This window comes from Asaia sp. HumB, from assembly GCF_030263835.1.
GTDB lineage: Bacteria > Pseudomonadota > Alphaproteobacteria > Acetobacterales > Acetobacteraceae > Asaia > Asaia bogorensis.
Genome location: NZ_JARPML010000002.1, coordinates 2,891,103 through 2,948,773 on the forward strand (window position 1 = coordinate 2,891,103; position 57,671 = coordinate 2,948,773).

General features: G+C 59.8%; 48 protein-coding genes (2 of these 48 cut by a window edge). 26 read left to right on the forward strand and 22 right to left on the reverse strand.

Annotated features, from left to right (window positions below; genetic code table 11):
- The 9 genes from P5689_RS14125 to recQ all read left to right on the forward strand — a co-directional run.
- A protein-coding gene (locus tag P5689_RS14125) for a pyruvate dehydrogenase complex dihydrolipoamide acetyltransferase (RefSeq protein ID WP_285533635.1) crosses the window boundary here: on the forward strand, positions 1-806 show its 3' portion. 460 nt of this gene lie to the left of the window's left edge; 806 of the gene's 1,266 nt are visible here — the last part of the coding sequence; its start codon lies beyond the left edge, outside the window; the stop codon is at positions 804-806.
- A 3-nt stretch (positions 807-809) separates the two neighbouring features.
- Positions 810-2,213: a dihydrolipoyl dehydrogenase gene (lpdA, locus tag P5689_RS14130; RefSeq protein WP_285533636.1), complete on the forward strand. Its 1,404-nt coding sequence runs from the start codon at positions 810-812 to the stop codon at positions 2,211-2,213.
- An 8-nt stretch (positions 2,214-2,221) separates the two neighbouring features.
- Positions 2,222-3,205, forward strand: a complete 984-nt coding sequence (gene lipA, locus P5689_RS14135; RefSeq protein ID WP_369794189.1) for a lipoyl synthase — start codon at positions 2,222-2,224, stop codon at positions 3,203-3,205.
- Entirely contained in the window at positions 3,205-3,666 is a 462-nt protein-coding gene (locus P5689_RS14140) for a type II toxin-antitoxin system RatA family toxin (RefSeq protein WP_023977368.1), read from the forward strand. The genes lipA and P5689_RS14140 overlap by 1 nt, the downstream gene beginning before the upstream one ends.
- Positions 3,667-3,797: 131 nt before the next feature.
- The gene (locus P5689_RS14145) at positions 3,798-4,112 is read left to right on the forward strand and encodes a hypothetical protein (protein ID WP_166928861.1); all 315 of its coding nucleotides are present in this window, start codon (positions 3,798-3,800) and stop codon (positions 4,110-4,112) included.
- 302 nt (positions 4,113-4,414) lie between these two features.
- Positions 4,415-6,166 (forward strand): thiol reductant ABC exporter subunit CydD, encoded by a 1,752-nt coding sequence (gene cydD, locus P5689_RS14150; RefSeq protein ID WP_285533639.1) that lies wholly within the window; start codon positions 4,415-4,417, stop codon positions 6,164-6,166.
- Positions 6,163-7,848: a thiol reductant ABC exporter subunit CydC gene (gene cydC / locus P5689_RS14155; RefSeq protein ID WP_285533641.1), complete on the forward strand. Its 1,686-nt coding sequence runs from the start codon at positions 6,163-6,165 to the stop codon at positions 7,846-7,848. The genes cydD and cydC overlap by 4 nt, the downstream gene beginning before the upstream one ends.
- A 99-nt stretch (positions 7,849-7,947) precedes the next feature.
- Complete coding sequence (locus P5689_RS14160) at positions 7,948-8,343, forward strand: OmpA family protein (RefSeq protein ID WP_023977364.1); 396 nt, start codon at positions 7,948-7,950, stop codon at positions 8,341-8,343.
- Positions 8,344-8,360: 17 nt separating this feature from the next.
- Entirely contained in the window at positions 8,361-10,202 is a 1,842-nt protein-coding gene (recQ, locus tag P5689_RS14165; protein ID WP_081866778.1) for a DNA helicase RecQ, read from the forward strand.
- 141 nt (positions 10,203-10,343) lie between these two features.
- Here the strand turns inward: recQ and P5689_RS14170 are convergent, their stop codons facing one another.
- The gene (locus tag P5689_RS14170; RefSeq protein WP_152530107.1) at positions 10,344-10,826 is read right to left on the reverse strand and encodes a copper chaperone PCu(A)C; all 483 of its coding nucleotides are present in this window, start codon (positions 10,824-10,826) and stop codon (positions 10,344-10,346) included.
- Between the two features lie 73 nt (positions 10,827-10,899).
- Here P5689_RS14170 and nrdR point away from each other — a divergent pair, with 73 nt between their 5' ends.
- Genes nrdR through thiL form a run of 3 tightly spaced genes read left to right on the forward strand, consistent with a single transcriptional unit; the run spans position 10,900 to position 12,882 of the window.
- On the forward strand, positions 10,900-11,403 hold the full coding sequence (nrdR, locus tag P5689_RS14175; protein ID WP_023977360.1) for a transcriptional regulator NrdR: 504 nt from the start codon (positions 10,900-10,902) through the stop codon (positions 11,401-11,403).
- Positions 11,403-11,936: a transcription antitermination factor NusB gene (gene nusB, locus P5689_RS14180; protein ID WP_023977359.1), complete on the forward strand. Its 534-nt coding sequence runs from the start codon at positions 11,403-11,405 to the stop codon at positions 11,934-11,936. The genes nrdR and nusB overlap by 1 nt, the downstream gene beginning before the upstream one ends.
- Positions 11,914-12,882 (forward strand): thiamine-phosphate kinase, encoded by a 969-nt coding sequence (gene thiL / locus P5689_RS14185; RefSeq protein WP_023977358.1) that lies wholly within the window; start codon positions 11,914-11,916, stop codon positions 12,880-12,882. The genes nusB and thiL overlap by 23 nt, the downstream gene beginning before the upstream one ends.
- Before the next feature lie 131 nt (positions 12,883-13,013).
- Here thiL and P5689_RS14190 read toward each other — a convergent pair whose 3' ends face one another.
- Positions 13,014-14,213, reverse strand: a complete 1,200-nt coding sequence (locus P5689_RS14190; protein WP_051395782.1) for a GNAT family N-acetyltransferase — start codon at positions 14,211-14,213, stop codon at positions 13,014-13,016.
- 215 nt (positions 14,214-14,428) lie between these two features.
- Here P5689_RS14190 and P5689_RS14195 point away from each other — a divergent pair, with 215 nt between their 5' ends.
- From P5689_RS14195 to P5689_RS14210, 4 genes are all read left to right on the forward strand, one after another.
- Positions 14,429-15,235, forward strand: a complete 807-nt coding sequence (locus P5689_RS14195) for an SDR family oxidoreductase (RefSeq protein ID WP_023977356.1) — start codon at positions 14,429-14,431, stop codon at positions 15,233-15,235.
- 148 nt (positions 15,236-15,383) lie between these two features.
- Positions 15,384-16,358 carry a glucokinase gene (gene glk / locus P5689_RS14200; protein ID WP_023977355.1) on the forward strand — a complete coding sequence of 325 codons (975 nt, stop codon included), beginning with the start codon at positions 15,384-15,386 and terminating at the stop codon, positions 16,356-16,358.
- Between the two features lie 366 nt (positions 16,359-16,724).
- Positions 16,725-18,104 carry a C4-dicarboxylate transporter DctA gene (gene dctA, locus P5689_RS14205; RefSeq protein WP_285533647.1) on the forward strand — a complete coding sequence of 460 codons (1,380 nt, stop codon included), beginning with the start codon at positions 16,725-16,727 and terminating at the stop codon, positions 18,102-18,104.
- 134 nt (positions 18,105-18,238) lie between these two features.
- Positions 18,239-19,810: an alginate export family protein gene (locus tag P5689_RS14210; RefSeq protein WP_200863444.1), complete on the forward strand. Its 1,572-nt coding sequence runs from the start codon at positions 18,239-18,241 to the stop codon at positions 19,808-19,810.
- Positions 19,811-19,882: 72 nt separating this feature from the next.
- Here the strand turns inward: P5689_RS14210 and P5689_RS14215 are convergent, their stop codons facing one another.
- From P5689_RS14215 to P5689_RS14225, 3 genes are read right to left on the reverse strand one after another with little or no spacing between them, the layout of a single operon-like run.
- Positions 19,883-20,284 carry a DUF934 domain-containing protein gene (locus P5689_RS14215; RefSeq protein WP_023977352.1) on the reverse strand — a complete coding sequence of 134 codons (402 nt, stop codon included), beginning with the start codon at positions 20,282-20,284 and terminating at the stop codon, positions 19,883-19,885.
- The gene (locus P5689_RS14220) at positions 20,271-21,941 is read right to left on the reverse strand and encodes a nitrite/sulfite reductase (RefSeq protein ID WP_023977351.1); all 1,671 of its coding nucleotides are present in this window, start codon (positions 21,939-21,941) and stop codon (positions 20,271-20,273) included. The genes P5689_RS14215 and P5689_RS14220 overlap by 14 nt, the downstream gene beginning before the upstream one ends.
- Positions 21,938-22,255, reverse strand: a complete 318-nt coding sequence (locus P5689_RS14225) for a DUF2849 domain-containing protein (protein ID WP_285533649.1) — start codon at positions 22,253-22,255, stop codon at positions 21,938-21,940. The genes P5689_RS14220 and P5689_RS14225 overlap by 4 nt, the downstream gene beginning before the upstream one ends.
- Positions 22,256-22,453: 198 nt before the next feature.
- Here P5689_RS14225 and P5689_RS14230 point away from each other — a divergent pair, with 198 nt between their 5' ends.
- A complete protein-coding gene (locus P5689_RS14230) occupies positions 22,454-22,948 on the forward strand; it encodes a flavin reductase family protein (protein ID WP_062164464.1) in 495 nt (164 codons plus the stop codon).
- 58 nt (positions 22,949-23,006) lie between these two features.
- Here P5689_RS14230 and mtnK read toward each other — a convergent pair whose 3' ends face one another.
- From mtnK to P5689_RS14260, 6 genes are all read right to left on the reverse strand, one after another.
- Positions 23,007-24,200, reverse strand: coding sequence for an S-methyl-5-thioribose kinase (gene mtnK, locus P5689_RS14235; RefSeq protein WP_285533651.1), 1,194 nt, complete (start codon positions 24,198-24,200; stop codon positions 23,007-23,009).
- Entirely contained in the window at positions 24,197-24,913 is a 717-nt protein-coding gene (locus P5689_RS14240; protein ID WP_285533652.1) for a hypothetical protein, read from the reverse strand. The genes mtnK and P5689_RS14240 overlap by 4 nt, the downstream gene beginning before the upstream one ends.
- Complete coding sequence (locus P5689_RS14245; protein WP_285533653.1) at positions 24,910-25,890, reverse strand: aldo/keto reductase; 981 nt, start codon at positions 25,888-25,890, stop codon at positions 24,910-24,912. Before P5689_RS14245 ends, P5689_RS14240 begins: the two co-directional genes overlap by 4 nt.
- Positions 25,891-26,104: 214 nt before the next feature.
- Positions 26,105-28,141 carry a discoidin domain-containing protein gene (locus tag P5689_RS14250; protein ID WP_285533654.1) on the reverse strand — a complete coding sequence of 679 codons (2,037 nt, stop codon included), beginning with the start codon at positions 28,139-28,141 and terminating at the stop codon, positions 26,105-26,107.
- Positions 28,141-30,300, reverse strand: a complete 2,160-nt coding sequence (locus tag P5689_RS14255; RefSeq protein WP_285533655.1) for a hypothetical protein — start codon at positions 30,298-30,300, stop codon at positions 28,141-28,143. The genes P5689_RS14250 and P5689_RS14255 overlap by 1 nt, the downstream gene beginning before the upstream one ends.
- Positions 30,301-30,430: 130 nt before the next feature.
- The gene (locus P5689_RS14260) at positions 30,431-31,609 is read right to left on the reverse strand and encodes a hypothetical protein (RefSeq protein WP_285533656.1); all 1,179 of its coding nucleotides are present in this window, start codon (positions 31,607-31,609) and stop codon (positions 30,431-30,433) included.
- 178 nt (positions 31,610-31,787) lie between these two features.
- On the opposite strand from P5689_RS14260, the gene P5689_RS14265 reads away from it, so the two are divergent.
- Positions 31,788-33,182 (forward strand): glycoside hydrolase family 32 protein, encoded by a 1,395-nt coding sequence (locus P5689_RS14265; protein WP_285533657.1) that lies wholly within the window; start codon positions 31,788-31,790, stop codon positions 33,180-33,182.
- A gap of 5 nt (positions 33,183-33,187) precedes the next feature.
- On the opposite strand, the gene P5689_RS14270 is transcribed toward P5689_RS14265, so the two are convergent.
- From P5689_RS14270 to P5689_RS14300, 7 genes are all read right to left on the reverse strand, one after another.
- Positions 33,188-34,099 carry an endonuclease/exonuclease/phosphatase family protein gene (locus tag P5689_RS14270; RefSeq protein WP_285533658.1) on the reverse strand — a complete coding sequence of 304 codons (912 nt, stop codon included), beginning with the start codon at positions 34,097-34,099 and terminating at the stop codon, positions 33,188-33,190.
- Positions 34,065-34,739, reverse strand: coding sequence for a carbonic anhydrase (locus P5689_RS14275; protein WP_023977340.1), 675 nt, complete (start codon positions 34,737-34,739; stop codon positions 34,065-34,067). Before P5689_RS14275 ends, P5689_RS14270 begins: the two co-directional genes overlap by 35 nt.
- Positions 34,740-34,874: 135 nt before the next feature.
- Positions 34,875-37,526 carry an alanine--tRNA ligase gene (gene alaS, locus P5689_RS14280; RefSeq protein ID WP_285533659.1) on the reverse strand — a complete coding sequence of 884 codons (2,652 nt, stop codon included), beginning with the start codon at positions 37,524-37,526 and terminating at the stop codon, positions 34,875-34,877.
- 90 nt (positions 37,527-37,616) lie between these two features.
- Entirely contained in the window at positions 37,617-38,123 is a 507-nt protein-coding gene (locus tag P5689_RS14285) for a GtrA family protein (protein WP_285533660.1), read from the reverse strand.
- Positions 38,124-38,317: 194 nt separating this feature from the next.
- A complete protein-coding gene (pnuC, locus tag P5689_RS14290) occupies positions 38,318-38,893 on the reverse strand; it encodes a nicotinamide riboside transporter PnuC (protein WP_285533661.1) in 576 nt (191 codons plus the stop codon).
- Positions 38,893-40,131: a phosphotransferase gene (locus P5689_RS14295; protein ID WP_285533662.1), complete on the reverse strand. Its 1,239-nt coding sequence runs from the start codon at positions 40,129-40,131 to the stop codon at positions 38,893-38,895. The genes pnuC and P5689_RS14295 overlap by 1 nt, the downstream gene beginning before the upstream one ends.
- Positions 40,131-42,518, reverse strand: a complete 2,388-nt coding sequence (locus P5689_RS14300; protein ID WP_408868581.1) for a TonB-dependent receptor — start codon at positions 42,516-42,518, stop codon at positions 40,131-40,133. Before P5689_RS14300 ends, P5689_RS14295 begins: the two co-directional genes overlap by 1 nt.
- 284 nt (positions 42,519-42,802) lie before the next feature.
- On the opposite strand from P5689_RS14300, the gene P5689_RS14305 reads away from it, so the two are divergent.
- Positions 42,803-43,321, forward strand: a complete 519-nt coding sequence (locus P5689_RS14305) for a hypothetical protein (protein ID WP_285533664.1) — start codon at positions 42,803-42,805, stop codon at positions 43,319-43,321.
- Here the strand turns inward: P5689_RS14305 and P5689_RS14310 are convergent.
- The 3 genes from P5689_RS14310 to P5689_RS14320 form a co-directional block, all read right to left on the reverse strand.
- Complete coding sequence (locus tag P5689_RS14310; protein ID WP_285533665.1) at positions 43,300-44,523, reverse strand: arabinose transporter; 1,224 nt, start codon at positions 44,521-44,523, stop codon at positions 43,300-43,302. The two genes, P5689_RS14305 and P5689_RS14310, sit on opposite strands and share 22 nt — an antisense overlap.
- A 220-nt stretch (positions 44,524-44,743) precedes the next feature.
- On the reverse strand, positions 44,744-46,129 hold the full coding sequence (locus tag P5689_RS14315; protein WP_285533666.1) for an amidase: 1,386 nt from the start codon (positions 46,127-46,129) through the stop codon (positions 44,744-44,746).
- A 26-nt stretch (positions 46,130-46,155) separates the two neighbouring features.
- The gene (locus tag P5689_RS14320) at positions 46,156-46,959 is read right to left on the reverse strand and encodes an NAD kinase (RefSeq protein WP_023977331.1); all 804 of its coding nucleotides are present in this window, start codon (positions 46,957-46,959) and stop codon (positions 46,156-46,158) included.
- Between the two features lie 234 nt (positions 46,960-47,193).
- On the opposite strand from P5689_RS14320, the gene moaB reads away from it, so the two are divergent.
- On the forward strand, positions 47,194-47,724 hold the full coding sequence (moaB, locus tag P5689_RS14325; RefSeq protein ID WP_285533667.1) for a molybdenum cofactor biosynthesis protein B: 531 nt from the start codon (positions 47,194-47,196) through the stop codon (positions 47,722-47,724).
- Between the two features lie 15 nt (positions 47,725-47,739).
- Here the strand turns inward: moaB and P5689_RS14330 are convergent, their stop codons facing one another.
- Positions 47,740-51,525: a glycoside hydrolase family 99-like domain-containing protein gene (locus P5689_RS14330; RefSeq protein ID WP_285533668.1), complete on the reverse strand. Its 3,786-nt coding sequence runs from the start codon at positions 51,523-51,525 to the stop codon at positions 47,740-47,742.
- A 426-nt stretch (positions 51,526-51,951) separates the two neighbouring features.
- Between P5689_RS14330 and P5689_RS14335 the strand changes: the two genes are divergently transcribed.
- From P5689_RS14335 to P5689_RS14360, 6 genes are all read left to right on the forward strand, one after another.
- Positions 51,952-53,142, forward strand: coding sequence for a homoserine O-acetyltransferase (locus P5689_RS14335; RefSeq protein ID WP_285533905.1), 1,191 nt, complete (start codon positions 51,952-51,954; stop codon positions 53,140-53,142).
- A complete protein-coding gene (gene metW / locus P5689_RS14340; protein ID WP_023977328.1) occupies positions 53,132-53,731 on the forward strand; it encodes a methionine biosynthesis protein MetW in 600 nt (199 codons plus the stop codon). Before P5689_RS14335 ends, metW begins: the two co-directional genes overlap by 11 nt.
- A gap of 137 nt (positions 53,732-53,868) precedes the next feature.
- Complete coding sequence (locus P5689_RS14345; protein ID WP_023977327.1) at positions 53,869-54,477, forward strand: nitroreductase family protein; 609 nt, start codon at positions 53,869-53,871, stop codon at positions 54,475-54,477.
- A 295-nt stretch (positions 54,478-54,772) separates the two neighbouring features.
- Positions 54,773-56,119 carry a DEAD/DEAH box helicase gene (locus P5689_RS14350; RefSeq protein ID WP_285533671.1) on the forward strand — a complete coding sequence of 449 codons (1,347 nt, stop codon included), beginning with the start codon at positions 54,773-54,775 and terminating at the stop codon, positions 56,117-56,119.
- Positions 56,120-56,330: 211 nt separating this feature from the next.
- A complete protein-coding gene (locus P5689_RS14355) occupies positions 56,331-56,555 on the forward strand; it encodes a hypothetical protein (protein WP_285533674.1) in 225 nt (74 codons plus the stop codon).
- Between the two features lie 44 nt (positions 56,556-56,599).
- Positions 56,600-57,671, forward strand: the 5' portion of a protein-coding gene (locus tag P5689_RS14360; RefSeq protein ID WP_031239880.1) for an acetate/propionate family kinase. 125 nt of this gene lie beyond the right edge of the window; the window shows 1,072 of its 1,197 coding nt (coding positions 1-1,072); it begins with the start codon at positions 56,600-56,602; its stop codon lies beyond the right edge, outside the window.

Below are 57,671 nucleotides of genomic sequence, written 5' to 3' on the forward strand. Positions count from 1 at the left end.
CTGCGCTGAAGGGAACAGGCCCTAACGGCCGTATCCTGCGTCGCGACGTCGAGAACGCGAAGCATGCTGAGGCTTCGGCAACGGTGACGGCTGCGGGTTCCGCTCCGGCTGAAGCCAGGCGCGTGCCGAACTCGTCCATGCGCAAGGTCATTGCGCGTCGTCTCAGTGAGTCCAAGCAGAACGTCCCGCATTTCTATGTCTCGGTCGATATCGAGCTTGATGCGTTGCTTGCCCTGCGTGGCCAGCTCAATGCAGCATCACCCAGCGAGGGCGAGGGGCAGTTCAAGATCTCTGTCAATGACATGATGATCAAGGCTGTGGCTCTGGCCCTGCGCGATTGCCCCGGCCTGAACGTCCAGTTCACCGAAGCCGAAACGCTGCATTTCCCCGACATCGATATCTCGATGGCAGTCTCGATTCCCGATGGTCTGATCACACCGATCATCCGTCAGGCCGATCGCAAGAGCCTGCGTGAAATCAGTGAGCAGGCGCGTGATCTGGCCAAGCGTGCCCGTGACGGCAAGCTCAAGCCGGAAGAATTCCAGGGCGGCACGTTCTCGATTTCCAATATGGGCATGTTTGGCGTGCGTGAATTCGCCGCCATCATCAACCCGCCGCAGGCCGGTATTCTGGCCATTGCCGCTGGTGAGAAGCGCGCCGTCGTGCGTGGCGATCAGCTTGCGGTTGCCACTGTCATGACAGCCACCCTCTCTGTTGACCATCGTGCGGTCGATGGAGCACTCGGTGCGAAATGGCTCAATGCCCTGCGTGACGTCGTGCAAAACCCCTATCGACTGGTGATCTGACCCATGGACAAATTCGATCTGATCGTCGTGGGCGGCGGGCCGGGCGGCTATGTCGCTGCCCTGCGCGCCGCGCAGCTTGGCAAGAATGTCGCTGTGGTCGAAAGCACCCATCTGGGGGGCATCTGCCTTAACTGGGGCTGCATCCCGACCAAGGCGTTGCTGCGGGCGTCCGAGCTCAATCATCAGTTGCACAATCTTGCCGAGTTTGGCTTCAGCGCCGAAAAGGTGAGCTTCGACATCGAGAAGGTGGTGGCGCGCTCGCGCGCCGTGTCGCGTCAGCTGTCGCGCGGTGTTGCCGGATTGCTCAAAAAGGCCAAGGTCAAAGTTTACGATGGCCGCGCCAAGCTCGCCGGTCGCGATGGCAAGGCGCATGTCGTGGCTATCAGCAAGGATGGCAAGGAAACCGGTCGTATTGCTGCGCCCGACGTGATTTTGGCAACAGGCGCCCGCGCCCGCCATTTCCCCGGGCTCGAGCCCGATGGGGAACTGGTCTGGACCTATCGCGAGGCAATGGTGCCGAAGGAACTGCCAAAGCGTCTTCTGGTCATCGGATCCGGGGCGATTGGCGTCGAGTTCGCGTCGTTCTATCGCAATATGGGCGCGGAAGTGACCATTGCCGAAGTGGCCGACCGCATCATGATTGCCGAAGATGCCGAAATCAGCGCCATGGCGCAGAAGGCCTTCGAGAAACAGGGCATCAAGGTACTTACCGGCGCCAAGGTTGGCCCGCTCGACAAGAAGGATGGCACCGTCTCGACCCGGATCACGACAGCATCGGGCACGACCGATCTCGTTGTCGACAAGGTCATTCTGGCGGTTGGTATTGTCGGGAATGTGGAAGACCTCGGCCTCGAGCAGACCAAGGTCAAGGTCGACAAGACCCATATCATTGTCGATGAGTTCTGCCGCACCGGGGAGCCGGGCCTGTGGGCCATCGGCGACGTGGCGGGTGCGCCATGGCTGGCACACAAGGCCAGCCATGAGGGTGTGATCTGCGTCGAGAAGATTGCGGGCCACGATCCCGAGCCGCTCCATCCGCTCAATATTCCGGGTTGCACCTATAGCCGTCCCCAGGTGGCGTCGGTGGGGCTGACCGAAGAAAAAGCCAAGGCAACCGGACGCAAGCTCAAGATTGGCCGGTTCCCGTTCCTCGCTAATGGCAAGGCGTTGGCCATGGGCGAGCCGGATGGTCTGACCAAAACAATCTTCGATGCTGAGACTGGCGAATTGCTCGGCGCGCACATGATCGGCGCTGAAGTGACGGAGATGATTCAGGGCTATGTGATCGCCCGCACATCCGAACTCACCGAGGCCGAGCTGAAGGAGACGGTTTTCCCGCATCCGACAATCTCGGAAACGATGCATGAGTCAGTCCTTGCGGCCTGGGGTGGAGCACTCCACTTCTAGTCATGACCATGCAGCGCATTACCATCGATCATCGCAAGCCAGGCTCGCTTCGCCATCCTGAAAAGGCAAACCGGCCGGACAACCCGATCCAGCGCAAGCCGGACTGGATACGGGTGAGGGCGCCCAACAGCCCCGTCTATCAGGAAACGCGCAAGCTCATGCGCGATAACAGGCTGGTGACAGTCTGTGAGGAAGCAGCCTGCCCGAATATCGGTGAATGCTGGTCACAGCGCCACGCCACCATGATGATCATGGGGGAGATCTGCACGCGCGCCTGTTCGTTCTGCAACGTCACGACAGGCATGCCTAAAGTGCTGGATGCCGACGAGCCACAGCGCGTGGCAGAAGCGGTGGCCAAGCTCGGGCTGCGTCATGTGGTTATCACCTCTGTCGATCGCGACGATCTGGCCGATGGTGGCGCGCTGCATTTCGCCCAGACGATTGCAAGGGTACGCGAAGCATCGCCGGAAACGACGATCGAGATCCTGACGCCAGACTTCCTGCGCAAGCCCGGCGCGCTTGAGGTCGTCGTCCGGGCTCGGCCTGATGTTTTTAATCATAATATCGAAACCGTCCCCCGGCTTTACCCGTCTATCCGCCCGGGCGCGCGTTATTTCCAGTCCGTGCGTCTGCTGGATGACGTGAAGTGGCTCGATGCCTCGATCTTTACCAAATCTGGGCTAATGCTGGGTCTTGGTGAGGAGAAGATGGAGGTGGCACAGGTGATGGACGATTTCCGTATCGCCGATGTCGATTTCATCACGATGGGCCAGTATCTGCAGCCAACGCCCAAACACGCTGCCGTGGCAAAATTCGTGCCGCCTGACGAGTTCGAGGAATTTGCCCGCATGGCTCGCGCCAAGGGCTTCCTGCAGGTCAGCTCAAGTCCGCTGACACGCTCGTCCTATCATGCCGATTCCGATTTCGCAGCGCTTCGTGAGGCGCGACAGAACAGGCTGAAGCAGGAAGCGCTCCAGCCGGAGAGACAGTAATGCCCACCCATGCCGAGCAACGATTGATCGCTTACAGTCCTGAGCAGCTTTTCGATCTCGTGGCCGATGTGGGTGCCTATCCCCAGTTCCTGCCGTGGTGCGTCAAGGCAGTCATCAAATCACGCACCGAACACGAACTGGTCGCGGATCTCACTGTTGGCTTTGGCCCGTTTCGCGAGACTTTCACGAGCCGTGTCTCGCTGGAAAGACCACACCGCATACGCGTGCGGTATGAGAAAGGCCCGTTCAGATATCTCAATAATGTCTGGACATTCACCCCTGACCCACGGGGCTGCCTTGTCGATTTTTTCGTCGATTTCGAGTTCCGGTCGCGCCTCCTGCAGAATGCGATCGGGGTGGTGTTCAATGAGGGCGTCCGGTTGATGGTCTCAGCCTTCATTAAACGCGCGCGTGATACTTACGGGGTATCGTCGCAGCCCGGTGCTGTGATCCGCCAGTAATCACGCGGACGTTTTTCGATTACACCGCAACTGCAACGCCTTCGTTACGTTTCCTGCTTAGAGACGGGTGTGGTTTGCGTCGCAATACGCAAATCCGGCCCCGATATCTGTGTATCAAGGAAGGATGAACGATGAAGATTTCTGCTCTGGGCGCTACGCTGATGGCCGCTACCTTTGCTGTTGCAACCCCGGCATTCGCCAAGCATACGGGCCACAAGGCTCATGCCAGCAAGACTGCCATGCACCACCAGAAGGCTGACAAGGGTTCGGCATCGACCGAAGACCTGAATGCGCGCAGCCTACAGCAGGCCCAGACCCCCGTCCCGGCAACCGCTCCGGCAGCCGCGCCGATGGCCAATGCCACTGCACCGGCTCCGGCCCCCATGCCGATGGACAACAACATGAAGATGCCTGCTTCAACGATGCCGGCGTCTTCAGGTCAGTAATTGATCCAGCGTTCCTTCCCGTGGTTCAGGTGTGAAGTCTGATTGTCATGGGAAGGAACAGCGGCTTTCCACCCTTCTCGGCGTGATGCATCTCTGCTGATACATCTGCCCTTTCTGGTGCGGAGGCTCTCAAACCCTGTCTCGAATGAGGCAGGGTTTTTTATTGCCGCGTTTGCGCGCATTGCGATCAGCCCCGACGATTGGGGGGCATCTGTCGCAGCCAAGGCCGCAGCCTAAATGTTCTGCAATCTGCCTCTCGAAACCCTATGTTTCGTCGTTTGCATTGCCTATATGCCCCCATCATGAGCGGTGTTGATAAAAAACTGGTGCGGGCCTGGGTGCGGCAATATGCGGGGCCAGCCAAACGTGCGGCCCTGCCCGTCGTAGCGATCGGTTGCTTCTCGACATTGGTCGGTATCGGTCAGGCCTGGTTCCTTGCATCGACAATAGGCCGTCTACTGGCCGGTTACGACCAGTCGGTTCCCGGTCTTATCGGGGCCTTCGCCGCGCTTTCCCTGCTGCGGGCAATCTGTCTGTTTGCGCAGGAGCATTGTGCGGCCCGTGCAGGCGTAAAGTCGCGCGAACGGCTGCGCCGATCGGCCCTGAATTCGGTTTTCAATGTCGGGCCAGCCCTGCTGCGCCGTCAGCACTCGGCCGAGATTGCGGCCTTGCTGGTCGATCGTATCGAAGCGCTGGATGGCTATTTTGCCCGCTGGTTGCCTGCTTCGATGACATGGATGGTCTTCCCGGCAATTGTCCTCGTAGCGGTGCTGGCAGTCGACGCCCGTGCAGCTTTGATCCTCGCGATATGCGGGGCGCTCGTTCCGGTAGCGCAGGCTGTGTTCGGCATCGGTGCCGCACTCGCGTCACGCAACCAGTTTCTGGCGATGGTGCGTCTCCAGGCACAGTTTCTTGATCGGGTTCGCGGTATCGCAACCATAGTTCTCTCAAACGCAACGGACGCCGAAGCCGCATCTCTGGCACGCTCGGCCGATGAGTTGCGCCGGCGCACGGTCAGGATTCTGCGCGTGGCGTTCTTTTCCTCGGCGGCCATTGATGTGGCGATGGTCGTGGCGATCATTCTGATCGTTTTGACACAGGGTCATTTCATCCATCTCGTCACCGGCGTTCAGGACCAGCCTTCGACGGGTCATGTTCGACCTTCACCACATTTCGCCCAGACCCTTTTCGCGCTTTTCCTGGTCCCGGAATTCTTTGCGCCTTTCCGTGGATTGGCTCTTGCCTATCAGGATCGGGCCCAGGCTGCTGGCGCGGCTGAGGCGATGCATGGACTGGATGGGGAAAGCTCTGAGGCGGCTCAGGGTGCTGCCAACGCCGTTGTGCCGGGGCCTCTTACTGTAGAGGCGCAGCATCTGGGCTATCGCTGGGCCGACGATCGACCCGCGGTGTTCGACGATATTTCCTTTACGGTGCAGCCGGGAGAGACATTGCTATTCGACGGGCCTTCAGGCGCAGGTAAATCGACCCTCATCGAACTGATCCTTGGTTTCATCCGGCCCGATCATGGAGCGATCCTGTTCAACGGGGAGGATATCGCGACGATGCGGGGGGCAGATATCGCCCGCCATCTTGCCTGGATTGGGCAGAAGCCTGTCATCTTCGCCGGTACCCTGCGCGACAATCTGCTTTTCGCCCGACCTGACGCAAATCAGGCGGACCTAGATGGGGCCATCAAAGCTTCGGCAGTCGACGCTTTCCTGCAGGACCTGCCGATGGGGCTGGATACCGAGATTGGCGAGGGAGGTTTCGGCCTTTCCGGAGGGCAGGCCCAGCGTGTGGCCATTGCGCGAGCCTATCTGAAGGATGCGCCGCTCCTGTTGCTGGACGAGCCAACGGCGCATCTCGATCCAGACACAGAACGCAGTATCATCGCGGCCCTTCATGATCTGGCCAAAGGACGGACGGTCATTCTCAGCAGTCATTCTGCTGCCATGCAGGCTTTCGCAACCATCAAACTGCGCCTCGGTCCATCACCTTCAGCCATGAAACCGAGTATGTCCACGGTCCGTGTGAGATCGGAGATCCCCGCATGAGCACAAGATCGTCTCATGCTTCGCCCTCGGCTACGCCAAGTGTCGGGCAGGCACTCGGGATCATTCTCCGGGTTTGGCGGCCCTATGGCGGCCGTTTGCTACTGGGCCTGATCCTCTCTGCACTCGCCCTGCTGAGCGGCATGGCGCTGATGTGGAATGCAGGGGCCAGAGTGACCTCGCTTGCGCTCGGAATGGGCGCTGGGCTCGGTTTGCTGAGGGCGTTCGGTGGTGCGCGTATCGTGCTGCGCTATGCCGAGCGCCTGTTTGCCCATGATGCCATGTTCCGCGCCCTTGCGGCGCTCCGTGTGTGGTTCTTCCGCAATCTCGCTTCCGGCGCTGCGGCAGGTCTTGGCTTTCGGCGCGCAGGTGATCTGCTGAATCGTCTCGTCGGCGATGTCGAACTGCTCGATAATCTTTATCTGCGTATCGCCATGCCCATGCTGGGTATCGCGCTGTCACTGCCTGTCATTGCACTTGTTGCAGGCTATGCAAACTGGCGTTTCGGGCTGGCGTTGTCCGGTCTTTTTCTTGTCGCGGCCTGTGTCGTACCGGTCGTATCCGCTCGGCGCGCTGCATCACGCAGTGCGGTCATTTCTCATGCAGAATCGTCCTTGCGCGTCGCTGCGGTCGATCTGGCAACTGGCCTGCGCGAGGCACGGGCATTTGGCGGTGAGAGCCGTCTTGCGGAGCGCCTGACGGCCGAGGAGGCGCGGCTTCATGATGCCCAGCTGGATCAGGCGCGCGCCATGGCTGGTGCAGGGGCCGTGTCCTATCTATGCGGTCAGGCAGCGCTTGTACTGATCCTTATAGGTCTTGCCGGGTTCGGAAAGCTGACGCTCGATTACGTTTCCGGCATAGCGCTCATATTCCTTACCGGAATGATTTTCGAGAGCATCGGCACGTTGGCGCGCACCAGTGTGCTGGCGACGCAGGTTGGGCAGGCGGCCCAGCGTGTTGTCGAGGTTTCCGAGGCGAAACCGAGCGCGGCAGGCACTCACTGCCCGGCGCCTGAGGCTGGCGACCTTGTGCTGCGCGATGTGACCTTCGGGTGGGATCCGGCACGTGCGCCTGTCTTAAAAGGCGTCGATTTCACCATAAGAGCAGGCGAGCATATCGCTCTGGTCGGGCCGTCAGGCGCAGGAAAATCCAGCCTTGCAGCGCTGCTGCTCAAGGTGGCACGTCCGCAATCCGGACAAATCCTGTTTGGCGGTCATGATCTTTCAACGATCGATACAACGAGCCTGCGCGGACAGATCGGATGGCTGTCCCAATCGACCCATCTGTTTGCCGATACCATACGGAACAACCTGCTTCTCGGTCGTGAGGGTGTGAGCGATGAGGCCCTTTGGGCGGCCCTGGAGCGCGCCGAAATGGCCGAGACTGTGCAAGCCCTGCCCGATGGGCTTGATTCCTGGGTGGGCGAGGGCGGAACACGGCTGTCAGGCGGGCAGGGGCGTCGCATCGCTCTGGCCCGAACACTCCTGCGCGACACACCGATTGTCATTCTTGATGAGCCTGCGACGGGGCTCGACAGCGTGACCGAGCGCGCCTTTCTGCGAACGCTGGGTCGCACGATGCAGGGGCGCACTGTCATCCTCATTGTGCATCGTCTGACGGGGCTTGAAAACCTCGACCGGGCCTGGCGTATCGAGACCGGGACCCTCGCGCCATTGCCGCTCTAGGAAGCAAGTTGGGGCGTCTGCTTGACGGGCGGTAAGCCACAAGGCAGTGACATCGTCACGGCCCCGTGGATGTCACGGCGATTCGAGAAGGAAATAAAGATGCGTCGTCTGCCTGTGATGTTGTCGGTGTTCGCCCTGACGGGTCTCTCTGCCTGTAATGGCGGTGCAGATCGCGACCGTTACCCTGTTTTCTTCGAACCCGCCTCGACCACTGTTTCGGCCAGTGCCCAGAACATCATCGATCAGGCTGCTGCCGACGCGCGCGACACGCAGGCCAAGACGATTGAAGTGATCGGTCACGCCGGTGCCCACGGCAACCTCTCCGCCGATGAAATGCTGTCCGTCGAGCGTGCGAAGGTTGTCGCAGCAGCTCTGACAAAGGCCGGTGTCGGCGCCGCCCAGATTACCCAGATGGCGCGTCCGCCCAAGAATAACGAGGATGCCGCTGTGGCCTCGCGCGTGGTGACGATTGAAGTCGATCCTTCCACGCATTGAGAAGCTCCATCTGAACCTTGGATTTAACTGACCTCTCATCAATCGTCTCCGACGAACGCGAAACGCCCGACGCGGTACTGAACCGCGTTTTCGGCTTCTCGAGTTTCCGGGGGCAGCAGGCAGAGGTCATCGAAGCGGTCATGAATGGCGAGGATGTGCTCGTCATCATGCCCACAGGCGGGGGCAAGAGCCTTTGCTATCAGGTTCCCGCCCTGTGCCGACCCGGTATGGGTATCGTGATCTCACCCCTGATTGCGTTGATGGACGATCAGGTGGCGGCATTGCGGCAGCTCGGCGTCAATGCAGCAGCTTTGCACTCCGAGCTCGATCCGGACCGGCTTGAGCGCATACGCAGCGATCTGCGCGATGGTCGGCTCGATATCCTCTATATCTCGCCCGAGAGGCTGGTATCACCCGGTACAGCGCGCTGGCTCGCACGTAACCCGGTATCGGTCCTTGCGATCGACGAGGCCCATTGCGTCTCGGCATGGGGCCATGAATTTCGTCCCGAATATCGGGCCCTGGCGGATCTGCCAGAGATCTTCCCCGGCGTTCCCCGTATCGCCCTGACGGCCACAGCCGACTCACGAACGCAGGATGATATCCTGCTGGCGCTGGGCATGCCGCAGGCGCGTCGTCTCACATCGAGTTTCCATCGTCCCAATCTGTTCCTTGCAGCCTCTCCAAAGGGCTCCGAGACGAAGCAGGTGCAGGACGCACTCACCCGGCATCGCGACGATGCCTCGATTGTCTATTGTGGCAGCCGCAATCGCACGGAGCGCATGGCGAAAAGCCTGCGTGAGAGAGGCTTCAACGCCTTGCCGTTTCACGCTGGCCTGTCGCCACAGGAAAAACACGCAACGCTTCTGCGGTTTCGCAGTGGCGAGCCAATGGTCATCGTCGCGACAGTAGCCTTCGGTATGGGCATCGACCGCCCGGATGTCCGCTGTGTGGTCCATCTGGACATGCCTGCGTCGCCCGAGGCCTATTATCAGCAGATTGGTCGGGCAGGGCGCGATGGGGCACCCGCCGATACTCTCCTGCTCTATGGCGGTGAGGATATGGCGCGGGCGCGTTACTGGCTGGAGCAGTCGAACGCGCCAGAGACAGAAAAGCGCGTCATGCAGGCGCGTCTGGAGAGCATGATCGCGCTGACAGAAACCGTCGGCTGTCGTACGCAGGCCCTGCTTGCCTGCTTTGGTGAAGCCTTGCCGACTCCCTGCGGGCATTGCGATAATTGCAGGACGCCTGCGGAGACATTTGATGGCACTGAGGCCGCGCAGAAAGTGCTTTCCACGATCTACCGCACCGGCCAGCGCTTTGGCGCCGTTCATCTCACGACGGTTCTCCGTGGCAAGCTGACTGAGGCGATTGAGCGTCACGCCCATCAGCATCTCACCGTGTTCGGTGTCGGCAAGGACCATTCGGAACAGTGGTGGCGCGGTGTGATCCGTCAGCTTATTGCGCGCGGGGCCATCAGGATGAGTGGCGAGCACGGTACATTAGGGCTGGATGTCGACGCGGCTCGCCCGATCCTGCGTGGCGAGGAAAAGCTGCGTCTGCGCAGCGACCCCATGAAGGCGCAAGGCTTCACTGCGCGTAATGCGCCGGCTGCATCGATTGTGGACGCGCTGGACGAGGAGGAACGCGCACGTTTCGAGGCTCTGCGCCGGTGGCGACGCGAGGAAGCTCGTGAGCAGGAAATCCCGCCCTATGTCATCTTTCATGACGCGGTCCTGACCGAAATCGCCCGGGAAAACCCCGACTCTGTCGAAGCCCTCTCAGACATCAAGGGCGTAGGGGCATCGAAGCTCAAGCGCTACGGTGATGCCGTGATAGCCGCGCTGGAGGGCGACTGAAGGCAATCGTGGTACGACCGCCCCATGACGGCTCTGAAGGCGCAGGCCCACAGTCCGGCCCCGGGTGGGAGGGGCATTGAGCGAGGTTGTGTCCCTCACGCGTGCTCCTCTTCGCTCGTCACCCGGCCCGGATTGTTACCTCTAGTCCTTGAGGGTGAAATTCACCGTCGTCGATGTGCCGCCAAGAAACTTGAAGGTCAGCGGAACACTCTCGCCTGTCTTGATCGTGTCGGGGAAGTTGCGGCAGATCAGATGGTAGCCTCCCTCAGGGAAGACCATTGTCATATCGGCAGGAATGGTGAAATGCGAAAACAGGTTGGCAGTGTGACTCGTCACCTCCTGCTCGCTGTGAAATGCTTCAATGGCGGCGCAATCAGGGGAGCTGACGCCTGAAATCAGGTGGGCCTCATGCCCCTTGTTGACGACCGTGAAATAGGCGGCGGCCAGCCCCGGGTAATGCTTGGCTCGGCGTATCCATCCTTCGATGGTGATATCGCGATTGGCGTTCTTCTGTCCGGGGACGTTGGTGTCGTCGGTCTGGGCCTGTGCTCCCGCCGGAAAGAGCAGCGCCCCTGTCACGCAAACTGTCATGAGCAGTGCTGGAATAGCTTGCACTCTTTTCACTGATACGCTCCTTTCTGCGCCCGGCTCGTTTCGCCGGCCCGTGCCATCATCTGCCCATCAGGGGGAAACTCTCATGAACTGCCCGTTCTGCGGCCATGAAGATACGCAGGTCAAGGATAGTCGTTCGACTGACGATGGTGCGGCAATTCGGCGCAGACGTGTCTGTGCTGCCTGCGCCCAGCGTTTTACGACGATCGAGCGCGTGCAGCTGCGCGAGTTGGTCGTGACGAAGATGGACGGTCGGCGGGTGCCTTTCGACCGTGACAAGCTGGCCCGCTCGATCCGTATCGCCCTGCGCAAGCGTCCGGTGGAGGAAGAGCGTCAGGAGCGGATCGTCAACGGCTTGGTGCGCCAGCTCGAGGCTTCCGGTGAAGCAGAAATTTCTTCGGCGCGTATTGGCGAATTGGCAATGGATGCATTGCACAGCATCGACGGTGTCGCTTATGTGCGCTTTGCAAGTGTATATCGCGATTTTCGAGAGGTTGAGGCTTTTTCGAAGCTGCTGACGGATATGCGTCCCGGTGAGGAAGCTGAACTGCCACTCCCGCCGGTCAAGCGCGGAAAAGACAAGGGATGATGACGATGACTGATGAGACCAAGACCAAAAACCAGCCGAAACGTTCGCGCACCGTAGCCCGTGTGGCCGCCGTTCAGGCGTTGTTCCAGTGCGAACAGGGGGGAGAGAATGCCGAGACGGTCATCAGCCAGTTCCAGCGTCACCGTCTGGCCGATGACCGGGGCAGCGGCTTTGAGGATGGCTATGTGCCTGACGCCGATTTCCGCCTTTTCGGTATGATCGTCAAAGGCGTGACGCTCGCCCAGGATCGTATCGACACAACGTTGGCGGCGGCTCTGCCCGCCAACTGGCCACTCAACCGCCTGGATCCCGTGCTGCGTGCCCTGTTGCGTGCGGGCGCTTGGGAGCTCGGTGAGGATGTCCCGGCGCGCGTTGTCATCAACGAATATCTCGATGTAGCGCACGGTTTCTTTTCAGGAGATGAAGCCCGTCTCGTCAATGGCGTGCTCGATGCGCTGACCCGTCCGGCTGCCCCCGTGCAGGGCAATGCGGAAGGCGATGATGCCGGGCATGACGGATCAGAACCGGTCTGAAATGAGCGGCGGCGAGTTCGACTTCATCGACAGGTTCTTTCGTCCGCTGGCGGGTGAGGGCGCTCTGGCGCTTGGCGATGATGCGGCGCTGATCGATCTGGCTGAGGACCGCGAACTGATACTCTCGACCGATACCCTGGTCGAGGCCGTCCATTTCCTGCCTGACGACCCGGCCGAGACGATCAGCCGCAAATTGCTGCGTGTCAGCTTGTCTGACTGTGCAGCGATGGGCGCAAGGCCGCGCGGCTATCTGATGAATATCAGCCGCCCTGCGGCGTTCGACGATCAGTGGTTTGCCAGTTTCAGCGCGGGGCTCGTGCAGGATCAGGCCATTTTCGATGTCCATCTGCTGGGGGGAGACACGACCAGCACGCGTGGCCCACTGGTCCTAAGTCTGACCATCCTGGGTGAAGTGCCGCGTGGAAAGGCCGTGCGGCGGGGAGGTGCCCGACTCGGCGACGTTCTGTGGGTCACAGGCACCATTGGTGATGCTGCCCTCGGCCTTCAGGCCCTGCTAGGCGAACTGCCAGACCCCGATGGTTATCTGGCGGGGCGCTACCGTATTCCCCAGCCCCGCACGGGCTTTCCTCTGGGTGATTTCGCCCATGCGGGAATGGATATCTCCGATGGCCTTGTTCAGGATGCCGGCCATCTTGCCAGGCAGAGTGGCGTGCATCTGGAAATCGATGCGGCAGCGGTTCCACGCTCTCCACAGGCTCGCGCTGCCGGGGAGGCATGGTTCGAAACCTGTCTGACCGGAGGCGATGACTACGAGCTTCTTTTTGCAGCCGATGAGTCGCAGACACACGCCATCATGAGCGCAGCCAGGCAGGCAGCTGTGCCGGCAACCCGCATAGGGCGCGTGACCCTCGGTTCCGGTGTTGCCGTTCTGGATGGAGAGGGTAAGGAGATGCGCCTGTCACGTACGGGCTGGCAGCATTTCTGAGGCGCGGTAACGCATGGACACCGGTCGCTTCTGGCGTGGACCTGTGATGTGTTCAGACCCCGCTCAGGAGCGGGCGGGGGCGTTCGGGCGGTTGGATACCCCGGTTGAGCCGGGGTACGCGGCAAGAGTGCTTATTGAGCGATATCTTTTTCGTACATGCGATGGACCTTGTTGGGCTCAGGCACGAGGCGGCGCACGAGGTTCAGCATCGGTGTATTGGTGTCGAGGATCCAGCCCAGCTCCACCGTTTTATAGGGCAGCGTCGCACGGCGGCGGATGAGCTCGTCGATAGCGAGTGAAGGCATGAGGGCACCGAGAAGCGTGCCGCGTACCTTGTGAGACACGCCAAGCAGGATCACACGGGCCGAGTCAAAGCGATGGCCCAGCAGCCTCGCACCCAGTCTGGCCCAGCCGAGCGGTGAAGGTGCTCCGTCGATGCCTCGGGCAATATCGAACACATTGGGCACCACCAGCGCCATGGCGGCGGGCTCACCTGCATGATCGATCTGGACATAATGCTCGGGCCGCAACACCAGCTTGAGCTGCTGGATCAGGCCTTCCATCTCGTAAGATTGCAGCGGGACGAAATTATAGGTTCCGGCCCAGGCATCGTTATAGAGCGACCTCAGCACTTCGCCCTGTGCGGCAATCTGCTTTTTGGAGAGATGCGAGACCGTGACATCGCCTAGCTTCCCCTCGCCGGGTTTCAGGGCACCCGGTACGATATGACGCTCGTCCAGATCCTCAGTCAGATCCAGCTTGAAGGTCAGGAGGTCGCGGGTGGGCTCAAAGCCCAGCGCCGCGATAAGGCCGTTGAGTTCCGGGGGATGCCAAGGGGTCCCGATCATTGGCGGCTCATTCTGGCCGGTGATCATGAGACCGGACTCGCCATGATAGCCAAGGGTCACAGGTCCGCGCATACGCACCATGCCCTGATCGCGCAACCAGGTTTCGGCGGTATCGAGCAGCGCCTTGACGACGCCTGTTTCGGACACGGCATCGAGGGCGCCGAACCAGCCTATTTTCTCGTCCCAGGCCTCCAGGGCCTTGCCATCCACTACGGCTGAAATGCGTCCAACAGGCTTGTTGTCGCGCCAGGCGATGAAGCAGCGCACGGAGGCATGACGGTAGATGCCGTTCTTGGCAGGATTGAGCAGATCATTCTGCTCCATATCCAGCGGAGGAACATAGCCGTCGCGCCCCTTGTAGAGTATCCGCGGGAGCCTGATGAAAAGTTTGAGGTCGTTGCGGGAGATAACGGGCCGTACCGTCACCGGGGTGACATTCGGCCTGTCTTGCGCAGGAGATGAGGGAGATGGGAAAGATCGCATATCATGGGAATGCTTAGGCGCTACCGTCGCGCTGTGTCTCTCCGCAGGATGATCTGTATCGGCCTGTGTGGAGCCTGCGTGTCCGGCATCAGCCTGGTCGGCATCAAACTGGCGGAGATCTTCTGCTTCCGACAAGGCTCACTCTCAATCGCGGTCTGTCCGGCTCGCCCCCATGGCGCGACCGGCCTTCCGTTTCATTTACGAAAGCGCGTTGAATGTCACGTCCAGAGCGGTTTGCAAAGCTGAACTTTGCACCAAGACATGTTCTTGTCACAGGAGCATCGGGTGGTTTGGGTAAGGAACTGGCGCTTCATTACGCTGCACCCGGCGTCGTTCTCACATTGTGGGGGCGAAATGCCTCCCGTCTGGAGACCGTCGCCCAAGCGTGCAGGGAGCGCGGCAGCGTTGTCAACTGCCATATCCTGTCGCTCACTGCGATCGATGACGCCCTGCAGCTTCTGCGACAGTGTGACGATCAAAATCCGGTCGATGTGCTTATCCTCAATGCAGGCGTATCAGACATACGCCCTGAAAATGCCCTGACCGAGACAGTTGAAGCGGTGCGTGAGGCAAGTCTCGTCAATTATGCAGTGCCCGCCATTCTTGCGACGGAAGCCGCCTCTAGGATGGCCCCCCGCAGACGGGGACGTATCGCCATGATCGGCTCGGTTGCGGCTCATCATGATCTGCCTTTTGCGTCGGCGTATAGCAGCTCGAAAGCGGGTCTTGCGCGCTTTGCCACGTGCCTGCATGCGGCGATGGCCCCCCATGATGTCGGGGTAACGCTGATCGAACCAGGCTATATCGACACGGCCATGAGCCGCAGGCTGGATGGCGCGAGGCCGTTTCTCGTCACGGCGGAAGATGCAGCTGCAAAGATCGCGACCGCGATCAGCCGGAATACTGCGGTTCTCGTCTTCCCGCACATCTTCCTTCTGCTCAAGCTGATCTCGGCGATCGTGCCGCGTGGTCTGGCGCATCGTCTGCTACGCCTTGCAAAGGTGAAACAGAGCGCTGCGTGAGCGATGTTTGGCGGCAGGGAGCAAAGTGGGGGTGTTGACGCAGGGATGATAGCCTGCGACTGCTTCCTCACGAAATGTTCGAGGATGGGTTCGGGATGGGCCGGGCCCCTGCCGGATCGAACATCGCCCCCGGAAACTGGAGCAAGCAATGCAGGATATTGTCACCGTCGATATTGGAGGCACGAACGCACGATTTGCGATCGCCAAGGTCGATCAGGGGCGTGTGGTCGAGCTGGGTGAAGCCACGACCCTGCGTACGGCAGATCATGCGAGCCTTGCCCTGGCGTGGGAGGCCTTCGGCCGTACTCTCGGTCGTGAATTGCCCCGTTACGCGGGCATCGCCATCGCTTGCCCGATCCAGGGTGAGACGCTCAAGATGACCAATAACCCCTGGATCATCCAGCCCTCCATGCTGGCAGAGCGTCTGCATCTGGAGGACTTCACGCTCGTGAATGATTTCGGGGCGGTCGGTCATGCCGTGGCCCAGATCGACGAGCAGTATCTCGAACATCTCTGTGGCCCCGATCGCCCATTGCCGACCGAGGGCACAACGACCATCGTTGGTCCGGGCACGGGGCTTGGCGCTGCCTGTCTGCTGCGCCGCAAGGGCCAGTATTTTGTGATCGAGACCGAGGGCGGCCATATCGATTTCGCACCGCTCGACGAGTTTGAAGACAAGATCCTGCGTGCGCTGCGCCGCCGCTTCCGCCGTGTTTCGGCCGAGCGCATCGTATCTGGCCCCGGCCTGACCAATCTCTACGAAATCATCGCCGAGATGCAGGGTCTGCCCATCACCATGCGCGACAACAAGGCGCTTTGGGAGATGGCCATGGAGGGCCGTGATTCGATGGCGGCCGCCGCTCTCGAGCGCTTCTTCCTCTCTCTTGGTGCCGTGGCGGGTGATCTGGCCCTGGCCCATCGCGCCCAGGGTGTTGTCATTGCTGGCGGCCTTGGCCTGCGCGTGGCTGACCGTCTGCCCCATTCCGGCTTTGCCGAGCGCTTTGTTGCGAAGGGACGCTTCGAGAGCATGATGGGCGATATGCCGGTCAAGATCATCACTCACCCTCAGCCCGGCCTGTTTGGCGCCGCCGCTGCCTTCGCCTCGGACCATCCGACGCTCTGAGGTTGAGGGGTGCGCCCTGTGGTTCGGGGCGCACCATCGCTTTTCTCTTACAAGAAATAGCCGATTTCATTGGCTTCGATGCTTATCACCCGGAACTACTTCCGCTTGCTGCTTGCTGGCCAGGGTCATACGAACCGATAACCCGGATGTCGCACCCTCCGAGCGCAGATATGAGTGTTCGGTTCAAGTCTGGCAGTATTCGCTGGTTTGAACGCACTTGCGAAAAGTGATCGTGACTTCCGGGAAAGCGCTGTCACCCTATGTCAAGAAATTGTGCATTGCGTGCGTGACGAGATAGCGTAGTGCTGTCTTGATTACATTTGTGTAATATTGAACCGCGCCGCCGCCTTGCCACGGACACCAGACATGATGAAGCCGAATTCCATCGCAGGTACCCCAGGTACGGGTCAACACGGGCGAGACGGTGACGAGCCGAGCCATGAGCACGCCAGGCGTGTTCCGCTCTGGCGGCATACCTATATGCAGGTTCTCGTTGCGATTATCGTCGGTTCGCTGATCGGTCATTTTGCTCCCCAGACAGGGCAGGCCCTGCAACCTCTGGGAGACGGGTTCATCCGTCTCGTCAAGATGATCATCCCTCCTGTCATCTTTCTGACTATCGTGACGGGTATTGCGGGGATGCGTGACCTGAGGGCGGTGGCGCGCGTGGCAGCGAAGACTTTCGCCTACTTCCTGTTCTTCTCCACGCTCGCCCTCGTAGTCGGACTGGTAACAGCCAATGTCATTCGTCCGGGGGCTGGGCTCCATGCCACGATTGATACGTCATCTGCCGGAACGGCCAGCGTGGTGCGCTATATTGGCAAGGCTCACGAGAGCAGCCTTGTCGATTTTGTGCTCAACATCATTCCGGACACCTTCGTTTCGGCCCTGACGACAGGAAACATCCTGCAGGCGCTTTTCGTTGCCATTCTGACTGGTATCGGCCTTGCCCTGATGGGTGAGCGCGGCGCGCGCATGTTCGATGTGCTTGACGAAATTTCGGCCGTGGCATTCCGGATCGTCGGTATCCTGATGAAAGCCGCGCCGATCGGTGCGTTTGGCGCCATTGCATATACGGTGGGCAAATACGGCGCATCGAGCCTGGCAGATCTCGCCACGCTTGTTCTGACATTCTACCTGACGGCAATCGTCTTTATTGTTGTGGTTCTGGGTGTCGTGGCCCGTCTCGCCGGGTTCTCGATCCTGCGGCTGATTGCCTATCTGCGTGCAGAACTTCTGCTCGTGCTGGGCACATCATCCTCCGAAAGCGCCTTGCCGAGCCTCATGGCCAAGATGGAGCGGGCAGGGTGCCCCAAGGCCATTGTCGGTCTTGTGGTGCCAATGGGGTACTCGTTCAATCTCGATGGCACGAACATCTACATGACGCTGGCGGCGCTTTTCATCGCGCAGGCCTATGACATCCATCTGGGTCTCGGCCAGCAGGTTCTGCTGCTTGGCATGGCCATGCTCTCGTCCAAGGGGGCGGCAGGGGTCACGGGTGCGGGGTTCATCACGCTCGCAGCAACGCTCTCGATCGTGCCTTCCATTCCCGTGGCCGGGATCGGGTTGATTCTCGGTGTCGACCGTTTCATGAGCGAGTGCCGCAGCCTCACCAACTTCATCGGGAACGCTGTTGCGACAGTTGTCGTGGCGCGATGGGAGGGCGTGGTGGACGATGCCAAACTGGCGGAGGCGCTCAAACCCGGCGGAGGGTCGGCGAATGCTTCCCCCGCGCTGACCGACTGACCGGCACTGTCCTCGTGATGCTAGGCATTAGCTTTAACAGACGCTGTCCGTCGGCCCTGCTTTGTCTCTCGTCGGCGCTTTGCGCGCAGCCTGTCTTGGCGCAGTCTCAGCCGCAGGGGCCCATGATAGCCCGCGTGAGGGTATTGCATCCTGATAGCGCCAATGCGGGCAGTTCGGGGCCCGATTTGCCCGTAAGTCCGCAGGTAAAGGCGCCGGCTGGCGCACAGGTTGCGAAGCGGATTCAGACATCCTCGCCGAACGCTTCCGTGCAGGCGCCCTCTGTCGGTTATAACCCGGCACCTGACCCTTTCCAGACCCGGGCACCGGCCGAGCCTGCTGTGACCACCTATCCTGCTCCCGCAGCGGGCGATGGGCTGACGACCTCGGGCTACAACCTGTCGCGCTGGGCTGAGGACTGGAGCCGGATGCGCTATGCGAAAAACCGGCGTGACTGGCTGGACCGTCTGAAATTCCTGCCCCTTAACCCTGCCCAGACAATCTACCTGACCCTGTCGGGGGAAATGCGCCTTCGGCTCAACCAGACCAGCAACCCCAATCTGAAGAAGGGGCCTCTGCAGAGACAGGATATCATGCGCCTCGTGGGGGGCGCTGATCTGCATGTCACGCGTTATTTCCGTGCGTTCGGCGAACTGGCGCATGGCGGGATATCTGGGCCCAATATCGGCGTGCCTGCTGCCAGTATGCGCAACAAGCTCCTGCTTCAGCAGTATTTCGCCGAGGCGAATGTGCCGCTGTCCCGTGTTCACCTCGGTGCACGCTATGGTCGGCAGGAGTTTACCGATGGTGCCAATTTGATGACCTCGCAGCGCGATAACAACACACTGCGTTTCGTGCTCAATGGTACGCGGTTCTGGGTGCGTGGCAAGATCATACGCGGCGACTTTTTCGATTTCCGCTACACAAGCCTCGGTCGGGGCGGTGCGCGAGACGATGTAATCGATCGCGGCATACGCTTCTCAGGGGGGACTGGAGGGCTCGTTATCCCCCATGATTTCCTGGGCAAATCAAAGCTCTATCTCGATCCGTTTGTCTGGCGTCTGCGCAACCGGCGCGCTGTATGGGGCGGCGCCGCCGCACGTGAGGACCGGATGTATTACGGTATGAGGCTCTGGGGAGATGTCCAGCGTCTGACCATCGACTGGGTGGGGAATTATCAGGGTGGCCATTACGATGGCCGTACAATTGCTGCCTGGCAGTTCTTTCTGGCGCAGACATGGCGTCTAGGGGCGAAGCCTACCGCGCCAAGGATCGGATTCCATGTCGATTACGCGAGCGGCGGTGGTGCCTATGGCAAAGGCACATTGCGCAGTGCGCTCGCACCTTTTGGCAACAACATCTATTACAGCTACCAGCTCTTCCTGACGCCCACCAATCTGGTGGCGCTGGCGCCGAACGTCACGGTCTCACCCATAGAGAGCCTGCGTCTCACGCTTGAGCACCAGTTTGCCTGGAAAGCGAGCCTGAACGATGCCGTCTATCGGGCCAATGGCTCGGCCTTCTCGGGAACGCAGAACACGAGGGCCTATCGCGTGGCCCAATCCACCCGTGCTCAGGCCGTCTGGACATGGACACCCCGTTTGAGCTTCACGGGGCGTTATGAGCATCTTCAGGCAGGGCCAGCCCTGACAAGGGCTGGTTATACCAGCTCGGATTTCGTGGCTGGCTGGGCGAATTACCGCTTCTGAAAGTAAGGCGACTGCCGAACGAGTCTCTCGAAGCGCGCCGGGGAGCGATCCTCCCCCGGCGCTGCATTGTGTTCAGTGCAGGCCGAGGCGGGCCTGATAGGTCACGGGAAAGAGCGAGAGCGCCCGCAGCCACGGTGTCGTGTCGGCGTCATCGGCGAGTTGTACATTGTCCACGCCGCAACTGCGCAGGAACTGGGCCTGATCAGGAATCAGATGACCCTCTGCACGGATCTCGCCTGCAAAACCGAAATATTCGCGCAGGGCGCGCGCCTGCGTGAAACCGCGTCCGTCCCTGAAAATGGGAAAAGCGATGACGATCAGATCGAGATGGTCAATGGCGGTCCCAAGCGTTTCGACGTCGAATTCCGGTGAGAGTCGGATGGCCCGCGTGGCTTCGGTCATCTCCGCCACCGGGATGATATCGAGCGTCTTGGGGGCCGGATGGCGCGCAGGAGCCAGTTCAAACAGTTTCATAAGCCGCTTCCTTGAAGGGGGCGTCACCAAGACGGGTCAATGTGTCGAGGAACTGCTCGCCTTTCTCCCGAACGCTAAGATAGCGATCGACGATACGTGCGATGGCATCCACCATGTCATCTTCCGGCAGGGCCGCACCAAGAATGTCGCCCGTGCGCGACTTGTCGTCATCGCGCCCGCCAAGGGTGATCTGGAAGAATTCCTCACCGCGTTTATCCACCCCAAGCAGGCCGATATGCCCGACATGGTGATGGCCGCAGGCATTGATACAGCCCGAAATGTTGATGCGCAGCTTGCCGATTTCTTCCTGCAGGCCGTTATCAGCGAAACGGGCGCTTAGCTTTTGTGCGATCGGTATCGAGCGCGCATTGGCCAGTGCGCAGTAATCGAGGCCGGGGCAGGCCACGATATCGCCGATCAGTTCGTTATTGGCATCGCCCAGCCCGATCTCGCAGAGTGCCTGCCACAGGGAGAGCAGACGATCCTGCGCCACATGGGCCAGCACGACATTCTGCAGATGGGTAATGCGGAGTTCACCGAAAGAGAACTGATCCGAGAGGTCAGCCAGACGGTCCATCTGGTCCGAGGTTGCGTCGCCCGGAATACCGCCAGCCGGCTTGATGGAAACTGTCACGGCAATCCGCCCGGGGGCGAAATGGGGCATGGTATTGCTGCGCACCCAGCGATCAAAATCCGGGTGATTGGCACGATCCTGCCTGAGTGTTTCCTCTCCACCTGGCGCGACCGTCAGATCGGGGGCTGCGAAGCGCGCCCGTATGGCCGCCACAATTTCCGGGGCAAGGCGATAATGGATGGGGTCCATGCGGGCCAGTTCCTGCCTGACGGCATCGCGATAGCCATCCACACCCAGCGCCTGCACGAGTATCTTGATACGGGCCTTGTAGATGTTATCACGCCGGCCATAGGCGTTATAGACGCGCAAAATGGCTTCGAGGGTCATCAACAGATCCGCTTCGGGCACGGCATCGAATAGCTCATGACCAACCAGCGGGGTACGTCCCAGACCACCACCGACGAAGATGCGAAAGAGGGGGCCATTCTCGCCGGGGCGTGCCAGTATGCCGATATCGTGAAAACGCGCCGCAACCCGGTCCTGCGGACTTCCGGAAATCGCGATCTTGAACTTGCGCGGAAGGAACGTGAATTCGGGATGCAGTGTGGACCACTGGCGCAGGATCTCTGCATGGACGCGTGGATCCATCAGTTCGTCGGCGGCAGCGCCGGCGAACTGGTCGCAGGTGACGTTGCGTATGCAGTTGCCGCTGGTCTGGATGGCATGCATGTCGACATCGGCAAGCTGACGCAGGATCTCCGGCGTGTTCTCCAGCTTGATCCAGTTGAACTGGATGTTCTGACGCGTGGTGAAGTGGCCATAATCGCGGTCGTAATGACGGCCGATATGGGCCAGCTTGCGCATCTGGCGGGAGTCCAGCACGCCATAGGGGATGGCGACACGCAGCATATAGGCATGAAGCTGAAGATAGAGCCCGTTCATGAGACGAAGCGGCTTGAACTCATCCTCGCTCAGCTCACCGCTCAGGCGCCGTTGCACCTGCCCTTCGAATTCCGCGATGCGGGAGGCGAGAAACTCACGATCAGCCGTTTGATACTGGTAGAGACCGACAGGCGCGTTCATGCGTCCAACTCCGTGGCAAACTGGGGGTGAACCGTGGGGCCGAAGGCCCGGATACGTTCGCGCACGCTCACTGGCTCGGCGATCTTCGCCGGGCGCACGACGACTTCGTAGACACCGACGACACCATCCTTCTGTGCCGATTGTATGGCGTTTTCGAGCGCCGATTCGTAGTTCTCGGGGGCAAGAATGGCGGCGTGGGCGATGGAACGCTGCCAGGCGCCGCTGGCATCACGCCATACGATGTGGCCATCCAGCAATCTGTTGGCTGTCAGCACCAGAGCTTCTCCGGCGCCTATGCGTATCGCCCGTTTCATCCACCATTCCGCCTTGCTTGAACTGAGACTGGCGTGGTTTATAAACTATCCACGCTGATCGTGTAATTATATCTCAGAGAACCACTTCGGGGGCAAGGCATCAAACCGTGACCCGGCCGTGGAAATCTGCTCTGCCCCCTTGCAGCCACGCGAAATTGCCGCATACGGGTTCACACAAACATTCCAGGAGCCAGAACGATGCCGGATCGTGCCCCTCTGTCCAAAGAAATCTTCCGCGACGCGATGGCGCGACTGGCCAGTGCCGTGACCATCATCACGACGGATGGCGAGAATGGTCGTCACGGCTTTACGGCCTCTGCGGTATGCAGCGTGTCCGATGACCCGGCGACGCTGCTCGTATGCGTCAATCGATCGGCGTCGACCCATGCGCATCTGGTGCGTCACAACATGCTGGCCATCAATATCCTGGCGCACGAGCAGGAAGCGCTCTCAACCCTGTTTGGTAGCTCGCGCTATGACATGGAGACCCGCTTCGCCAGTGGCGCGTGGCGCAAAGGCGAGCTCGGCATGCCGCTTCTTGAAGGGGCGTTGGTCACATTGGAGTGCCGCATCAGCCTGACACAGGAAATAGGTACGCATAGCGTCTTCTTCGTCGAGCCCCTCTGCGCCGAGTTTGCACGCGAAGAGGTCTCGGGTCTTGTCTGGTTCGACCGCGCCTATCGTAAGGCCTGATCGAGACCCTTCAGATCGAATGGTGGGCCCTGATCTGGCCCACCATACAATCTGGCGGTCAGATATGATCGAGGAACGTCTCCATCGTCCCGATCTGCCCTGCGCGCTGGATCAGGCCTCGGCCAGTCGTCAGGGCGCGTCGCCTGGCCTCGACCTGGCTCTGACGGTCCGGCGCTGAGTCATAATCATCAATCTGGGCGAAGCCTATGGTGCGCCGGATCATCTCGAGACCGGCAAAACCAGCCGCATCATGCATGACCTGTTGGAAAAACCGCGCATATTCCGCGCTTGCAGGCTGGTTACCCGTCAATGCACCAAGATCACCTTTCGGTCCCGGTGCCTTCCATGCCTCCAGATAGGCGCGTTTGAATCCGGACCATAGCAGAGTGATCTCGTCGCGCATCCACTCATCATGTTCGGGTTGCGCGTACGCATTCATCACAAGATTCGCGATGAACATCCCGATATCGAAGCCAATCGGGCCATAGAGTGAAAACTCGCCATCAATCACACGGACATCGTCGCAGTTGATCATGACGGACCCGGTATGCAGATCACCATGAAGCAATGCCTGCCCCGTCGAGAGGAAGCGCTCCTGCAGGCGTTCGACCGCTGCATGCAGGCTGGCGTCGCTTTGAATCGAGGCGACAGCGTCGTCGAGCTCCGGGCTGAGCCAGCGATTGCGTGCGCAGTCATTCTGGTAGGGGTCTGTCAGAACCAGATCGACTGTGATGCGCGTCAGGGCCAGATTGCGGGAGAACACGTCGCGCAAGGCATGCACGTCCTCGAAGGGCAGGGCGCGCCATGACGTGGCAAAGCCGGTACGGCCGACAAATTCGCCAATACGGGCGGCGAAACCGGCCGGTGCGGTACCGGCAATCAGGGCGGTACGCAGGACGTGATGCGTCGCGAGGTTTTCCATCACGATCAGGAACAACCCTTCATCGAGATGAAAGAGCGCCGGTATCTGATGACCCACCGCATCCGTGACGCTCTGCATCCAGCGCGCCTCGAACAGATTTCGCTCAAGTGGCATGGCCCAGGCGGGATCGACGCGCACATAGGGCAGGGACTGTTTGCAGCACATGCTGCCAGCCGGTCCTGATACGATGAACACCGTGTTGAGATTGCCGTCACTGACCTCGCGGGCTGTCCAGCCTGCGGCCTCGCCACCAAGGCGGGCGGCAAGGGCAGGGTGTGCCGCGAGATAATCAATAAGGCTTGACGCTGTGAGGGGGCGATAGGTGCTCATTGGGCAAGGCGCTCCAGCATGGCGCGGGTTGTCGGCAATACCTGCGGGCTGATCAGATCAATGCGATCCAGCGCATGACATTCAAGCTGGTCGTATTCGTCATTGGCCTTTTTCTGCCAGGCCTCGCGAATGGCCTCGAAGGGGAGGTCGGTATCGATGCGAAAGCCGAGATCGACGATATGGGTGGTGTCATGTTCGCAGGCCAGTAACGGACCGGACAGAAGGACCGCGTCGGTCAGGCCGATTTCTTCCTCGAGTTCGGCGAGGAGCTGGGCGCGAAGGTCGATCGGATCCTTTTCGCTGCGGGCCTCGACACTGCCTGCAGGCACACCCTGCCAGAAACCAGGAAGATAAAGGGAGTTCGGGTTACGTCGACCCAGAACGATGCCGTCGCTGCAGACAAGAAGTCCGGTGACGGCAAGCGATCTCAGCTGAAGCCTGACGGTCAGCTCGGGCGCGCGCATCTGGGCTAGAACCCAACGATATTCGCACCAGAACCCGTCCAACCGGTCGTGCTGCAGCTGCGAGAGGCAAAACACGCGGCCATTGTAGAGCCTGGGGTGTTTCTTCAACGCCTCTTGCCACACTGTCTCGATGCCCATCTCAAGCGCGGAATCGACCAGAGTCGGGGCCTCGTGGCAGGTTACCTGAATGTCCGGTAAGAGCGCGGTGACGCTCCACGGAGCGTCCACCGGGTGTCTGGCGCTGGTCATGAGGGTGTTCCGTGTTCTTCGAGCAGATGTTCGAGGGCTTCGAGCAACGGTTCGTCCAGAGGGGCTGCGCAGGACGCTATGTTGGCTTCGAGTTGCGCTGTGGAAGTGGCGCCTGCAATCACGCTGCCGATCTGTGGCTTGTGCAGCAGCCAGCCGAAAGCGAGATCCGCCATGGGACGTTCGTAACGTGCTGCCAGCTCTGCCAGTGCCTCGATAAGGGACCATGTGGCAGGATCACGATAGCGCTCCTGAAGATAGGTCCAGGCCGCCAGACGTGATCCTTCGGGTGGCGGTGCGTCCCTGCGATATTTTCCGGTCAGCATGCCTGAGGCCAGGGGAAAGTAGGGGAGCAGGCCCAGCCCGAAATGCGTCAGGGCAGGGAGGAGCTCTTTTCCGGCCGATCTGGCCAGAAGCGACAGCTCGTCCTGACAGCTGATGATACCGGCCAGATTATCCCGCCGTGCGATATGACAGGAATCGGCTACCTGCCACGCCGGTAGGTTGGAAACGCCAGCATAGCGGATCTTGCCCGCCGTCACGAGGCCGTCGAGTGTGTGAAGCGTCTCTTCAAGCGGGGTGCGTGGATCAGGAGAGTGGAGTTGATAGAGGTCGATCCAGTCGGTCCCAAGGCGTTTCAGGCTGGCTTCAACGGCCTCAAGAATATAGCGCCGCGATGCCCCGGAGTAACGGGCCGACGGATCATCGCCCGTGCACATTTTCATACCGAATTTTGTGGCGATGACGGCCTGGGATCGCTTGTCGGTCAGGGCCTTGCCCAGAGCCTCCTCGGATGCGCCTGCATAGGCATCGCGGCGGCCATAGACATCGGCCACATCAAACAGCGTCACACCCTGATCGAGCGCCGCGTGAACCAGCGTACTTGACTGTTTCTGGTCTATGCGTCCGCCAAGGTTGTTACAACCAAGGCCAAGGGTGGAAACCACGAGGCCCGATCGGCCGAGACTGCGATAGCGCATACGAGACTCCTGCGGCATGATCCGGCGGCAGCATAAGCCAGTTGAAAGCCGTGGTCACGGCAAGGGTGGCAATGGCCTCACGCATCACGGCGAGGACACGTTCTGGCTCTTTGCCACCGCACACTTGAGCTCCGTATGAGGGTACCCCCGCCAACCCGGCCCGACCTGTCGCGCGTTTTCCCGGTGGTCTGACGACGGGGGAAACGAGCCATTTTCAGACCGGAACGATACCGAAACTGAGCTCCAGCTGGATGGATGTGTTTTCAAACATCGGAATACCGATCCAGATTCCCCCAAGATGGTGGTGCGGGCGGAGGAAGTAGAAATGGCGTCGATCCCCTTCATCCTCCTGAAGGACTGGTGGCCATGCGCTCTCAGTAACCCCGTCTGAGCGTTGTGTACTCATCAGGAGTTGGGCTGTAGCTTCTTTAAATGGCCGGGTGAGAGAAACCCTGAATACCTGAGCCTTGTCACTTTGGAGGGGCGAAAGGAACAGGTGGGCTTTGCTTTCGCTCCATTCGTGCTGTCCGGGTCTTCGCCCAACAGGTGCTGCATTGAGTGTAAGCGTTGTGGCGTGCCCGTCCTCAGCGAGGATGGCCTCCACCTCCATGTCCCGATGCAGCTGCGGGGTTCCCTTAAGCCACGCCGCAGATCGCTGTTTTTTTTCGCCTGAACCAGCGCTTGCTTCCGGGATGCCCGGTATGTCCTGAGTGTCGCCAGTATGAAGCGTGGTCGCTATCAGCCATTGCACACGGCCCCAGCGCGCATCGGTTCTCCATGCGCGGGTCAGTGGAGTGTAATACTCCTGGATCTTCATGGCTTCGTTGAAATGACACGCGAGGGCTCTGTTACGGAACCACTCATGCGAGGCAGAGGGCGTTGGTTCGCTGCTCAGAGCCGCGAGCAGAGCGCGGGACCAGTCTCTGGAGATCGCTGCCGTCGGCATCGAGTCAGCGTCGCGACTGAACCATTTGACCTGGCACATATGTGCGGGCAGTTTTTCTGAAAAAGCTACCAGGTCCGGGAATGTCAGCTCCCGGATGGGATCCCACAGCATATGGCAGATATTTGTAAAGCGCCCGTCGCCGAAGCGGCGGAAGAAGGTGACCGGAAGAAATTCCTCGAGCGCCGGCGTGCTCTGCACCGGATCTGGAAAACACGCCGCACAGGCTTCAAGCACAGGCAGGCGTTTGTAAAGCGTGTTCCACTCTTCGCGCGTCGCAAACAGTCCTTCGATCTGGTTGAGCGACATGAGGGGAATATCGGCTTCATCGACCAGATAGCGCCTGAGGTTCTCTGACGCTCGCATACTATCCCACACCCAGGCCTCCCCGGGCGGAATATCGTCCAGCGGTACGTCGATCAGAAAATGCCTCGTCATACCAACTGGGGCTACATTGCCTGCGAAGGTCTGCCTGATTGCGTCGGAGGCGTTGAACGGACGTACAAACAGGCCATTCGAGGCGCACGTGCAGAAATAGGCGAACTTCGGAACAACGCGAAGAGCTTCTCCGTACGACTCAATATGGCCGAGCAACAGTGTCCCCCCCCATTTGCTCCGGGAGACCCTACCGTTGAAGACATGGACGCGGGGATGGCCGGTCAATGCTGTATCTGGGATCTCGCGTGAGGCAGGGAAATTCACAATGAGGTGGCAATCCTCATCTGTAAAATGCAGGAAATTCTCGATATAGGTCTCGAGGAATCCATCTTCCTCGTTGAAATTGGTGGCAAATACGGTTGGCCCAGCTGCTTCTTGGAACACTCCGCGTTTGGGTGCATGAAGCAGACTGGCGTCGAGAGTACGGCCCAAAACCTGCACACGCTTGAGGTGGAGGGGGTTCCAGTTGTCCAGTCGTATCCGGACAAACCGGGCTATTGCAGGGGTGGTGAGGGAAACTTCGCAGGCGGAGTTTTCATCTCCGCCAAAAAGTGTGTGGTCGGTTCGGGAATAGACCTCAAGCCACGCCTCACCATCGATGGAAACAAGAATGGTGAACATCTTGCTTCTTATCGGCCAGTAATCGGTATTGGAAAGTATGACCTTCTCGATACGGCATACGCTCTCGAGATCAACCTGCCACCAAGGGAACCATTCGGAGGCCGTGTGAAAACTGCTGTCGGAATGAGCAGGCTGGACCGCCTCACCGGCGACCTGACTGAGCGGGAGCACGATATCAGGGTGCTTGGAGCTCTGGGTTGCGGGCCGGCCAAGAGCAAGATCAATCAGTGCGGGCATCGGAATACTCATCAGACCAGATCGTTACGGCTGCTTTTGAAATCAGGGCCGACTGCCAGGGTTACTTCGGCGATTGCATTGCAGAACACTGGCAGCCCAATCCATACCTGTCCGTCAGACCGTCGTGCTTCACGGACGAAATAGTGGCGCTCCATGTCGTGATCGCGCTCCAGTCTGTCAGCATAATCCACGGTGTAGCCGTATTCATCGAAGAACACGGTCCGTGAGAGTATGTCTGGTGGCACGCAGCGGTCCTTGCGCATTGTCATGCGGAACACTGTGCTCCCTTGCAGGCCTGAGAGATAAAGGTAGCCTTGAAGATGCACCCCGGATACCGGACCGCCGTCTTCAGAAATTGCGCTGCAGGACAACCGCAGTGCTGTCTCACCCTGATCGGTTTCATAGATTGAAATTGCGCATGAAACGCGCTGACCGGTTGCCTCCATGTAGAGGTATGCGGGCGATGCTGCATTGCCCCGGAATGCCGGGACATCCAGGTCGATCCTTTGCCGTTCGCAGGAAACCTCGCGCATGGACCAGCGGAAGCCGCATTGTCCCTGCTGTTCCTTCTTCCACCAGCGATCCGTCAAAGGGCCGAAACGCTCTGCCTGGTGCATGCGATCGACCAGCTTGGACGCCAGGGTGGTTTCCTGAAACTTGTTGAGCGTCATCTCCTGGTTTTGCGCTTTGGTGAGAAGGGCGCGTCCCCAGTCTGTCGTCACCGCCAAGGTGGATTGTGCCACCGGGGAGCGATCGAACCATTTAACGGAGCATAGGTGATCGGGGAGGTGAGGGACCATCTCTAGCAAGTCGTCTACCGTCGCCTGACGTGTTCCTGACCATAGCACGCGACAGATATGCGTATATTCCCCGCTTCCGACGCTGTTGAATACCGAGGTAGGCAGTAATTCCTCGATAGCCATGAAATTTTCGAAGGAGAAGAATTTTTCCAGACCGGTTATCGCGGCTCTCCTCTCCTGCACTAGATCCCAGTCTTCTCGGCGCGCAAACAGACCTTCGATCTGAGTCACAGAAACGCGATCAAGGTGCATTGCTGTTTTCAGATAGTTGCCGAAACCCTCACTGTTTCTCAGATGATGCCACATCCAAGTGCCATGATAGGTTGGCTCGATCGGATCAACTTCCTGATCCAGTTCGTAGGCGCGTTCGCAAGCGACGGGCACGCGCGCAGCAAGGGGAAGCTGCAATATCGCGGCAGTCAGATCAAAAGGACGTACCATCAGGCCATTAGAGGCCATGGTTGCGAAATAGCGAAAGTCTGGAAAGACAGCACGCGCGGCTTCAAACGACTCAATATGACCAACCAGCAGCGTATGTCCCCATTTTTCGCGCTTGACCTGACCATTGAAAATATGGACCCGCGGACTTATGCGCGTGAGGTCGGACGGAATTTGGCGATCGGAAGGGAAATTAAGAGCGAGGCAGACATTCTCGGCTGTGTAGGCCAGAAAATTGTCGATATACTGCTTGAGGAAGGCATCGCTTTCATTGAAAAGCGTTGAGAACACCACGCGGCTATCGTTCGCTTGATTCTGGCACATCGACAGTATGTCGTGGACGCTTTGTACAGGGGGCGCGGCTGGAGAGGTCATGAATTGAACCCGATCGAAGCCGAATTCGCTGAAACCGTCCATACGTATTCTGATATGGCGCGCAGAGTACACGCGTGAAAAATGCGCGCTGAATAATTTGGTGGTTACTGGCTCGTGCAGGGGTTGGGTCCAGATGGGCAGCCAGTGCTCGCCATCATCCGAAAGCAGAATTGTGAATAGTGGAGGGTGGCGTTCATCACACTGCCACCCCTCAATAGAGAAGCCTTCGATAGACATGACTCCCGGGAGGGAGATTTGCCACCAGGGGAACCATTGGCGTTCGCATCTGAAATCACTCTCCGCGGCTCGACGTGTGAATGAGCTCGAGCTGATTACGGCCTTGCCATTAACATCGTCCACGAAGCTGCTCCCCAGAATGTTGTGAAATGCAAAAATGCCGAACCACTTTTGCAGGTAGAAAGAAAATTCCAGTCTCTCTTGCGCTTTAAGCACCGAGGCGATCGTATGCGCAAGTTCGCGCAGCGCAAATGCTGTGGAATTAATCTTAAATAATAGTGGAGAATTTTCATAGTATTGCAAAAGCGATGCGTACTGCAACGTCTCCAGCAGAGAGGCGAATTTTGAGGCGTCTTATACTAACGTAAAAGGCAGGGGAGCTTCCCATAACAGGGTGATGAATGCGTCTCGTCTCGGGAGATCAGTAGAAGAAAGTCAGCGTATCCCTACGTCAGGGTGTCGAGACAACCTTGATCTGGGTTTCGACGTTGACGGCACCGTTGATGGCGGGATTGACGGCATTCGGTAATATCGCAATGGCCACGCAGTCGCCTTCTTCGACCTCGGCGGGAACTGTGTCGATGGCATTGGCCTGCTTCATGACTGAGTCAAGGCCATTACCCGTCAGGACCACCTCGAGCAGCTTAACAGCATCGGGGCCGAGTGCCATGCTGGGGTTGGGGGCATGACCGTTACCGCTGCGATCATTCCACATGAACTTGTTGGGTGAATGACCGGGGAAGGCACGCTGGCAACTATGATGCTTGTAGATAACGACAATATCGCGCACGCTCCAGGTGCCTTGACCCGCCGGAATTTTAGAGAATTCTGCAGGGGCAGTGGCGGAGACGTTCCCGTAGAGGCTGATCACCTTGCCTGGATGGATCGGTCCCTGCCTGGAGACGGGGAGTACTGCATAGGCATTGAGCACCGGGCCACGCGCGGTGCTGGGGGTCACGATAAATTCTGAGTCGAGACCGCTATAGGTTTGCTGCGTCCAGCGTGGTGCGCCCGTATCATAGAGGAGTTGCAGGTCAGTGCGCATCGTATAGGGCAGATTGGCAAAGTCGGTGCCGTCGAAACTGAGGAAGATACAGCCTCCGGGCCTGATATGCATGGGTAGCCTCTCTGGCAGAAGCAGGGCGACAGGGAAAGTCTCTGTACCCGGATGCGCCTGTTTGAGAATCAGCCCTGCAAGACCCTGGCTCGGGAACCGAGCATAGATTTCGGCATAGCTTCCGATCGTCTGACCCGACACAGGGCAATTGCCCTGGGTGGTATAGGCGAGGCCGAACAGGGTTTCCGAGTTGACGGCACCATGCAAGGCAGGATTTGCGGCGCTGGTTGTCGAGATCGTGCCAACCAACCCCCTGAAGTTAACGTTCGGTGGAAGATTATCGGGTAGCCTGAACGCATAAAGGTTCTTGATCTGAAACGACGTTGTTTTTTTTGTGAGTTCTGCCTTGATCGGGAGCCGGTGGAGTTCAGCCGCGTTGGGTACGGTAGACGGCGTTGCTTGCGCCATGCCGATAAGTGCGGAGTAAGCAATAAAAAGGCTCGCAGCCAAGGCGCGTGTCAGCGAGCTGCTAAGCTTGCGAGGCGTGTTTTCTTGCGCATGGAGGCTGGTCATCGCATTTTGGTCCGGTGTTTGTGCAAATATTAGTCAGTGATCAACATAGAGTTTATCAGGGAATAGCAGGTTGAGCGACAATGGAAAAGAAATCGTGCCTTCGGGACACGTCGTTACTGCCAGCTCTATCCCCAATTGTGATGTCGCAGGACCAGGTCGCCGCTCCTTTATGGGGGGTATGGCGCTTCTGATCGCTGGCGGTGGGCTCGGCCGGGCTTTCGCTGCCCAGCGTTTTCCGCCTGACCACATGATCGCCACCGATCCCTTCCGTCCGATCAGCCACTTCACCGCGCAGAGAGGCTGGATGAACGATCCCTGCGGCCCGATCTTTGCCGATGGTGTGTATCATCTGTTCTACCAGTGGAACCCGGAGGCGGCCATCTGGGACAATATGCACTGGGGCCACGCCACAAGCCCTGATCTGGTCAACTGGACCTATCAGCCCGTCGCGCTCTCTCCCCAGCGTGACGGGCCTGACCGTGATGGCGTGTTTACAGGCGATGTTGTGCTTGATGGGGATCGCGCTGTCGCGATCTACACCGGCTTTCGTTTCAACCGTACGCCTCCTCAGATCCAGTGTATGGCTGTTTCAGATCGTGCGATGACCCATTGGCGTCAGCATCGCGAACCTCTTCTGGCCAGTGGGCCGGATCATCTCAATATCGGCGGCTTTCGCGATCCCAAGCTTTGGCGTGAGGGGCAGACCTGGGTCATGCTGGTCGGCAGCAAGATCGAAGGTGTGGGCGGGGTTGTTTTCCGTTATGAGAGCGTGGACCTGGCAAAATGGACGTTCATCCGCATTTTCTATGGGCCTTCTGACCTGCACGGTGGCGATGATGTGCTGGAATGCCCGGATTTCTTCGACCTCGGTTCGTGCCACGCCCTCATTTTTTCTATCAATTCAGTCGTGCACGTTGTTACGGGGCAGTATGAGCACGGGCATTTCACGCCAGCCAGACAGGATGTGCTCGGCTATGGCGGGTTTTACGCCGCGCGCAGTTTCAGCGATGCGCATGGTCGTCGCACAGTGTTCGGATGGTTGCCTGAAAAGCCCTGGCAGGCTGGCGAAGCAGCGGCACGCGGCTGGAGTGGCGTCATGTCCTACCCCCGTGTGTTGACTACAGACAAGCAGGGCAGGGTCTTTTCGAGAATCCACCCGTCAATGGAGACCCTGATTGGCGAAGAAATGTTCAACGGTTCGCTGGCCCGGGCAGTGAGCGTCGATGGACCTCAAGTCAGGATACGGGTCCAGTTTCCTGCCCTGAGCAGTGGGAGCATCGTGTTTGCCCACACGGATCGCTATCTGCATCTCGATTACGATCCGGTAGCTGCGCCGGGCGAACTTTCCTGCAACGAGGATCGTGCGCCTCTCGAGAAGTCGTCTCATGCAGGGCTGGATATTTACGTCGATGGCAGTGTGATCGAGATCTATACCTCGACTGGCACTGTGCTGAACGCCAGGGCATATGGCAATCCGAGTCGACCATTCACGCTTTCAGGTACCGGATGTTTCGCGGATGCCGCCTGCGAAATCAATGCGCTCCTCCCGGCCATATTCCGTTTTGCTGAGTAACCCTGTTACTTTTCCGGTGGAGGCGTGTTCGGCAAGGTCAGTCTGGCCGAAACCGGACAATGGTCGGAGAGGGTAAGGGGGAGCGTATCGCGAAAGGTCATGACGCGCAGACTGCCGGGGAGTAGCCATGAGCGGGCGGCCCCGCCCAATATGATGTGATCGATAAAGTAGGTCCCCCCCTCACAAGGGCTTGCCATTCTTGCCGTGACAAGAAGCGGGTCATGAGGGGAGACCATCTGTCGATAATACGGGTCGGTAGGGGTCAGACGCCGATTGAAGTCACCGAGGACGATATAGGGTTCGCCCTCGTCTTCACGTTCTTCCACCCAGTTGGCGATCAACCCCACCTGTTCGCGCAGGATCGGGCAGGCATGGGCGGCCTCCGTCCATAGACGGTCCCAACACCCCGATTTCAAATGAACGATCAACAGTCGCAGGCTCGTGCGCCCATCAGAAATACGTGCGTCGAGACCGGGGCGCAGGGCGTGGCCACCGTGGATTGAGGAGCGGTCGAAGTCGCGCAGTTCGGTGGTAACGACGACTTTCCATGGCGCACGCAGGACAAGGCCGAGGTTCTGGGCAATCGGCGCATGTGTCAGTGCGATCGTATAGCCGGGGGAAGGGAAAAGTCGTCGAAGTGCGGCTTCGTCACTGACTTCCTGCACGGCAAGAATATCGGTGTCCAGATGGCTGGCATAATCGCGCAGGGCTTGCCAGTCTTGCGCCGTACGTTGGGGGGCGTCGTCTGGCAGAAGTGGGCTCGACGCTGGAAGAAGGGTTAGCCAGTCAAGATTCCAGGTGGTGAGCTTGACTGGTGTACCGGGCGCCGCACTGGCTGTCTGGATAAAGGTCCAGACAGCCAGAAAGCAAAGTCGGGCGTAATCAGACCTTGACGCCAAGATCGCCCAGAACGTCACGGACGGTCCGCTCCTGACGGGTCTGCTCGTCGATCACGACAACCTGCCCCGACCCGATATCATAGAACCAGCCCTGCAGCGCGATCTCGCCGGCGGCGAGGGCACCCACCACAGCCGGGTGGGTACGCAGATGGGCAAGCTGAAGCAGAACGTTCTGCTGTGCCAGTTCCTTGACCGTCTCGGGGCCGGCGTCTTCGGCCTTGAGGGGGCCAAGCGCGGCGCGGGCCGCCTCGGCGTTACGCAGCCAGCGCTGCACCGTGGGCATGGCATCGAATTTCGGGTTGTTCAGGTCGCACAGGGCGCCCATCGCACCGCAATTGGAGTGACCGCACACAACGATGTGCTTCACCTTGAGGACGAGCACGGCGTACTCGATGGCCGACGAGACCGCACCGAGCATTTCGCCATGCGGAGGAACGATATTGCCGACATTGCGCACAATGAAGAGATCGCCCGGCGATGTCTGGGTGATCATGCTCGGATTGATGCGGCTATCGGAGCAGGTGATGAACAGGGTGGAAGGCGACTGGCCATCGGCAAGGCTTTCAAAGAGCTCGCGATGCTCTTCATAAACCTCGTCGTCGAAATGCTGTACGCCCTTGAGAAGGGCAACCAGGCTGTTTTCGATTTCACTTTTCATCGTGACCTCATCTGAAAAAGGGGTGTGGCTTGCTGTGAGTTTTGCGCCACACCTGGAACTCAGATGACTCGGATGCCGTGGTTTTGATTAGGTGTCCATGCCAGAACGGCATGGTTCACCCTTTGTCATGAACGCTCAGGCTGAAAGCGTTTTTCTGAGTGAATCGAACACGGCGTCGCTGTTGGGCTGCGGACCACCAGCCTGCGCCATATCCGGTCGACCGCCGCCGCCCTTGCCACCCATCTCGGCTGACGCCAGACGGACCAGATCGACCGCATTGAAACGATCATTCAGGTCTTTCGTGACGGCGACGACAACACTGCCTTTACCCTCAGCCGTCGAGATCAGGGCGACAACACCGCTCCCGATCTGCTTGGTGATGGCCTCGGCCATGTTCTTGAGCTCACGTGGCGCCACGTCACCCAGATCACGCGGCACGAAGGTCACGCCATTGATGGACTCGCTGGCCGAATCGGCCTGACCCGTTGCCAGACGCTTTTGAAGCTCCGAAACCTGACGTTCCAGGGTCCGACGCTCCTCGACCAGCGCGGCGAGGCGATCCGGAGCCTCGGCAATTGTGGCCTTAAGAAGATCGGCCATACGGCGCAGACGCTCATCAGCCTCGATGGCCAGACGATCTGCGGCAACACCGCAAACGGCCTCGATGCGACGCACACCAGCCGAAACACCGCTTTCCGAAACGATGCGGAACGGCCCGATTTCGCCCGTGCGTCCGACATGGGTGCCACCACAAAGCTCGATGGAATAGGCTCCGCGCGTCTCATCGCCCCGCCCCATCGAGACCACGCGGACCTCATCACCGTATTTCTCGCCGAATAATGCCATGGCGCCTTCAGCGACCGCGGTTTCGGGGGTCATGATGCGCGTTTCGACAGCACTGTTTTCACGAATACGAGCATTCACCTCACGCTCGACAAGTGCCAACTCTTCCGCCGTGATGGGGCGAGGCTGCGAGACGTCAAAGCGCAGGCGCTCCGGCGCGTTCAGACTGCCTTTCTGGGCCACATGGTCGCCAAGCTGGCGACGCAGCGCCTCGTGAAGCAGGTGGGTGGCGGAGTGATGACCACGCACAGCCTGTCGGCGCGTATGATCGATCTCTGCTGTGACCGATGTCCCCGGGCGCACAACGCCCTCGATCACACGGCCATAATGCACGAGCAGATCGCCATTGCGCTTCTGGGTGTCGGTTATCTCGATGCGCAGGTTCTCGCCAACCAGCACGCCGTGATCGCCTACCTGGCCGCCACTTTCTCCGTAGAAGGGGGTCTGGTTCAGCAGGATGGCGATCTCATCACCGGCCGAGGCGCTTTCGCTTTCGATTCCGGCCTTGGCAACCAGTACGACCTCGGCATCGGCTTTTTCCGACGAGTAGCCGAGGAATTCCGACGCGCCAAAGCGCTCGCGGGCATCGAACCAGATGGTTTCCGCAGCGGCATCGCCCGAGCCCACCCAAGCCGCACGTGCACGGGCGCGCTGCTCTGCCATGGCGGCCTCGAAACCAGCCACATCGACAGTGCGACCCTGTTCGCGCAGCGCATCCTGCGTAAGGTCGAGCGGGAAGCCGAATGTGTCGTAAAGCTTGAAGGCCACGTCACCGGGGAGAGCGCCGCCCTCGGCCACACGGGCGGTTTCGTCCTCAAGCAGCGACATGCCGCGTTCCAGCAGGGCGGTGAAGCGCTCTTCCTCGCCCTTCATTGTTTCAGCAATCAGGGATTGGTGCTGAACGAGTTCGGGATAGGCCGCTCCCATCTGCCGGATCAGGGCAGGAAGCAGGCGATAGAAAACCGGCTCGGTCGCGCCCAGACGCTGGAGATGACGCATGGCGCGACGCATGATGCGGCGCAGCACGTAGCCACGACCATCCTTGGAGGGCATCACCCCATCTGCAATCAGGAAGGCCGTCGAGCGCAGATGGTCGGCCACGACACGATGGCTGGCGCGCAGTGATCCATCAGGATCGGTGCTGAGCGCGTTTGCCGTGGCTTCGACCAGGCTGCGCAGCACATCGGTGTCGTAGACGTCGCGCTTGCCCTGCATCACGGCTGCAAAGCGCTCGAGGCCCATGCCGGTATCGATCGAAGGGCGGGGCAGCGGTGCGCGCGTGCCCGGAGGCCCTTCGAGATACTGCATGAAAACGAGATTCCAGATCTCGACAAACCGGTCGCCGTCTTCCTCGGGCGAGCCCGGAGGGCCGCCCCAGATATCGGGGCCATGATCGAAGAAGATTTCCGAGCACGGACCGCAGGGACCCGTATCGCCCATACGCCAGAAATTATCAGCCGTCGGGATACGGATGATCTTCTCTTCAGGAAGGCCCGCGATCCTGCGCCACAGGCCAGCCGCTTCTTCATCCTCGGCATAGACCGTGGCGAGCAGCTTTTCCTTCGGCAGACCATAGCCCTTGGTCAGGAGGTTCCAGGCAAACTCGATCGCTTCGGCCTTGAAATAGTCACCAAAGGAGAAATTGCCGAGCATTTCGAAAAAGGTCAGATGGCGAGCCGTGTAGCCCACATTGTCCAGATCGTTATGCTTGCCGCCTGCGCGCACGACCTTCTGCGCCGTCGTTGCACGCGTATAGGGGCGTGTTTCCTGCCCGGTGAACACGTTCTTGAACGGCACCATGCCAGCATTGGTGAAGAGCAGCGTGGGATCGTTCTGCGGCACCAGCGAGGCCGAGGGAACGATCTTGTGGCCCTTGTCTCCGAAATACTTCAGAAACGCGCTGCGCAGCTCATTTGTGGTGGTGTTATGGATCGGTGTGGTCATGGCGCGAGCAGAAAATCCCGATTGCGGCGTGAAGATGGCATCTCCACTAGAGCAAAGAGACCGCAAAGGAAATGTTTTGCGCGCGTCGGCTCAGGATTCCAGATCGTGATCGGCAGGGTCCACATTCAGATCGACTGCCATCTGCGCCAGCTCCATGGGCGTTTCAGGAACCTTGGCCCGGAAGACAAGCTTGCGTGACAGATTGAAATTGGCCATCAGCCCCATGAGAGACCCCGCCGCCAGAGGCAGGGCAACATGCTGTGAACAGAATGGAATGGTGAAGCACAGAGTGTAGACCGTCCCGCGATTGAGCAGGAACCCAAAGCTGTTGGCGGCCAGAAAACGCAGCCATTGCAGTATGGGATGGTCGCGATGGGCGACGCTGCGAAATGTCCAGAGCTGGTTGAGCAACCAGTTCAGGCTGGCCACCAGAAAATAGGACAGTAATGTAGCTGCCGTCAGGCCGAGTTCGGGGCGAAGCAGATAGACGATCAGAATGTCCCAGACCAGACCAAGAGCGCCGATAACGCCAAAGCGCAGGAACTGCGTTATCAGCTGTCGGGGCGCACGCGGATAGAAGATCCGTTTCTTGAGCACGTCGCTGGGGCCTTTCGCATCATGAAATCGGGGTCAAGCTGGTAGGGCCATTGGGGGCCGGATGCAAGCGAAGTCGGGGAGGCAGCTTGGGTTTTTGACGTGTTCAGGCCCGCTATCAGCCGGGCCCCGGTTTTCCCGGTGCGTGGTGGCTTGGAGACAAGGAGGCAGGAGGGGAAGAGCAATGCAGACACGCGTCATGTTCTATCCAGTCCGACCCCTCTGGCCGTGGATCGCCAGTGATACCAGGCATTGGCAGCCAGCCCGACCAGTATGGCGTAAAGACCGGCACTGACCCACAGGCTGCGTGTGAGGAACAGCGCCACGTAGGCGGTATCGATGGCAACCCAGAGTGGCCAGCACAGCATGATTCGCCGGGCGGTCCAGATCTGCGCGACGAGGCTCAACGCGCTCAGCGCGGCGTCAGTGAATGGGGCCGGGTCGTCCGTCCAGTGAGCCAGACCATAGCCCAGTGCCGCACCGGCGATCAGGCCGACAAGAATATCTCGTGCCAACGCCGTATGACGGTGTGTTTCCACACGCACGCCAGTCTGTTCGCGGGGGGCGTAAGACCATGCGTACCAGCCGCGAAGCAGGAACGCGCAAAATGCAAGCTGCAAGGCCGAATCTGCCCAAAGTCGTGCCTGAGCAAAGACCGCCAGATAGAGCAGAGCCGCTATCAGGGAGACTGGCCACCCTGACACCTTGCGCTGGCCAGTTAGCCAGATCCCCGCCACGGTGAACAGCGCTGCAATGGCTTCGAGAGGGGACATCAGGCTCTTGCCGGAGGGGTTGCCACAAGCTGGCAAAGATTGCGACCGGGTGGTGAATCAAACCAGTCGAGATGACCAATCAGATAGGTCTCCCACGTCACTTCGGTAGTGTCAGGAGCGCGCAGCAGCGTGTCGTAATACCAGACCTCCGAACAGGCGAAGGCCACATGGGCAAGAGGCAGCATGGCGGCAATTTCTTCCCGATCATGCGGGCCCAGCGCCTCTTCCTGATCGTATCCGGCGAGGAAAGCGGCCGTGTGATCGGGTCTTGTGGCGTAGTCCACCGACTGATCCGTGTGCACGAAGTCGCGTTTACTGGTTGGCGACACGGCGTGCGGGTTCATCCAGTCAACCATGCTGCGTTCGAGGGCTACGGCAATATCGAAAGCGCGGGTCGTAAGATCGGCCATCCCGAAATCGAACGGTGCCCTGACGATCGTGCGGTCAGGCAGGCTTTGCCCTGCTTCCTTGCAGTCCCAGATGAGGTTGGACCCGTGCCAATCGCCATGCCCCCAATGCAGGGCCGGCGTTTTGAGAAACGGTCGGGCCTGCGTGATGGCGGGCGTTAGTGCTGCGATCAGCGGGGACAACCCGCCTTGCCGGTCGAGCGCTTCGCTCAGCGCAGGTTGAGCCTTAACCCAGCCGCGAAAGGCTATCTCGGGATCAGCCTCTCCGAGAAAAGGGGTGAGGGCGGAAACCAGCGGGCGTGTCGAACGCGACGGGGCCTTGAAACTGCGTCCGGCTCGATGAAACCGGGCGAGGGCGCTTCCTGCCTCAAAGGCCTCGTCAGGGCTGCGATAGGGCTCCCATGACATGGTGTCACGGTAGAGGTCCAACCCGGCGAGGGCGGGGAAACATTCATAGCACCATGCGCCGCTCACAAGGATTGTGCTGCCTGATCCTGCGCTTTCGCTCGTGCATTCGCGGGGGCAGGCGACCGGCAAGCCATTTTCTGAGAGGTGAGAGATCAGACGGTGCTCTTCTGCCAGCGCGCCCCTGTCACGAAGTTGATGATGGTGGCGCTTGAGGAACCATACCTGACCGCCCGGATTGCTGACACGCGCGACCGCAGAAAAGGGCCGTGCGCTATGCCACGAGATCGGCGCTTTGCTTTCAAGTCCGAAAGCTGCGAGGACGTGCTTTGCCTCATCCTTGGTGATGAGCGGCCAGTCGCGCTGTGCCTCCTTGCCCCAGAGGCCGAATTGCCCGATCTGTTCTGACGCGCCCGGCTCTGTCATCAGAACCCGGCGGTCGCAGTGGCCAGGGCCGAGAACCCGCCGCCGATATAATAATCCGGCGATGATCCTGCGATGGTCGATCCATACCGCCCTGTCGTATCGCGGGCATTGAGTGTGGGGTCGGCAATCCCCGACAGGTAATGCTCATTGGTGATGTTGATGAAGTTGAGTCGCAGAGACGGTGCCTTCAGTCGGGAGAGATCCGAGAAACGATATCCGACCGTGAGATTGCCCGTCGTATGATCGCTTATGCGTTCGTCATTCATGAACGTTGCGTATTGGCGCCCCGTATACTGAACGGCTGCAAAACCGAAGACGTGCCCGTCATCATAGGTCAGTCCGGCTGAAGCTTGGAGTTTCGGGCTGCGCACGGCTGTCTTGCCGGAGGTGGGCAGCAGGTCACCGCCGCTCCCGATATCGTTGTCGATCGTTGCATGGAGGTACTCGCCTGAGAGATATGGCGCAAAATGTTGCCAGGGTTTCAGGCCGAGCTCGATATCCACACCACGCGATGTTTGGCCACCGGCATTCATGGTGGACTGAATGGGCGTGTTGTTGACCAGCACCTGCGTCTGGATCTGCCTGTTCGTGAAGTTGTAGTTGAAGAAGGTCATGCTCCCAGTCACGAGTGGCCCCGTATAGCGATAACCGATTTCTTCAGAGATCGAGTATTCGTTGCGCAGGTTATGCGTGCCAGTCGTACTGATGTCGCCGGAGCTGGTGTCATAGACATTATACAGCGCCGTGAAAGCCGGAGCGCGGAAGTTGGTCGTGGCGTTCAGGAAGATCTGATGCTGGGGCGTGATCTGGAAGCGCAAACCCAGACGGGGGAGCGGCACTGCGCTATTGCTCGCGACACGATACTGCGGTCCGGGGACGGCATTGGTACCAATGCGGCTGACCATAACCTCCTTGAACCCGGCCTCGACAAGCAGGCGGTCAGACAGGAAATGCATCCTGTCACCCACATAAAGCGCATTCGCCATGCTGATGGTGTGCGTGTCGCCTGCAAGATAGATGCGCGCGTTGCTCAGCCGCACGAAATTGCCGGTACCGCTGCCCCAGATGTTGGCCGAAGCGCCGTTCTCGCGCACGGGTGAGAAGGACTGGACCTCGTGATCATCGCCGTAATCGAACCAGTAGCCGGCATAAAGCTCGTTCCATCCCTGTTTCCAGGCAAGCTCCGATGTGAATCCTGAGCGATAGCTGCGCTGGGTATAATTGGCACGTACGATGGCCGAACCATCATCAGAGCTGGGGAGGGTAAGCGTGTCCGTAAGAGCCTGCGTACCGGTATAGAGCCCGCTGAGAGGCAGGGTCGATCCCCCCGGCACATTGCCATAGGCGCCCTGCGCATAGGGTGTGGCCTTAAGTGTGAGGTGATCGGTGAGCGCAAGCGAGACCGGCGCTCCCATGTAGAGCGTCCGTTCGGGCGCACGCCACAGGCGTTGATAATAGGGGCCAGCTTCCTGGTCCTGCGGGTCGTAGCGCGATGCCAACGCATTGCCCGACGAGCCCCCATATTCCCTGAACTGGTCCTTCGACACCTGCGGGTAATAACTGGTGATCGTGCTGTTGAAGCTGCCGACAAGTCCCGCGTGGGAGCGCTCTCCGATGTCACGCACAAGCTTGAAATCGATATGGTGGCGCATGTCATGGCCGGGGCCACGCCAGTTCTCGGCGCTGGTATGGGAATAGGAAACAAAGCCCCGCAGCCCTGTGTGCCCGATCATCCCCGTATCCAGCCGGATGAATTCGCGGTTGGTGTTGTACGAGCCATAGGAGGCCGACATCGCCCCCCCGGCCTTGCGCGCCGGATCGCGAAAATCGAGGCTCATCAATCCGCCCGCGGCGTTGAGCACCGGACTGCCCAGATCCGCCTCACCCTGGGCAAGGGCGATCTGCCGATAATTCTCGCTATCGGCAAACTGGCTCGGATAGCCGGAATAGAAGGCCAGATCATTGAGAGGCATGCCTTCGAGCACATAACCAATGGAGTCCGTGTTCAGCCCGCGCACCGAGATGGTTGTCTGGGGGGAAAGCCCCATCGCATCGGACGAGGCCACATTGGCCCCTGGCAACATGGAGACAAGCTGATAGGCGCTCGATATCGGGGCCTGTCTGGCAATGAAGGTGCTATCGACCGTACTGACTGCCTTGATGCCGTGCTGCGGATGGATGAGACCACCGCCGCGTTCGGCATCGCGCTTTTCAGGCTCGGTGGCTTTGACTGTGATTTGCTCGGCCTTGCCGGATCTGGCGCGTTCGTGTGCGGCGTTGTGGGGCTCGGGCTTTACGGCAGCCTGCGCTGAAAAACCGGCCAGCACGCAAAGTCCAACGCCGGAGACTCCGGATAAAAGGCCGATACGCCGCAGCACGGGGGGCATGTTGAGCAAACGAGGCGGCAAAGGCGGGGTCCAGTCGTGATAGGTCGTACGGTAGGTGTTGCGTATGAGAGCAGGTCTCATATCGACGGGTTCGAAACAATTGTTTTCGTGATGCAGGGCGCAGGTTTCACGGGCGAACAGGTGAGGCAGATGAGGCATGAGGACGATGACGGCCCCGGCACCGGATATATAATCTGTTTCGCGCAGTCGGGTGTCAGTTCTGCTATCTGTGCGAAACAGAGTCGTTCTGCTAGCAAAGCGCAGTAAACAGGGAGGGGATTTCAATGCTCGCGAAGAATATTGCGTCTTACGTGACTGGCTGGGCTGTCAAGCGCGACACAGATGCAGCGCCCCATCTCGTCAATGCCGATGATATCGCCTTCCTGGCCGAGCTCGTTGCACAGCAATCAGGCCTCGCCGCGGAGGATGCCGAGCGCAATCTGCAGGTGGTGCTTGAAGGATGGCTGTTGCAACGCGCCCGGGGGGAACGTCCCACCCGTTTTAATACAGGCGATTTCAGCGCATTCATCGCGTTTCTGCCACCTGCTGAGCCTGAGCCTGAGCCTGAGCCTGAGCCTGTTGACAGTTCCCCGGCGGAAGAGCCGGTGGCACGCGTGAGCACCGCGCGCAAGGCGCGGCATGCGCCAAAGGTTCCGTCCGCCCTCTCTGAGGCGGAATCATCGCCCAAGCGGGCAGAGTCCTCCGCGAAGACCCGTTCAAAGCGTCTGCCGCGTGAGGCTCCGGCTCATGATCTGTTTGCGGGGCTCGATTTCTCGCGATTTCATGTCGAGAACGGTGTCTGATTGCTGTTGCTCGTTCTCGTAGCGTTGCCCAATCTGAATACGAGGGCCAATCCGGCGAGTGCGCAGATCATTCCCATGATGAAAATGGCCCCGTAGCCGAGACAATCCGATACGATACCGGCTACCGGCCCGCTGATGGCATAAGACAGGTCCTGAAAGGCGGCGAAACCGCCCAGCGCCGTTGCGCGCATGGGGCCAGATACCCTCTTGACCACCTCGACGCCCATTGAAGGGTAGATAAGCGAGCAGCCTGCCCCGGTCAGAACCGCACCGGCCAGGGCAAGATAGGGTGAGGGCGCCAGGGCGATACACCCTTGGCCAATCGCCTCGATAGCTAGAGATATCGTCGCCACCCTCAACCCGCCGAGACGGTCGGGGAGGTGCCCGCACAGAAGCCGTCCCGCCACGAAGGCCAGACCGAAACAGGTCAGTCCGAGGCTACCGAAACGCCAATGCTCATGAAGAAAATAGACAGAGAGGAAGGCCCCCAATACGGCAAATCCCACGCCTTGTAATGCGACGACGCTCCCATAAGGTCGTATGATGCCCAGCACCGGCCAGAAGGAATCCCGCTCTCCTGTCAGGACCGGTGTCGGGGGAATACGCTGCACGATGCCAAGGCCGAGGCAGGGCAGGATGGTGCAAAGAGCCATCAGCGCCGGGAAGCCGCTTAGGTGGTAGAACTCAAGACCGATCGGTCCGCCGAAGGCGAAGGCTCCGTACATGGCGGCACCGGTCCAGGTCAGGACTTTGCCGGCTCCTTTGGCTCCCGTCAGCCCGATACCCCAGCCATGCATCCCGACCAGTGTGTAGCTCTCGCCAACGCCCAGAAGCAGTCGCCCAATGATGAGCAGGGCGAAGGCGAGCGGTCTCGTCAGAAAGTTCAGGCTCGAGGCAAAACAGATCGCGCTCGCCAGCACGTAGAGGCACAGACCGAGCCGCATCGCAGTCCGACCGCCCCGCTGATCGGCAAAGGCGCCGGCGATCGTGCGGGTCAGGATGGTCGAAACAAACGCGCATCCCACGGCGATACCGGCCAGCGCATTGCCATAGCCCGGCCATGACGTCACGAAAGGGGGAATGACCGCAAGGGGCATCGCGACGGCCATATAGGAGAAGAGCAGCGCGATGGTCAGAAACGGAAGATGGCGCGCGCTGGCCTCAGGCAGAAGTGACTGGGCCGAAGCGTCATTTGCGGTCATTGTGCGAACTCCCGAGCGACATACCGCCCGCAGGTCCGCCGGCGTGATTTGACAACCAGCCTCGGGCGCCTGGCCCGGTATCGTGCGGAGGCATGGAAAGACGCCGACGCTAGTCTCTGTCCGGGTGGCGCTCAAATAACGCTATAGTGAAAGGGCTATCTCATATTGCTGATAGGAAGACCCTAAAATCTCACCATGCACACACTGGCTGTACAGAGTGCTATGACGCGTTGAGTCGAGCCTCGCAGCGGCGAGCGACGCGCTGTACCCTGCTGTCCTGACCGTTACACGCGGTCAGCATGATCCCTGCGGGGAGACCTTTCCAGTTCAGGGGAAGGGTGATGGAGCAGCCGTCGAGCAGATTGGCAAGGGATGGATTGCGCAGGACGAGACGATTGAACCGCCCGTAGGAATCAGGATCGATGCAAGCGGCGATCTGCGGCGGAAGGATCGGGGTCGTCGGGCAGATCATGGCGTCGAAGCCTGACATTTCGGCGTTGAAACGCGCGATCAGCTTCTGTCGCTCTATGAAAAGCTGGCGCAGGGTCTGCACGCTCGTGTGCTCACCCATCATCATGCGTTCACTGACGCGAGGGTCGAACTGGTCAGGATGATGGATAAGGTCATCGTGGAAGTAATGGAATGACTCCGCCGCGACGATCTGGGCCTGGATGTTGAGATCAGCGATGTCCTGCAGCAATGGGAGCGGCTGTCGAACGATTTCGATCCCTCCGCTCTCCAGATGGCGCATGACGGTCTCGAACACCGCGAGAACCTGGGCATCTGCATCGTTGCGCACGAAGGATGTCGGTAGAAGCAGCCGCAAACCGCTTTCCACGGGCTCGGGAGCCGACCAGTGTCCGGGGTTTCCGCCCGCCATAAGATGATCAAGCAGAGCACAGTCGCTGACCGTCCGAGCTATGCTCCCGACACTGTCGAAGCTGGGGGAGAGCGGGATCATGCCCGCACGGCTGATGCGGCCAGCGCTCGGCTTATAGCCTGTCAGGGCATTCATGGCGGCAGGAATGCGGCAGGAGCCGCCAGTATCTGATCCGATAGCCGCGAGGGCCGCACCAGTTGCAACCGATACGGCGCCACCGGAACTCGACCCACCGGGAATGGCCTTGCCCTCGTCAATGAGCGTGTTCCAGGGCTGGGGCCCATGTGGGTTGAGCCCGAGACCCGAATAGGCAAATTCCGTCATCTGCGTGCGGCCGATGAAGATGAACCCTGCGTCCCTGAGCGGCGCGATGGCCTCGGCATCACTCAGGGCAGGGGGCCGGTCCGCTAGAATGGTCGAGCCAGCGCGCGTCACCTGACCCTTGATGTCGAACAGGTCTTTCACCGAGATAGGCACGCCCGCCCAGGGCGATGCCTGATAACCCTTGGCACGGATCCTGTCAGCGGCATCGGCATACTGACGGGCGCGTTCCGCCGAAAAATCACCCGTGAAGGCAGTACGGGCATTCTCACAGGTTTCGATCTTGTACAGGCAGTGCTCGACAAGCTGCCGACTGGTGATTTCGCCACGTGCGAGACGTTGTGCCGCCGTGATGAGGGTATCGGGGTGAGGATCGAAACTTGTTTTCGTGACGGGACTGCTCATTGGCTGCGCCTTCTTGTTTGTTTTGCTTATTCTGCGAACTGCTCCGCGATGATCCTCTCGGAAAGGCCATGATCGGGATCGAAAAGAATGGTGGCGGTGATCGAGCGGTCCTCGCTGACGACAGCCTCGATCACATCCCGTACCTCAAGGAAGTCAGCGACTGCCGCGCAGGGACGTTTGTCCTGTTCCAGCAGCGTAAAGCGGACCACAGCCGAGGAGGGGAGAAGCGCACCGCGCCAACGTCGTGGCCGGAATGCCGAAATCGGCGTGAGAGGCAGAAGATTGGCGGTGAGAGGCACGATTGGCCCGTGGGCAGAGAGATTATAGGCGGTCGAACCTGCCGGGGTCGCGACGATTACGCCATCGCAGATCAGCTCGGGCAGACGAACACGTTGATCGACCTCGATCCTGATCTTCACCGCCTGGCGTGTCTGGCGGAACAGGAACACGTCATTAAAGGCGATCCCTTCGTGCAACGTTCCATCACGCCCTGTGGCCTTCATGCGCAACGGGTGCAGTTCCGAGGATTGCGCCCGCGTCAGGCGGGACACCAGATCCTCATCGGATACCGTGTTGAGCAGGAAGCCAACCGAGCCGCAGTTCAGACCATAGGCCGGTATGCCGTGTTCGGCGACCCGGTGCAGCACTTCGAGCAGAAAGCCATCTCCACCGAGGCAGACGACTACCTCGGCCTCTTCTATGGGGGCGTCACCATAGGCCTCCACGAATCTCTGCCGTGTTTTCTGGGCGATATCTGTCGGGGAGGCAAGAAAGGCAATGCGCCTCGGTGGCTCTCTGAACCATCGTTGGGGCGCGGGCGACAGGCTCATCTCAAAGCCTCGTGTCGCGGGAAGTGAGCCGGTCCAGGAAAACTGAGAACACGCAACAATCCATCTATCCGAACAGGGCCAGTCAGGAACACGAAGTCACCCTAACGGGGGGCGACGGTCATCGCAACAGGCTCTCACACGTTCGCGTTTCCACAGCTGTCATCTGCCCCTCTTGGCGCGCATGAGCAACCTTGGCTATCTTTCGAGCGCCCCCAGCCAGAAAAGGTTCTCCCCATGAGTCAGACAGATAAGCAGGCCGTTTTCATACCTTGTCGTATCGCCGTCCTGACCATATCGGATAGCCGCGATCTCGCCACGGATCGTTCGGGTGCGATCCTCGCCGAGAATGTGCAGGCGGCAGGTCATGAACTGGCCGAACGTGATATTGTGCCGGACGAGCTGGATCAGATTGTCTCGCGACTGCGTGCCTGGATAGCCCGTGACGATGTGGATGTCGTGATCACGACGGGTGGGACAGGCATCACGGGCAGGGATGTCACTCCGGAGGCCTTCGCCCAGGTGGTCGAGAAAGACATACCCGGATTTGGTGAGCTTTTTCGCATGCTCTCCTATGCCAAGATCGGTACGTCCACCATACAGTCACGTGCGCTCGGCGGGTTGGCAAACGGCACTTTTCTTTTTGCTTTGCCGGGTTCAACCGGAGCAGTGCGCGATGGCTGGAACGACATTCTGGTGCATCAGCTCGATAGCCGGCACAAGCCCTGCAATTTCGTAGAGCTTATGCCGCGTTTGTGCGAGGCCTGAGGCCTGGCGTGCCGCTCAGGAGAAGCGCGCACGTTTCTTCCTGGGGGGGGTACGCAAGCCGAACTGCGCCCTGAGCGCTGCACGGTATTGAGCCTGGCTCGATGCGAGAGAGGCGTTTCGCCCAAGTCTCTGGCCGATCAGAGCGTGCAGCGTGTCGATTTCATCGAGGTGTCGCGCCAGATCGAGGGCACCAGTCACAGACTGCTCATGGCGGCGATGGATGTTGAGAGCCCGGGCAAGATAGCCGATCTGCGCCCCGGGCTTCATAAGGATCTCGACATAAAGCCGCCAATCGCCTGCCAGGCGCAGTCTGTCCAGATCCGACCGGCAGCGCGTCAAGGCCTCCGCAAAGGCCTCACGTCTGAACAGGACTGCGCTGACATTGAGAATGAGATTGCAGCGCGAGAGAAAATTGCGAACGAAATTCTCACCGTCCATCAGCAGGTCGCGGTCCAGATCGTGCCCGGCATGCTGCTGGTAGTACCCCTTGTAGTCGGGTGAGATTGTCACGCCATCCCTGTCAATCGCCCGGCTGTCGCAGAAGATCATGCTCGCCTGGGGCGCCTGCGCGGCAACGGCAGACAGTTCAGCCAGGAACTCGGGCTCGGAAAGGTCATCGGCTTCTGCAATCCATAGCCATTCGCCCGTCGCAATCTCGGCGGCCTTCTGCCATTGCGCGAAAACGGAGCCGCTCTGCCGCGTCTGTCTGATGAGTGTGATCCTGCGGTCGAAAGACGTTGCTGTTTTCTCGGCAAGCGCGGCGCTGCCATCATTGGAAGCATCGTCGATGACGATAATTTCGGTGACCGGGCAGTTCTGGGAAAAGATGGTGGCCAGGCGTGCTGCGAGGTACTGCGCGTAGTTGTAGGAAAGAACAACCACCGAGATTGAGGGCAGGAGGGGCAGGCTCAGCGCCACCAGTTGACGCACATAACGGTCAAAAGAGAAACGCTGCCGGAGCGCGATGCCTCGCTCGAGCCGATCGGCCAGAACGTCGCCGTGTTGGGGGGGGCGGGAGAGGATCCAGTTTGCCGTGGCAGGCAGGTCGCCCGGTGCAATCACAGCATGGCGCCCATCGCCTTCACGTATCAGGTCATCGAGCAGATCCGGTATCATGCCATTTCGGGCAAATGCCATGCAGGCAAGGCCAGAAGCCAGAGCTTCCAGCACCACCGAGGGATAGGGATCCTCGCGTGATGTCAGGGTGAATAAATCAGCGGCAGAGAGGAACGGTCCCACATCCTCGACGCGCCCGGGAAGGTGGAAGCAATGCGTGACCTGAGCTGCCTCGAGATCAGCCGAGAGCGCGCGCGACAGGGTTTCATCAATGGCACCGACCCAGATGAAATGAACAGGCCGCGTCTGACCAGTCAGGTCGTTGCATCCTTCACTGTTGTTCTTGGCCCCTAGAGGATTGGCACGTGCGTCGTGAAAGACTGGGCTTCTGATCATCTGCCAGAGCTGAAGGAACAGGTCGAAGCCTTTGCGGATATCGCCAAAGCCGATGCCGGTCACGACCAGCGCATCGCTGCCTATCCCATAGGCAAGTCGCACACGACGACGGTCTGCCTCGGAAAAGACGACCGGGTTGTAAAGACCCTGCGGCATAATGACGGCCTCGGGGCAAAGACGCGTGAGCTGAGCGCCCGGAACAATAACAGACCGTGCCAGGAGGCGGGCCGTTGCCAGCGGGGCGTCCAGATGGTGATGCTTGAGCATTCCCGGCAACTCGTGGATGAGCTGCGTGAACTCGATCCCGGCGCTGGCGAGATCTGGTACCAGCCAGGTGGAGGCGGCGCTATTGACCAGCGCGTTGGTGAACCCCTCGTCGTGCAGGGATTGAAGCCGTTCCCGTCCCGCATTGGTATTGGGCTTGAGTATCTCGACCGTCCCGACCTGTCGGTAGCGCCCGAGAAGGTCGCCACCACCAAGCAGGATAAAGGTGATTTCTAGGCCATGATTGCGGCGCAGGGTTTCTCCGATGGAGAGCAGCAGCATCTGCGCCCCGGCTGGAAACGCGTCATGTCCGATGAGCAGCAGGCGATGGGGCGCGAAGGAGCTTTGAAAACCGGTCACAGCCCGGGCTGTCGCATTTAGATAGGCAGAGCCGAAATGGATGTCGGGCTCCAGATAGGCCCCTTCGGCCCACTCGTTCCAAGCATTCACGCATACGATGGCCTCGCCATGAAACGGATGCGCCCGTGCCTGGCATATGGTCTCACTCAACCACCCCTCGTAAAGCCGTGGCGTCGAGCCATGGAGGACGAGACCGGCACCCTGACGCCGCGCGTCGTTGTCCCATGACGGACAGACTGTGCGAATGCGTGGAAACTCGGGTGCCGGGTCGGCGAGTGCTTTGCTAACAAGCTCGGCATAGTCGTACACACGGGCCGTCATGTCCTCGTCGAGGATCTGCACCCGGTTTTCGATGGGTGTGCAGTCGAGCGTGAGCTTGTGAGGAGGGAACTCGATGGCACCGTCGAGCCCGAACGGTCGTGGATCATGATCGTCAAAGGCCTGGGCCATGATCATGATCGGGCTGAGGTTATGACGGGCCTTAAACAGCTCGCGCCATCTGTCGATGCGCGAGGATGCCTCCGGGATCGTTCCCGGACGATAGATCATGAAAAGAGGGTGAGTCTCGAGCCGGATGTACCTGGGGTCACGCATATGACGGGCGAGGTCGTCTATCAGAGCCTCGTCATCCTCCTCCCGATAATCCTGTGCGATGAGCACGTCCGTCTCGCTGCCATCCCAACGGCGGCTCCAGCTTTCATTAGCCCACATGAGACAGAAGGGAAGGTCGATATCCGGACAGTTGAGCAGGGTCTCCATCGGCGTGTCGAGAAGCCGCTTCCTGTTGAACCAGTAATGATAGAAGATGAACCCTTCTATGCCGCTCTGCCGCGCCATACGCGCCTGTTCCCGCAGGGGGGCCTCATTATCCAGACGATAATGTCCCAGATCCCGAGGGATGCGGGGCTGGTAATGATCGGCAAAGCGCGGGACCCCGCGGGAGAGATTGGTCCACTCGGTGAAGCCTGTCCCCCACCAGCGGTCATTCTCGGCATTCGGATGGAATTGCGGAAGGTAGTAGGCAAGGACGCGCGCACGTCGGATGGCCGCGGCGGGCAGGGGATGATGGGTTTCGAAAAGCGGTCCCGCCTGGGTGCGCCGTCTGATCTCGCGGGCGGTCGTGGTTTCATGTTCGGGCAGGCAGGGAAACACCCCTGCCTCATGACGGTGCTCCAGCCAGTGGAGGAAGGGATTGGTTTCGGGCTGATGACGCAGATAGCGCATACGGTAGAAGCTCGGGTCGAACCCTTCGAACGGACGTCGTATCTCGCGATATCCCTGCACCATGTAATGCTCGACCGGGTCCATCCCTGACGCGGCAACATCGGGGTAGCTGCGCAGATAGAACGCCGTGTCGAATTCCGGCATCGCCCGCACATGGGGCGCCTGACGGTTTGCAAGATAATGCGCCAAAGCATTCGCGTTGGCGGGTACGAGGTTGGCCTGGCGATACCAGACCGGATCGAACCAGGCGACGGGACGGCGCCCCTCATATTCGCCTTTGGTCAGATAATGGATCAACGGGTCGTCGGTAACATCGCGGTTCGTTGCCAGATACCAGGCGGGATCGAAAAAGGCGTTCGGCTTGCGCCCCTCCCGCCAGCCTGAGGCGTGGTAGTGCTGCAAGGCGCCACTTCCGATATCGCGGAGATCCGGGTTGCGAGAAAGATAGAAGGCCGTGTCGAAAAGCCCGGAATGGCCAATGATCCTGAGGTTTGTCGGCATTTTTGCTTCTCCGGCGATTCGTTAAAAAAACATTAAACCAGCTTAGAGTGGCTGGCCAGAAATTCCCTGAATCGGTGAGAGAGCGTATGAACCTTCACGCGGGATAGTCTGCGGTCGGGACGCGCGCAGGAATTGCGACACAGCGTTTACGGTGGCATATTCCCCGGCCCGTACGATGAGTGGCCCGAATAGGGGGGCCGCTGCATTGGCACGGAATGTCATCACCACAAACCGTCAGCAACGTTGCACGGTCTTTCAATCGACCGCGCGCCGCACCTGGCGAGATACGAGGCCATGCAGTTTCATTCCGATCCGGCCATGCGCCCAACCAATGATCACGCGGCGAACGGAAACGCGAGTTCCGTCGCATCGAAGGGCAGTGTGGTAACGCCCAACGTCTCAGATGATCTGAATGACCGCGCCGCGATGAACGCAGAGGGCCCACGATCCCCCACCTCATTCAGCGTCACGCTCGATGAGGGCCTGACCCTGGAATGCGGGGCCCATGTCGCCCCACTTGATATCGCCTATTGCGCTTATGGAAGGCTCTCGCCCCGGCGAGACAATGTCATTCTGGTGTGTCATGCGCTGACAGGCGACCAGTACGTAGCCGAAACGCACCCCGTTACCGGCAAGCCGGGGTGGTGGAGCCGTGCTGTCGGCCCTGGGCGTGCGATCGATACCGACCGGTTCTTCGTTATCTGCGTCAATGTTCTTGGGGGGTGTATGGGCTCGTCTGGCCCGCGCACTGTTCGAGACAATGGTGAACCCTGGGGCACCGATTTTCCGCCCATTACCATCAGGGATATGGTCTTCGCCCAGGCGAAGCTGCTGGATCATCTAGGGATAGAGCGCCTGTTCGCCGCTATTGGCGGGTCGATGGGTGGCATGCAGGTGCTGCAATGGGTGGCGAGTTTCCCCGAGCGTGTCGGTGCCGCAATGCCCATCGCGACGGCGCCCTTTCATTCCGCCCAGAACATCGCGTTCAACGAGGTGAGCCGCCAGGCGATCTGTGGAGATCCCGACTGGTGCGGTGGTCGCTATTGGGCGCACGGCACGATCCCGGCCAAGGGCCTCGCTGTGGCCCGTATGATGGCCCATATCACCTATCTGTCTGAAGAGGCACTGACCCAGAAGTTCGGTCGTCGCACGCGACGTGACGCCGTTCCTTCTCAGGAGCCTGCCACGTCAGGGAATTCGCTTTTTGGCGAAATTTTCGAGGTTGAGAGTTATCTGCGACATCAGGGATCGAGTTTCGTGCGTCGCTTCGATGCCAATTCCTATCTCACCATTACGCGTGCTCTGGATTATTTCGATCTGAGCGCAGATTACGATGGCGATCTGTCGGCGCCTTTCCGCCATTGCACGACGCGCTTTTGCATCATCTCCTTCACTTCCGACTGGCTGTTCCCAACATCGCAGTCGCGGCTCTTGGCACGTGCCCTGAACCGGGCGGGAGTGAACGTTTCGTTTGTCGAGATCGAGAGCGACAGGGGGCACGATGCGTTCCTTCTGGAGGAGCCGGATCTTGACCGTACCATGCGCGGCTTCATCAATGGCGCTGCGGAACAGGCTGGGCTTGTCGCCAGGGTGGAGGAGGCAAGCCATGCGTCTTGATCAGCAACTTATTGCCGAGATGATCGAGCCCGGAACGCGGGTTCTGGATGTTGGCAGTGGGGATGGTGCCCTGATCGATCATCTGTTCCGCACCCGCCAGTGCGATGCGCGCGGCATCGAGATCGACATGCGCGAGGTAACGCGTTCGGTCGCGCATGGCCTGCCCGTCATGCACGGTGATGCCGATCAGGATCTGATCCATTATTCCGACGACGCTTTCGATTATGTGGTGCTGCAACGCACGCTTCAGGCGGTCGAGAAGCCGCGCGAAGTGCTCCGCCAGATGCTGCGCATCGGGCGTCATGCGATCGTTTCCTTCCCCAATTTCGGCCATTGGCGCCTGCGCCTTCAGATCCTGCTCAGTGGGCGTATGCCCATGAACAAGGTGTGGCATACGCCCTGGTACGAGACACCCAATATCCATCCATGCACCATTCAGGACTTTCTCGAGCTGTGTGAGAGCGAGGGCTATGTGATCGATCGCTGGCTGGCCATTGATGAGGCTGGAGAGCGCGCTCCGTGGCGTCGGTCGATCCGCCTGGCCAATCTGTTTGGCGAGCAGGCGCTCTTTCTTTTGCGCAAGCGTTAAGCGGGCGCATCCGTCCCGAAGGTATATTACGAGTTTAGTCGAAATATCGCTTTACGTGAGCGTGAACCCTGTGTTTGCATGATGCGTTTCCTGAGCTCCACAACCCTGCCGGGGTTCTCAGGATAGCGGAGTTATTCATGACAGACATTCTGACTGCCATAGCCGAACGTCGAGCAACCAAGCGCTTCGAGCCGTATGTGACGATCCCCGAGCATGAATTGCGCGCCATTCTCGATGCAGGGCGTCATGCACCCACAGCATTCAATATCCAGCACTGGCGCTTTGTCGTTGTGTCGGACCCTGCGCTGCGCAAGGAAATCCGGGAAGTTTCATGGAACCAGCCGCAGGTGGAAGAGGCAAGCGCCCTTATCGTGCTCTGCGCCGATTTCAAGGCCTGGGAAAAGAACCCGGCGCGTTACTGGGCTGAAGCTCCCGAGAAGATGCAGGCGACCTATGAGGGCATGATCCAGAAATTCTATACCGGCAACGAGCAGATGCAGCGCGACGAGGGTATCCGGTCATGTGGCATGGCGGCGTATGCCCTGATGCTTGCCGCAGCGGCTCATGGCTATCAGAGCTGCCCCATGGATGGGTTCGACTTCAAGGCCGTTGGCGAGTTGATCAACCTGCCAAAGGATCATGAAGTCGTTATGTTTGTCGCTATTGGTAAGAAGGCAGGCGATTATCCTCCGCATGGCGGCCACCTGCCGCTGGAAGAGACGATCATTCATAATCGGTTCGCCTGAAGCACTGCCCGGCACTCACCATATGTGGAAAGAATGCCGGGCGTTTTATCGACCCGGATCGATCACGGTTTTGTAAGCAGTGTGGCTTGCAAGAATTAGAGCCTCTGCCTATATGGGCTCTCCCCGGTCCGGATTGATGCAGGTGGCCCGGCTGTCATGCCTGTGACAGCCGCATAGCAGCCTGTGATGTCGTCTCTGGATCTTCTCCTATCCTGACGACGTCCGGGCCAAGAGACGTCATCCTGTGAGCTTGCCCCCGTTGGCATCGCTCGTGCCCAAGGAGGCGTTTTCGACCATGACCAGTTTTGCCGATCTTCAGCTCGCCATGCCCATTCAGCGTGCCCTGAGCGAAGAGGGTTACACCAACCCAACGCCCATTCAGGCAGGCTCCATCCCGTACCTGTTGCAGGGGCGCGATCTTCTGGGGCTCGCCCAGACAGGCACCGGCAAGACGGCAGCCTTTGCGCTTCCCGCTCTCCATCGTCTTGCAACCCATCATCGCCCCCTGACACCCAAGGGTGCCCGCGTGCTCGTGCTTGCGCCGACCCGTGAGCTGGCAGCCCAGATTGACGACAGCTTCAAGGCCTATGCCCGTCATATGAAGCTTCGCCACGCTGTCATCTTTGGCGGTGTCGGCCAGGGGCGGCAGGTCGAGGCAATGCGACGTGGCGTCGATGTGCTGACTGCGGCACCCGGCCGCCTGCTCGATCTGATCGGTCAGGGTCATATCGATCTGCATGATCTCGAGATGCTGGTGCTCGACGAAGCCGATCGCATGCTCGATATGGGCTTCGTGCGCGACATCCGCCGCATCGTGGCACTGCTCCCCAAGGAGCGTCAGACGGTCCTGTTCTCCGCCACCATGCCCAAGGCCATCGAGGAGCTTGCGCATTCGCTTCTGCGTGACCCGGCCAAGGTAGAGGTGACCCCGCCATCTTCGACCGTCGACCGCATTCGTCAGGCCGTGATGTTCGTGAAGGCCGAGGACAAGCGCGCCGCAACACTGCTGCTGGTCAAGAATGAGAAGGTCCAGCGCGCTGTAGTCTTCACGCTTATGAAGCATGAAGCGAACAAGGTGGCCGACTTCCTCAACGCTGAGGGCATCCGCGCCGAGGCAATCCACGGCAACAAGTCGCAGGGCGCACGTGAGCGTGCGATGGCGGGTTTCCGTGATGGATCGGTCAAGGTCCTTGTCGCGACTGATATCGCAGCGCGCGGCATCGACGTCGACGACGTGAGCCATGTGTTCAACTACGATCTGCCCAATATCGCCGAGAGCTATGTCCATCGCATCGGGCGCACCGCACGTGCCGGGCGTGATGGATGGGCTGTGACCCTTTGCGATGCGGAGCAGCGCGCCTGGCTGCGTGACATCGAAAAGCTGATTGGCAAGGAAATCCCGGTGGTGAGCGATCACCCCTTCCATTCGCAGGAGGCGCAGGATTCCACAATGCGCCCGCCCGCACTGGGCGGCGGTGGGCGTGGCCGTAACCAGCCGCGTGGTGGAGGGCAGCGCGCAGGCAGTGGTGGTCGTCCGGGTGGTGGTCAGCGTCCGGGTGGCGGCAATGGCCGCCCCGGTGGCGCGCCGCGTCATGGCGGTGGGGGTAAGCCTTCGGGAAATCGTCCTCCGCGTTCGCGCTAATAAACTGCCAGCCCGGGACCTTCGATAGATCGAGGTCCTCTTGCAACCGCTTTCTCTCCGCTCCGTCACCTCGAGTGGCGGGGCGACATTGCCTGCACATAAGCATTCGCCCTGCTCGGCGCTGAATGGCCGAATGCGACAGGCTGGCCCCTGAAGATGCAGTATGGACCCAAGCGGGCGGAGCATCCTCATCTGAATTCAGCGATCGAATATGACAGTGCCACGCGGCACGATTTGCCCGATTGCCCGGATTTTGGGTAACGAAGATGCATCAGTTTCAGATGATAAACCTGATCAATGTCACATATCCGTGTATGAATTGCGGGTGATGGGCAAGAAAACCCCGGATATACTTGAGTTTTCCGGAATCTGGATCAATCCAACCCCTGATTACCGCCATGTTATGTCAAAACCATTAGTTGATCACGCGGTTTAACACTCGGATGCTGGCAATAAGGCCAGGCAACCCGAGGTTCTTACGTGTCCCAAAGCAGAACAATCCTCACCCTCAACTCCGGTTCATCCAGCATCAAATTCGCCCTGTTCGACGAGGATAGCACGAGCGAAAGGCTTCTTTCTGGTCTGGTCGAGTATCAGGCTGGGGGTGCCGTTCTGACCACACGGACCCCGGACGGGGTCAGCAAGCGCATGGTGATCGAGGCGACCGGCAAACATGCGTCTGCGCATGGGGATATGATCCGGCACGTTCTGAGTTTCGTCGAGGCCCATGACAGTGGCAGCAAGATCGGCGCAGTCGGTCACCGTGTGGTTCATGGCGGCAGTTATTTCGAAGGGCCGACCGCGATCAATGGCGAGGTTCTCGGGCGGCTTGATGATCTGATTTCACTGGCACCGCTTCATCAGCCCCCGAGCATCGCTCCGATGCGCCTGCTGCTTGAGGAAAAGCCCGATCTTTTGCAGGTGGCCTGTTTCGACACCTCATTCCATCACACGATCCCGACCGTGCGCACACGCCTGCCGTTGCCTGCCACGCTGCTGGATCATGGTGCCCGTGTTTACGGGTTTCACGGCCTCTCCTACGACTATATCGCCAGTGAGCTCGAGGCGCGCTTCCCGGCTATCGCTTCCAAGCGCGTTCTTGTCGCCCATATCGGAAACGGCGCGAGCCTGTGTGCCCTGATGCATGGGCGCAGCATTGCCACGACCATGGGGCTCACCGTGCTGGATGGTCTTATGATGGGCACGCGCTGCGGAACGATTGACCCCGGCGCTATTCTGTATCTGCTGCAGCAGAAGAACCTGACGCCAGCCGAAGTGCAGGATACACTCTATTATCAGTCAGGCCTCAAAGGGGTTTCAGGGCTCTCCAGCGACATGCGGGTTCTGCGCGAGCACGAAGCCGACGAAAACGTTCAGCTTGCGCTGGAGATGTTCGTCGAGCGCTTCGTGCAGCAGGCCGGCGGTCTCATTGCCCAGATGGGCGGTGTGGATGCCATCGTCTTTACCGGGGGTATCGGACAGCACGACGCGATGTTCAGGCGCGCGGTCTGTCAAAGGCTGAAATGGCTCGATGTGCAGCTTTGCGAAGACG

What these genes read in the sequence shown, in the direction of transcription:
- lpdA (WP_285533636.1), top strand. Translation starts at nt 810, where the DNA reads ATGGACAAATTCGATCTGATCGTCGTGGGCGGCGGGCCGGGCGGCTAT.
- lipA (WP_369794189.1), top strand. Translation starts at nt 2,222, where the DNA reads ATGCAGCGCATTACCATCGATCATCGCAAGCCAGGCTCGCTTCGCCAT.
- P5689_RS14140 (WP_023977368.1), top strand. Translation starts at nt 3,205, where the DNA reads ATGCCCACCCATGCCGAGCAACGATTGATCGCTTACAGTCCTGAGCAG.
- P5689_RS14145 (WP_166928861.1), top strand. Translation starts at nt 3,798, where the DNA reads ATGAAGATTTCTGCTCTGGGCGCTACGCTGATGGCCGCTACCTTTGCT.
- cydD (WP_285533639.1), top strand. Translation starts at nt 4,415, where the DNA reads ATGAGCGGTGTTGATAAAAAACTGGTGCGGGCCTGGGTGCGGCAATAT.
- cydC (WP_285533641.1), top strand. Translation starts at nt 6,163, where the DNA reads ATGAGCACAAGATCGTCTCATGCTTCGCCCTCGGCTACGCCAAGTGTC.
- P5689_RS14160 (WP_023977364.1), top strand. Translation starts at nt 7,948, where the DNA reads ATGCGTCGTCTGCCTGTGATGTTGTCGGTGTTCGCCCTGACGGGTCTC.
- nrdR (WP_023977360.1), top strand. Translation starts at nt 10,900, where the DNA reads ATGAACTGCCCGTTCTGCGGCCATGAAGATACGCAGGTCAAGGATAGT.
- nusB (WP_023977359.1), top strand. Translation starts at nt 11,403, where the DNA reads ATGACGATGACTGATGAGACCAAGACCAAAAACCAGCCGAAACGTTCG.
- thiL (WP_023977358.1), top strand. Translation starts at nt 11,914, where the DNA reads ATGACGGATCAGAACCGGTCTGAAATGAGCGGCGGCGAGTTCGACTTC.
- P5689_RS14190 (WP_051395782.1), bottom strand. Translation starts at nt 14,213, where the DNA reads ATGCGATCTTTCCCATCTCCCTCATCTCCTGCGCAAGACAGGCCGAAT.
- P5689_RS14195 (WP_023977356.1), top strand. Translation starts at nt 14,429, where the DNA reads ATGTCACGTCCAGAGCGGTTTGCAAAGCTGAACTTTGCACCAAGACAT.
- glk (WP_023977355.1), top strand. Translation starts at nt 15,384, where the DNA reads ATGCAGGATATTGTCACCGTCGATATTGGAGGCACGAACGCACGATTT.
- dctA (WP_285533647.1), top strand. Translation starts at nt 16,725, where the DNA reads ATGATGAAGCCGAATTCCATCGCAGGTACCCCAGGTACGGGTCAACAC.
- P5689_RS14215 (WP_023977352.1), bottom strand. Translation starts at nt 20,284, where the DNA reads ATGAAACTGTTTGAACTGGCTCCTGCGCGCCATCCGGCCCCCAAGACG.
- P5689_RS14220 (WP_023977351.1), bottom strand. Translation starts at nt 21,941, where the DNA reads ATGAACGCGCCTGTCGGTCTCTACCAGTATCAAACGGCTGATCGTGAG.
- P5689_RS14225 (WP_285533649.1), bottom strand. Translation starts at nt 22,255, where the DNA reads ATGAAACGGGCGATACGCATAGGCGCCGGAGAAGCTCTGGTGCTGACA.
- P5689_RS14230 (WP_062164464.1), top strand. Translation starts at nt 22,454, where the DNA reads ATGCCGGATCGTGCCCCTCTGTCCAAAGAAATCTTCCGCGACGCGATG.
- mtnK (WP_285533651.1), bottom strand. Translation starts at nt 24,200, where the DNA reads ATGAGCACCTATCGCCCCCTCACAGCGTCAAGCCTTATTGATTATCTC.
- P5689_RS14240 (WP_285533652.1), bottom strand. Translation starts at nt 24,913, where the DNA reads ATGACCAGCGCCAGACACCCGGTGGACGCTCCGTGGAGCGTCACCGCG.
- P5689_RS14245 (WP_285533653.1), bottom strand. Translation starts at nt 25,890, where the DNA reads ATGCGCTATCGCAGTCTCGGCCGATCGGGCCTCGTGGTTTCCACCCTT.
- P5689_RS14250 (WP_285533654.1), bottom strand. Translation starts at nt 28,141, where the DNA reads ATGAGTATTCCGATGCCCGCACTGATTGATCTTGCTCTTGGCCGGCCC.
- P5689_RS14260 (WP_285533656.1), bottom strand. Translation starts at nt 31,609, where the DNA reads ATGACCAGCCTCCATGCGCAAGAAAACACGCCTCGCAAGCTTAGCAGC.
- P5689_RS14265 (WP_285533657.1), top strand. Translation starts at nt 31,788, where the DNA reads ATGGCGCTTCTGATCGCTGGCGGTGGGCTCGGCCGGGCTTTCGCTGCC.
- P5689_RS14275 (WP_023977340.1), bottom strand. Translation starts at nt 34,739, where the DNA reads ATGAAAAGTGAAATCGAAAACAGCCTGGTTGCCCTTCTCAAGGGCGTA.
- alaS (WP_285533659.1), bottom strand. Translation starts at nt 37,526, where the DNA reads ATGACCACACCGATCCATAACACCACCACAAATGAGCTGCGCAGCGCG.
- pnuC (WP_285533661.1), bottom strand. Translation starts at nt 38,893, where the DNA reads ATGTCCCCTCTCGAAGCCATTGCAGCGCTGTTCACCGTGGCGGGGATC.
- P5689_RS14295 (WP_285533662.1), bottom strand. Translation starts at nt 40,131, where the DNA reads ATGACAGAGCCGGGCGCGTCAGAACAGATCGGGCAATTCGGCCTCTGG.
- P5689_RS14300 (WP_408868581.1), bottom strand. Translation starts at nt 42,518, where the DNA reads ATGCCCCCCGTGCTGCGGCGTATCGGCCTTTTATCCGGAGTCTCCGGC.
- P5689_RS14305 (WP_285533664.1), top strand. Translation starts at nt 42,803, where the DNA reads ATGCTCGCGAAGAATATTGCGTCTTACGTGACTGGCTGGGCTGTCAAG.
- P5689_RS14310 (WP_285533665.1), bottom strand. Translation starts at nt 44,523, where the DNA reads ATGACCGCAAATGACGCTTCGGCCCAGTCACTTCTGCCTGAGGCCAGC.
- P5689_RS14315 (WP_285533666.1), bottom strand. Translation starts at nt 46,129, where the DNA reads ATGAGCAGTCCCGTCACGAAAACAAGTTTCGATCCTCACCCCGATACC.
- P5689_RS14320 (WP_023977331.1), bottom strand. Translation starts at nt 46,959, where the DNA reads ATGAGCCTGTCGCCCGCGCCCCAACGATGGTTCAGAGAGCCACCGAGG.
- moaB (WP_285533667.1), top strand. Translation starts at nt 47,194, where the DNA reads ATGAGTCAGACAGATAAGCAGGCCGTTTTCATACCTTGTCGTATCGCC.
- P5689_RS14330 (WP_285533668.1), bottom strand. Translation starts at nt 51,525, where the DNA reads ATGCCGACAAACCTCAGGATCATTGGCCATTCCGGGCTTTTCGACACG.
- P5689_RS14335 (WP_285533905.1), top strand. Translation starts at nt 51,952, where the DNA reads ATGAACGCAGAGGGCCCACGATCCCCCACCTCATTCAGCGTCACGCTC.
- metW (WP_023977328.1), top strand. Translation starts at nt 53,132, where the DNA reads ATGCGTCTTGATCAGCAACTTATTGCCGAGATGATCGAGCCCGGAACG.
- P5689_RS14345 (WP_023977327.1), top strand. Translation starts at nt 53,869, where the DNA reads ATGACAGACATTCTGACTGCCATAGCCGAACGTCGAGCAACCAAGCGC.
- P5689_RS14350 (WP_285533671.1), top strand. Translation starts at nt 54,773, where the DNA reads ATGACCAGTTTTGCCGATCTTCAGCTCGCCATGCCCATTCAGCGTGCC.
- P5689_RS14355 (WP_285533674.1), top strand. Translation starts at nt 56,331, where the DNA reads ATGACAGTGCCACGCGGCACGATTTGCCCGATTGCCCGGATTTTGGGT.